Below are 55,896 nucleotides of genomic sequence, written 5' to 3'. Positions count from 1 at the left end.
CGAGCCCTGGACGGGCGTGCGCAACTACCAGGCGCGCAATTTCATGCGTGACGGCATGAAGCCCGGCGATGGCGTTCTGTTCTACCACTCGAACTGCGACGTCCCGGGCGTCTACGGCGTGGCCGAGGTCGCCAGCGCGCCGTATCCGGATCCGACCCAGTTCGAGCCCAAGTCCAAGTACTTCGACGCCAAGGCCAGCCGTGAAGAGCCGCGCTGGATGCTGGTCGACGTCGGCTTCGTGCGCAAGCTTGCCGGGCCCGTCCCGCTGGACGCCATCAGAGGCCAGGCGGAAGCGCTGGGCGAGGACTTCGCGCTCATCCGCAAGGGCACGCGCCTGTCGGTGCTGCCGGTGACCGCGGCGCAATGGAAAATCATCCTCTCCCTGGAACCGTGATGTCCGAAGGAAAGCGCCTGGCCGGCGAAAAGGCCATTGAATTCGTCGAGGACGGCATGATCGTCGGAGTCGGAACCGGATCCACGGTGGCGTTCTTCATCGACGCGCTCGCCGGCATCAGGGATCGCATCGCCGGCGCGGTCTCGAGCTCGGAGCAGAGCAGCGAGCGCCTGCGCGGCCACGGCATCGAAGTGCTTGACCTCAACGCCTGTGGGCCGATCCCGCTGTATGTCGACGGCGCCGACGAGTGCGACAGGGCCAAGCGCCTGATCAAGGGCGGTGGCGCGGCGCTGACGCGCGAGAAGATCATCGCCGAGGCCGCGAAAACCTTCGTCTGCATCATCGATCCTTCAAAAGAAGTCGAAGTGCTGGGGCGCTTCCCCCTCCCGATCGAAGTGATTCCGATGGCACGAAGCCTGGTGGCGCGGGAGATCGTCGCGCGTACGGGCGGCCACCCGGCCTGGCGCCAGGGCGTGCAGACGGACAACGGCAACTGGGTGCTCGACATCCACGGCCTGGCGATCACCGACCCGGTATCGCTGGAACGCGAGCTCAACCAGATTCCCGGCGTTGTCAGTGTGGGCCTGTTCGCCCGGCGCGCGGCCGACGTGGTGATCGTCGGCGGTGACCCGGTGGTCGTGCGCTAGCGACGGGACGCTAGCGACGCGATGCGATGCGAGCTGCCGCAGCACGAGGCTGCGGCAGCGGCGGGTCAGGACCCGATGTCCTCGTCGTAGAAGACGCTGATGTAATGCAGGGCACCACCCGGTCCGAGCGCACATTGCACCGCGGCCTGGTAGATCAGCTCGGGGCCACCCGCAATCTCGCTGGGCTGCCACGTGAGCGCTGTACCTGGGGAGCCGCCGAAAACGCTCGTCGACTTGGTGCGGTAGACCGCATCCGACTGCCCGCCGAGCTGCCGCCCTTCAACAAACGTGCAGCTCACGGCAGCGACCGCCGTGCCGACATTGCCCACGTGCGCCAGCACCTTCGTCGCGCCTCGAGCGCCAGCACGCGGGTCGCCCCGGAAGGTGCACGTCACGAACGCCGTGGCTTCACCCTCATTGACGAAAGCGAGCGGCCGCGCACGCAACGTCGCCGCATGCGAGCTCAGCGCGGGCTGGCAAATGCCGGAAGCTCCCTGGAAGTCATAGCGGAAAACCTCCGCTGCAGCCACATCGCCAGAAGGCGCGGCCGCAAACAACCCGAGCAGTGCAGCCAAGGCAGCGGGACGACGCCCGCGAAACTCAGGCGCCGACATCTTCGTTGTACTCGCGACCGGTGTACTGGATGGTGGAGGACGGAGGCAGCACGCAGCTCAAAGACGGGCGATCGATGCCCGACGGCTTGGCGTTGGCCACTTCCGAGGGAACCCAGGTGATTTCGGCGCCCGCCCCCGCTTCGATGCTGACGGTCTTGGGGACGTAGGTCGCGAAGATTGACGCGCCAGTCTGATGCCCGTTCACAAGGGTGCACGTATAGCTCTGTGCGTCCGAGCTGTTGTTGGTGATCGCCACGTACAGGCGCTTCGAGCCGCGGACCGAATCCTGGTGATCATCGCCCTGCCAGTTGCATGTCACGAAAATCTGGCTTTCCGATTCGTTTGCCAGGCCAAGCGGCCGGTAACGCGCGCCCGCCGCAAACGCTGCGGTCGCGGCCCGGCACATGCCGGACGCGCCCTGCACGTCCACACGCGGCAATTCGGCCGCACCCGCCGCCGCCGCGCTGGCTACAAGGGCGAGAAACACCGGGGACAACAAGCTGCGGGCACGAAGCATGAGCATTACGTCCAATTACCAGGGAGCCGCACACGTTAGCTGAGCGCCGCACGCCAGGCAAGGAGCAAAGATGATCGTGCAGCGGCCTTCGCGAATGCGGGCACTCGATCAGCCCGCACCGCGCGCCAACGACGCACAAAGAAAAACCCCGCAGCCTTGGGCTGCGGGGTTTTGGGGTAAAAACCCTGGCGATGACCTACTCTCGCATGCTAGATGCACACTACCATCGGCGCATGTACGTTTCACTTCCGAGTTCGGAATGGGATCGGGTGGTTCCATACAGCTATTGTCACCAGGGAGAGGGTGGAGGGTCGCGGGCCGGTGGATTGGCTTTTTACGCGCACACGCTCTCGTTGGTTGCCTCCGAGCGTACCTGCATGCAGGTGCGCCTTCGGCGAATAGATAAGGACGTAGCGAACTTTTGTGCCGAACATCGACGCGTCGTCGAGTCCAAGGCCACTTGAGGTTATATGGTCAAGCCACACGGATCATTAGTACAGGTTAGCTCAACACATTGCTGTGCTTACACACCCTGCCTATCAACCACCTAGTCTTGATGGTTCCTTTAGGGGGCTTGTGCCCCGGGAGATCTCATCTTGAGGCGCGCTTCCCGCTTAGATGCTTTCAGCGGTTATCGCTTCCGAACATAGCTACCCGGCAATGCCACTGGCGTGACAACCGGAACACCAGAGGTTCGTCCACTCCGGTCCTCTCGTACTAGGAGCAGCCCCTCTCAAATCTCCAACGCCCATGGCAGATAGGGACCGAACTGTCTCACGACGTTCTGAACCCAGCTCGCGTACCACTTTAAATGGCGAACAGCCATACCCTTGGGACCGACTACAGCCCCAGGATGTGATGAGCCGACATCGAGGTGCCAAACACCGCCGTCGATATGAACTCTTGGGCGGTATCAGCCTGTTATCCCCGGAGTACCTTTTATCCGTTGAGCGATGGCCCTTCCATACAGAACCACCGGATCACTAAGTCCTACTTTCGTACCTGCTTGATCCGTCGATCTTGCAGTCAAGCACGCTTATGCCTTTGCACACAGTGCGCGATGTCCGACCGCGCTGAGCGTACCTTCGAGCTCCTCCGTTACTCTTTGGGAGGAGACCGCCCCAGTCAAACTACCCACCATACACGGTCCCCGATCCGGATAACGGACCTAGGTTAGAACGTCAAGCACGACAGGGTGGTATTTCAAGGTTGGCTCCACCCCAGCTAGCGCCAGGGTTTCACAGCCTCCCACCTATCCTACACAGACGAACTCAACGTTCAGTGTAAAGCTATAGTAAAGGTTCACGGGGTCTTTCCGTCTTGCCACGGGAACGCTGCATCTTCACAGCGATTTCAATTTCACTGAGTCTCGGGTGGAGACAGCGCCGCTGTCGTTACGCCATTCGTGCAGGTCGGAACTTACCCGACAAGGAATTTCGCTACCTTAGGACCGTTATAGTTACGGCCGCCGTTTACTGGGGCTTCGATCAAGAGCTTCGCCTTGCGGCTGACCCCATCAATTAACCTTCCAGCACCGGGCAGGCGTCACACCCTATACGTCCACTTTCGTGTTTGCAGAGTGCTGTGTTTTTGATAAACAGTCGCAGCGGCCTGGTATCTGCGGCCCTCATTCGCTCAGCTGCGCATGCAGCCACGAACAAGGGCGTACCTTCTCCCGAAGTTACGGTACCATTTTGCCTAGTTCCTTCACCCGAGTTCTCTCAAGCGCCTGAGAATTCTCATCCTACCCACCTGTGTCGGTTTACGGTACGGTCTGCACAAGCTGAAGCTTAGGAGCTTTTCCTGGAAGCGTGGCATCAGTCACTTCGTCCTAATGGACTCGTCTCGCTGCTCGGTGTTAATGACCCCCCGGATTTGCCTAAGGGATCCACCTACCTGCTTTCCCCGGGACAACCAACGCCCGGTAGACCTAGCCTTCTCCGTCCCTCCATCGCACTTGTGCGAGGTGCAGGAATATTAACCTGCTTCCCATCGACTACGCATTTCTGCCTCGCCTTAGGGGCCGACTCACCCTGCGTCGATTAACGTTGCGCAAGGAAACCTTGGGCTTTCGGCGTGGGGGCTTTTCACCCCCATTATCGTTACTCATGTCAGCATTCGCACTTCCGATACCTCCAGCAGACTTTTCAATCCACCTTCGCAGGCTTACGGAACGCTCCTCTACCGCGCATAACAAAGTTATGCACCCCAAGCTTCGGTTCACTGCTTAGCCCCGTTAAATCTTCCCCGCAGACCGACTCGACCAGTGAGCTATTACGCTTTCTTTAAAGGATGGCTGCTTCTAAGCCAACCTCCTGGCTGTCTGTGCCTTTCCACATGGTTTTCCACTTAGCAGTGAATTTGGGACCTTAGCTGTGGGTCTGGGTTGTTTCCCTTTTCACGACGAACGTTAGCACCCGCCGTGTGTCTCCCGCATAGTCTGTCTTGGTATTCGGAGTTTGCCATGGGTTGGTAAGTCGCAATGACCCCCTAGCCATAACAGTGCTCTACCCCCAAGAAGATTCGTGCGAGGCGCTACCTAAATAGCTTTCGAGGAGAACCAGCTATCTCCGGGTTCGATTAGCTTTTCACTCCTAATCACAGCTCATCCCCGTCTTTTGCAACAGACGTGGGTTCGGGCCTCCAGTTGATGTTACTCAACCTTCACCCTGGCCATGACTAGATCACCCGGTTTCGGGTCTACTGCCCGCGACTATGCGCCCTTATCAGACTCGGTTTCCCTTCGCCTCCCCTATACGGTTAAGCTCGCCACGAACAGTAAGTCGCTGACCCATTATACAAAAGGTACGCAGTCACCCCGAAGGGCTCCTACTGCTTGTACGCACACGGTTTCAGGGTCTATTTCACTCCCTTCACCAGGGTTCTTTTCGCCTTTCCCTCACGGTACTGGTTCACTATCGGTCGGTCAGGAGTATTTAGCCTTGGAGGATGGTCCCCCCATGTTCAGACAGGGTTTCACGTGCCCCGCCCTACTCATTTTTCATCGACAAGGCCCTTTCGAATACAGGGCTATCACCTTCTATGGCCAGTCTTTCCAGACTGTTTTCCTAGAACCAAGTCGACTTTTGGGCTGCTCCCCGTTCGCTCGTCGCTACTAGGGGAATCTCGGTTGATTTCTTTTCCTCCGGGTACTTAGATATTTCAGTTCCCCGGGTTCGCCTTGCATGGCTATGTATTCACCATGCAATACTCCTTGCGGAGTGGGTTTCCCCATTCGGACATTGCCGGATCAAAGCTTGTTGCCAGCTCCCCGACACTTTTCGCAGGCTACCACGTCCTTCATCGCCTCTGACCGCCAAGGCATCCACCGTGTGCGCTTATTCACTTGACCATATAACCCCAAGTCGCCTCGGAGCCATATGCCGCCCATGCCTACAAAGCACGGACATGAATATAACCACTCAATTTATTAGGACCTCGAGGGTCCCGCCTTAGCCTCTACGACACGTTTGGATATTCGTCTCAAACGCTCGCTACGTCCTTAATTTTAAAAGAACACGGAACGGCCACGATGCCGATCCGATTCAAATCTATATAAGTATGCGCAATCAAACATCCAGGAATGGTGGGTCTGGGAGGACTCGAACCACCGGCCTCACCCTTATCAGGGGTGCGCTCTAACCACCTGAGCTACAGACCCGATTCGTTTCCTGCCAGATGGTGGAGCCAGTCGGGATCGAACCGACGACCCCCTGCTTGCAAAGCAGGTGCTCTCCCAGCTGAGCTATGGCCCCGAAACGGGGTCGGTTCCAGGCCGTTGGCCTTGGAACTCCTGGATGCAGGTCACTTGTGCGGACGCCTGACAGGCAATTACCTGTCTTTATGTCTCTAAAGGAGGTGATCCAGCCGCACCTTCCGATACGGCTACCTTGTTACGACTTCACCCCAGTCATCTGCCACACCGTGGCAAGCGCCCTCCCGAAGGTTAAGCTACCTGCTTCTGGTGCAACAAACTCCCATGGTGTGACGGGCGGTGTGTACAAGGCCCGGGAACGTATTCACCGCAGCAATGCTGATCTGCGATTACTAGCGATTCCGACTTCACGGAGTCGAGTTGCAGACTCCGATCCGGACTGAGATTAGGTTTCTGGGATTGGCTTGCCCTCGCGGGTTTGCAGCCCTCTGTCCTAACCATTGTAGTACGTGTGTAGCCCTGGCCGTAAGGGCCATGATGACTTGACGTCATCCCCACCTTCCTCCGGTTTGTCACCGGCGGTCTCCTTAGAGTTCCCACCATTACGTGCTGGCAACTAAGGACAAGGGTTGCGCTCGTTGCGGGACTTAACCCAACATCTCACGACACGAGCTGACGACAGCCATGCAGCACCTGTCTCACGGTTCCCGAAGGCACCAAACCATCTCTGGTAAGTTCCGTGGATGTCAAGGCCAGGTAAGGTTCTTCGCGTTGCATCGAATTAAACCACATACTCCACCGCTTGTGCGGGCCCCCGTCAATTCCTTTGAGTTTCAGTCTTGCGACCGTACTCCCCAGGCGGCGAACTTAACGCGTTAGCTTCGATACTGAGTTCCTAATTGAACCCAACATCCAGTTCGCATCGTTTAGGGCGTGGACTACCAGGGTATCTAATCCTGTTTGCTCCCCACGCTTTCGTGCCTCAGTGTCAGTGCTGGTCCAGATGGCCGCCTTCGCCACGGATGTTCCTCCCGATCTCTACGCATTTCACTGCTACACCGGGAATTCCGCCATCCTCTACCGCACTCTAGCCTGCCAGTATCCAATGCAATTCCCAGGTTGAGCCCGGGGCTTTCACATCAGACTTAACAAACCACCTACGCACGCTTTACGCCCAGTAATTCCGAGTAACGCTTGCACCCTTCGTATTACCGCGGCTGCTGGCACGAAGTTAGCCGGTGCTTATTCTTTGGGTACCGTCAGAACAACCGGGTATTAACCGATTGCTTTTCTTCCCCAACAAAAGAGCTTTACAACCCGAGGGCCTTCTTCACTCACGCGGCATGGCTGGATCAGGCTTGCGCCCATTGTCCAATATTCCCCACTGCTGCCTCCCGTAGGAGTCTGGACCGTGTCTCAGTTCCAGTGTGGCTGATCATCCTCTCAGACCAGCTACGGATCGTCGCCTTGGTGGGCCTTTACCCCACCAACTAGCTAATCCGACATCGGCTCATCTATCTGCGCGAAGCCCGAAGGTCCTCCGCTTTCACCCGTAGGTCGTATGCGGTATTAGCGTAAGTTTCCCTACGTTATCCCCCACAAATAGGCAGATTCCGATGTATTCCTCACCCGTCCGCCACTCGCCACCCATAAGAGCAAGCTCTTACTGTGCTGCCGTTCGACTTGCATGTGTTAGGCCTGCCGCCAGCGTTCACTCTGAGCCAGGATCAAACTCTTCACTTAAGTTTTTCGGTCCGACCCGAAGGTCTCGCCAATGCTTTGAGTGCAGAAGTCGAACCAGAGCTCAAATCACTCGCTTGCATTTCTGCATTTGAATCATTCTTTGCTCTTGTTACGAACATCTACAAATGGACAGTCATCCACTTGCCAGACGCCCGCACAAGTCACCTGCGCATACTTTCAAAGATCCTGGGAGAGGCCTCAGCGCCTTTTCCCGTGCCTCGTCGTTTCCGCCGAGGTGAGCCGCACATTGTAGCGTGCTTTTCGTTTCCGTCAACACCGTGTGAGGCGTTGATTTCAACCTCGTTTGTCTTCGTGGCCAGGAGGCCTTTCCGTCAACCGAGCCGCACATCTTACCGCGTTTTTCGTTTCCGTCAACACCCTGTGAGGCGTTGATTTCAACCTCGTTTGCCGTCGTGACCCGAAGGCCTTTCCGTCGAGCGAGCCGCACATATTAGCGCGGTTTTTGCTTCCGTCAACACCCAGTGAGGAGTTGATTTCAGCCTCCCTTGTCTTCGTGGCCCGGAGGCCGTTCCGTCAGGGGAGCCGCACATATTAGCGCGGATTCGAAGAACGTCAACACCGTGTGAAGCCGTTCTTTTTCCTCCCCCGCCTGGTGTTGCCGGTGTGTACCGGCCGCTCCGTGGCGGGGCGCGCATTGTGCAGCGCGGCGGAGCCTTTGTGAAGGGGTAATCGAAAGTTTTTCGCGCGCGTCGCACTTGACCACTGTGCGGGGCTGGCAGATGTTGGCTTCCACCCTGATTCCGGATGCAAGCGCCATGCGTCAGCTGTTTATTGCGTTCCTTGTTGCATCCATGTCCCTGCTCACCACTGCATGCGCGAGCTCCAGCGCATGGGTTGAGCTGGCCGGCGAGCGGTTTACCGTGGAAATCGCCGATGACGATGAAGAACGCGCTCGCGGACTGATGTTCCGCGATGAATTGGCCGATGGCCACGGAATGCTGTTCATTCACGAGCGCGAGGAGCGCCAGGCGTACTGGATGAAGAACACGCGGATCGCGCTGGACATCCTGTACTTCGATGCAGCGCTGCGGCTTGTCTCCCAGCAGCGCGATGTCCCGCCCTGCTCCGCGGGCGACCGCTGCCCGCCCTACCCGAGCCGCAAGCCTGCGCGCTATGTACTCGAGCTCAACGCCGGCGAGGCACGGCGCATGAACCTGGAGGATGGCGCGGTGCTGCGCCTGGGCCCCGGCGTCGGCACGGCGCCCTGAGCGCCGATCAGACGACCATCATCTCGAAGTCATCCTTGGTGACGCCGCAATCCGGGCACGTCCAGGTGTCCGGCACGTCGTCCCAGCGCGTGCCCGCGGCGATGCCTTCTTCGGGGATTCCGATCGCTTCGTCATAGATGAACCCGCACACCACACACATCCAGGTGCGGTAGGCGGTCTGCGTGGCGACTTCGTTCATCGGATAATGCGCTTGGCTGGAGGAATCCGGCATTGTCCCACCGGCGACCTGCGACAGGAAGCCGCGCCACGGCGCCAGCCGTGTACCGGAGTAGCGCATTGCGAGGCCTCTACCTCATCACACCCGACGACAACGACACGCCGCGACTGCTTGCGCGCGTCGCCGCCGTCCTGCCCGGTGCCGCCCTGCTGCAATACCGCAACAAGGGCGCCGATGCGCCGTTGCGACATGAACAGGCCGCTGCGCTTCTGCAGCTGTGCCGGCGCGTCGGCGTTCCGCTGCTGGTCAACGACGACTGGCGCCTCGCCGCCGACATCGGCGCGGATGGCGCACACCTCGGCAGTGGCGACGGTGCAATCTGCGAGGCGCGCGCCGCGCTTGGGGCAGGCGCCATCCTCGGCGCCTCCTGCTACGGGCAGCTCGCGCGCGCCGAGGCCGCAGCGGCGGCAGGTGCCAGCTACGTCGCCTTCGGCGCATTCTTCCCGTCGGCGACCAAGCCCGAGGCGCCCCGCGCCGACCCCGCAGTGCTGGCGGCCGCCGCCACGCTGGGCCTGCCGCGCGCCGCCATCGGTGGCATCACGCCGGACAATGCGCAGCTGCTGGTCGACGCCGGCGCGGACCTGCTCGCGGTGATCGGCGCGGTGTTCGATGCCGCCGATCCCGTTTCCGCCGCCCAGCGCCTGCGCGCCTGCTTCCAATCCGCGCGCAGCGCCGACAGCGGCCACGCACCCACATCGCCACGTTTCCAGACAAGGACCCCATGATGAAGACCGACCGTTCCCACGCCCTGTTCACCCGCGCCCGCGCACTGATGCCCGGCGGCGTGAACTCGCCGGTGCGCGCGTTCCGCTCGGTCGGCGGCGAGCCGTTCTTCGCCGCGCGCGCCGAGGGCGCGTACATCGAGGACGTCGACGGCAACCGCTACATCGACTATGTCGGCTCGTGGGGCCCGATGGTGGTCGGCCACAACCATCCCGCCGTGCTGGAGGCCGTGGTGCGCACCGCGCGCGACGGCCTGTCGTTCGGCGTGCCCAATGCCCTTGAAGTCACCATGGCCGAGACGCTGACCCGCCTGGTGCCGTCGATGGACATGGTGCGCATGGTCAACTCGGGCACCGAGGCGACGCTGTCGGCCATCCGCCTGGCACGCGGCGCCACCGGGCGCGGGCGGATCGTGAAGTTCGAGGGCTGCTACCACGGCCATGGCGACTCGTTCCTGGTGAAGGCCGGCAGCGGCGCGCTGACCCTCGGCGTACCGGACTCACCGGGCGTGCCCAAGGCGCTGGCCGATCTCACGCTCACCCTCCCCTACAACGACTTCGACGCCGCCACCGCGCTGTTCGACGCCTGTGGCGACGAGATCGCGGGCCTGATCGTGGAGCCGGTGGTCGGCAATGCCAACTGCCTGCCGCCGCGCCCGGGGTTCCTTCAGCACCTGCGCACGCTGTGCACGCGGCACGGCACTGTGCTGATCTTCGACGAGGTGATGACCGGCTTCCGCGTCGCCCTCGGTGGCGCGCAGGCGCGTTACGGCGTGGTGCCGGATCTCAGCACCTTCGGCAAGGTGATCGGCGGCGGCATGCCGGTCGGTGCCTACGGCGGACGCCGCGACCTGATGGAGCTGATCGCTCCGGCCGGGCCGGTCTACCAGGCCGGCACGCTGAGCGGAAACCCGGTGGCGATGGCTGCGGGCCTTGCGATGCTGGGACTCGTGCAGGCGTCCGGCTTCCACGATGAACTCGAGCGTCGCACCAACCTGCTGTGCGACGGGCTCGAATCCGCGGCGCACGATGCCGGCGTGGCGTTCACCACGCAGCGGGTCGGCGGCATGTTCGGGATGTTCTTCAGCAGCGAACAGGTCGACACCTACGCGCAGGCCATGGCCTGCGACCGCGAGGCGTTCAACCGTTTCTTCCACGCCATGCTCGAACGTGGCGTCTATCTGGCACCGTCGGCGTTCGAGGCCGGCTTCATGTCCGGTGCGCACGACGACGCGGTGGTCGCGGCGACGATTGCCGCGGCGCGCGAGGCATTCGCCGTCGCCAAGGGCTGAGTCGAGGCGGGGAACGCCGGCTGCACAGGCCGGCGCCTGCACGGATGCCAGCGCCAGGCGCCCAATATTCCGGGCGCCCGGCGCGCCCGATCTTCAGGGCACGTGGAACTCGCGCAGCGCCGCACCGAGCCGCTGCAGCCCATCCGCCACTTCTTCGTCGCTGATGTTCAATGCCGGCACGAAGCGCAGCACGTCGGGGCCGGCCTGCAGCAGCAGCAGGCCATGCGCGGCGGCGTGGTCGAGGATCTCGCCGGCGCGCCCGGCAAACGCCGGTGCCAGCACCGCGCCCAGCATCAGACCGCGGCCGCGGATGGCCGCGAACAGGCCACGTCCATCGTCAAGCGCGGCCAGCCCTGCACGCAGCGCCAGCGACTGCCGTTCGACATTGGCGGCAATTTCGGCAGACGCCAGCTTGCGCAGCGCCACCCGCGCCACGGCCGCGGCCAGTGGATTGCCGCCAAAGGTGGTGCCGTGGTCGCCGAATTGCATCGCCGCGGCCACCTTGCCGCCAGCCAGCATCGCGCCAACCGGAAACCCGCCGCCCAGCGCCTTGGCCAGGGTGACGATGTCCGGGACCACATGGTCCTGCCAATGCGCGAACAGCGCGCCGGTGCGGCCCATGCCGCACTGGATCTCGTCGAGCACCAGCAGCGCGTCGTGGCGGTCGCACAGCGCGCGCACCGCCTGCAGGAAGCCGGGGGCGGCCGGCATCACCCCGCCCTCGCCCTGGATCGGTTCCAGCAGCACCGCCGCCACGTCACCGCCGGCCATGGCCGACTCCAGCTGCGCGACGTCGTTGAAATCCACGTAGCGGAACCCGCCCGGCAACGGCTCGTAGCCCGCCTGGTACTTCGGCTGCGCGGTGGCGGTGACCGCGGCCAGCGTGCGTCCGTGGAAACTGCCGCGGAAGCTGACGATCACGCGCCGGTCGGGCGCCCGCCCCCGGGCGCTGGCCCACTTGCGCACCAGCTTGATCGCCGCCTCGTTGGCCTCGGCGCCGGAATTGCACAGGAACACGCGCTCGGCGAAGCGCGAGGCCTCCACCAGCTCCTGCGCCAGGCGCAGCGGCGGCTCGCTGTGGAAGACATTGCTGGTGTGCCAGAGCTTGCCGGCCTGCTCGACCAGCGCGGCGACCAGGTCGGGATCGTTGTGGCCGAGGCCACACACGGCGATGCCGGCGGCGAAATCCACGTAGTCGCGGCCGTCGCGGTCCCAGAGTCGCGCGCCCTGGCCACGCTCCAGCACCACCTGACGCTGGCGGTAGACCGGCAGGTAGTGGCGATCGCCTAGGGCGATCAGGTCGTGGGACGCGGTGGTAGCGGTGTCGTGCGCCATGGCGGTCAGTCCAGGAACAGGTCGGGCAGCAGCGGCTGCGAAGGGTCGGAGGCGTAGCGGTCGAAGCCGGTGGTGCCCGCCTCGCGCAGCACCTCCTCGTCGATCAGGAACCGGCCGTGGAAGCCACGCGCCTCGCGCACCAGCACCGCGTGCGCGGCGTCGGCCACGATCTCCGGGCTGCGGCCATTCGCCAGCTCCACGCCGGGGATCATGTTCAAGGCGTCGGTGGCGATGATCGTCTTCGGCCACAAGGCATTCACCGCCACGCCCTGCGGGCCGAATTCGGCGGCAAGGCCGAGGGTGACGAAACTCATGCCCATCTTGGCCAGGGTGTAGCCGGTGTGCGGCCCCCACCACTTCGGGTCCAGCGACGGCGGCGGCGCCAGCGTCAGGATGTGCGGGTTCGGGGCTTCGAGAAGGTACGGCAGGCAGGCCTGCGCGCACAGGAAGCTGCCACGGGCATTGACCTGCTGCATCAGGTCGAAGCGCTTCATCGGCGTATCCAGCGCGCCGCGCAGCCAGATCGCGCTGGCGTTGTTCACCAGGATGTCGATGCCGCCGAAGGTGTCGACCGTGGCCGCGACCGCGGCGCGCACCTGGTCCTCCTCGCGGATGTCGCACTTCAGCGCCAATGCCTGGCCACCCGCGGTGGTGACTGCAGCCGCGGCGGTATGGATGGTGCCGGGAAGGCGCGGGTTGGCGACATCGGACTTGGCGGCGATGGCGATGTTGGCGCCGTCGCGCGCGGCGCGCAGCGCGATCGCCAGGCCGATGCCGCGCGAGGCGCCAGTGATGAACAGGGTTTTTCCGGCGAGGGTGTGCATGCGGGGTCTCGTTGCTGCGGGTGGATCAGGGCTTGGGGCCCTGGCCTTCGTTGTCTTCCCACTTGAGGAGCCTGCGGGTGACGAAGCGGTACACCGGCTTGCCGCTGGCGAACCAGGCGTCGCGCAGCCAGGAGGTGCGCTTCAGTACGCGGCGCTCGACGGGCGTGATGCGGTCGGGGCAATAGGTGCGCTTGTGCTTGAGGAGGTGGCGCAGGTCCTCGCGCGCCAGCAGGCGCATCCAGCGCGAGCGCGGCGCGCCGCGCACGGCAAGCTGGAAATCGATGACCGCGGGCGTGCCGTCGGCGCGCACCAGCCAGTTGGCTTCCTTGGCCAGGTCGTTGTGGGCCACGCCGTGGCGGTGCAGCGCCTGCAGCAGTCGGCGCGCGCGACGGAAGTACGCGAGGTCACCGCGCGGCGGGCGCTGGTACATCGCCGCGCCATCCATGTAGCTGCGATCGAGCATGCGGCCGTCCCAGCCCAGCAGCTGTGGCACCGCATCCATTCCGGCCACGGCCAGGAGGCCTCGAGCTTCGCGCCGCGCAAGCCACCACGCCGGCAGGCGCAGCCACGCGGGCACGTGGCGCAGGTCGCGGCGAACGAAACAGCCAGCCGCGCCCCGCATCAATGCGATGCGGCCGAAGCTGTCAGCCTTGAGGGCCTGGATCTCGATGGCGTCACGGCGGTCCATGAACGCATTGTAGGCGGCGCGACCGTCGTCGCCGGCTGCCATAATGCCCCCGGTGACTGCCTGGTTCGACAGCATCGTGTCCTGGATCGGCACCCACCCCGTCGCCGCGGGCTGGGTGATCTTCGCCATCGCGTTCTGCGACGCGGTGATCGTGCTCGGCGCCATCGTGCCGGCGCTGCCGCTGATGTTCGCGATCGGCGTGCTGATCGGCCTCGGCGAGATCTCCGGCCCCTACGCGGTGGCCTGCGCGGCCCTCGGCGCGTTCATCGGTGATGGCACCAGCTTCTGGATCGGACGCCGATGGGGCCCGCAGCTGCGCACGGTGTGGCCGTTCCGCAAGTATCCGCAGCTGCTCGACCGCGGCGAACAGCTGTTCCGGCGCAACGCCATCAAGTCGATCTTCATCGCGCGCTACGTCGGCCCGGTGCGGCCGTTCGTGCCCGCGATCGCCGGCATGGCGCACATGGCGCTGCGGCGCTACATCCCGGCAAGCGCGGTCGCCGCCGCCAGCTGGGCGCTTCTGTTCCTGATCCCGGGCTGGCTGCTGGGCGAAGCCTATGACGCGGTGGCCGCGGTGGCCGACCGCCTGGCGATCGTGATCGGCGCCCTGCTGGTGGCCATCGCCGCCGCCTGGGCGGGCGTGCTCTACACCTATCGCTGGTTCGCCCGCCATGCCGATTCGCTGCTGGCGCGCGCGCTGCGCTGGACCAGCGCGCACCCGCGCCTGGGGCGCTATGCCGTGGCACTGATCTCGCCGCAGCGGCCCGAATCCGCATCGCTGGCGCTGCTCGCCGCCTGCCTGCTGGCGATCGGCGTCGCCTGGTTCGCGCTGCTGGCCACGATGCTGGCGCGCGGCGGGCCGCTGTTGCTCGACCTGCGCGTGCATGACGCGATGTATGCGCTGCGCAATCCACTGGCCGACCGGCTGATGGCGGGGCTGGCGTCGATCGGCGATCCGTCCGTGCTGGTGTGGCCGGTGGGGCTGGTGACGCTGTGGCTGCTGTGGCGGCGGCGCTGGATGGCCGCCACCCACTGGATGGCGGCGCTGGCCTTCGGCCTCGCGCTGACCGCAGCGCTGGAAGCGGCGATCGACATGCCGCGGCCGCCGACCGCGCTCAGCGGCTTCGGCTTTCCGTCGGTGGGCCTGACCATGGCGACCATCACCTTCGGATTCTTCGCGGTGCTGATCGCGCGCGAGCTGCCCGGGCGGCAGCGCGTGTGGCCGTACCTTGTGTCCGGCGCGGTGGTCGCGGTGCTCGGTTTCGCACGCCTGTACCTCGGTGCGCACTGGCTGACCGACCTGGTCGGCGGGATGCTGCTGGGCATCGTGTGGCTGCTGGTGCTCGGCATCGCCTACCGCCGCCACGTGGCGCGCTCGTTCTGGATGCGGCCGCTGGCGGCGCTGTTCTACGGCGCGTTCATGGTGTCCGCCCTGTGGCACGCGCCGCGCGCGGTCGATCCGCTGCTGGCCAAGTTCGCGCCCTTGCAGGCGCCGGCCACGCTCGACGCCACCGCCTGGTGGCAGGCCGACTGGGCCACGCTGCCGTCGCAGCGCAAGGAACGCGATGCCAGCCAACGCTGGCCGCTGGACGTGCAGGTGGCCGGTCCGCTGGCCCCGGTGACTGCGCGGCTGCGCGCGCGCGGATGGGAAATACAGGACCAGGCCGACTGGAAGGACACCCTGCGCCTGCTCGACGACGACACCGCGCCACACGCGCAGAAAGTGCTGCCCGCGACCTATGACGCGCTGGCGGAGTCGCTGCTCATGCGGCGCAGGGTCGGTCCCGACCGGCTGCAGGTGTTGCGCCTGTGGCGCGCACCGCGGCAATTCGTGGACGGCACGCCGCTATGGATCGGCACCACGCAGACGCTGGCCTACGTGCGGCCGTTCGACCTGTTCGGGCTGTGGCTGCCCGAGGCGTATGACGGCGTGGCCTACCAGCGCGTGCGCGCCGACCTGGCCGGTTTCGACACGCGCGAAGACGACCGCCCCGACTCGCTGCAGCCGGTGCTGCGGTTGCGCAGCTTCACGCGCCGCCCGGCGGCGGCCGCGCCAGAGCAGCCGCGCTAGCCGATCACCGCCAGCAGCGCGTCGAGCCGCGCGTGCGGATCATCGAGCTGCAGCAGTGCCAGCCGCTGCGCTTCGTCCATCGGCAGCATCTCCGCCAGCCGCCAGCCCACCCACGCCGCGTCGTCGAACCGGGCGTTGCCGGGAGCCGGATTGCCCACCTTGTCCACGATCCGTTCGATCAACGTCGCCAGCAATGCGTGTTCGGGCCGCAGCCGCGGCGACACCGCGGCATCGGCGAGCCATTCGACGTCGGCAACCACGAGGCCGTTGTCGCGCACATCGCTGCGCGCCACGCGGAAACGGCGCGCGCCACGGACTGACAGGGTCAACAGGCCATCGTCACCGGTGCCGAAATCCTCGATCAGCGCCTCGGTTCCGTAGGTGGCGGGCGTGGCCGGGGCACCCGCTTCGCCGCCTTCCATGATCAGGCAGATGCCGAAGCCTTCGCCGCTGCGTCCGCACTCGCGGACCAGGTCGAGGTAGCGCGGCTCGAAGATGCGCAGGCCGAGCGCGGCGCCGGGAACCAGCACCGCCTGCAGCGGGAACAAGGGGAGCACGTGCAAGCCATCCATGCAGCGCAGTTTAACCGCCGCCGCGTGCAGGCCGCGCTAAGCGCGACCAGCGCTGGCATTGCCGCGCGCGTCGACTATCGCGCGCGCAGGGCGTCGAGGAAGCGGCGCGGCGCGGCGTCGAAGCCGCCGTTGGACATGAAGACCACGTGGTCGCCCGCATGCGCCAGCGTCGCCAGGCGCGACAGCAGCGCATCGGCATCGGCCACCGCGTGCCCTTCGCCGCGCAGCGCCGCGACCACGCCGCCGGCATCCCAGGCCAGCTCCGGCCGGTGCAGGAACACCACGGCGTCGGCGTCGTCGAGCGATGGCGCCAGCGCCGCCGCGTGCGCGCCGAGTCGCATCGAATTGCTGCGCGGCTCCATGGCCACCACGATCCGGCCGCCGCCGACGCGCGCGCGCAGGCCTGCCAGGGTGGTGGCGATGGCCGTGGGGTGGTGTGCGAAGTCGTCGTACACGCTCACGCCGTCGGCCTCGCCCAGCAGCTCCATGCGCCGCTTCACGCTGCGGAACGCGGCAAGCGACGGCAGCACGTCCGCCACGTCCACGCCCACCGCGTCGCAGCTGGCAAGCGCCGCCAGTGCGTTCATCACGTTGTGGCGGCCGAGGAGCGGCCAGTGCACTTCGCCGACGTCGGCGCCATCGCGCATGACCACGAACGCGCTGCCGTCGCTGGCCAGCAGGCGCGCACTCCAGTCGAAGGGAATGCCATCGACCGCCGCGGCCGCGTCCAGCCCGAAGCGCACCACCGGCGTCCAGCAGCCCATCGCCAGCACCTCGGCCAGGCGCGCATCTTCGCCGTTGACCACCAGGCGCCCGTGCCCGGGCACGGTGCGCACCAGGTGGTGGAACTGGCGCTGGATCGCCGCCACATCCGGGAAAATGTCGGCGTGGTCGAACTCGAGGTTGTTGAGGATCGCCACCCGCGGGCGGTAGTGCACGAACTTCGAACGCTTGTCGAAGAACGCGGTGTCGTATTCGTCGGCCTCGACCACGAACAGCGGCCGTTCCCCCGCGCCTGCGGCGCCCACTCCGGTGCCCCCGAGCCGCGCCGACACACCGAAATCCTCCGCCACGCCGCCGATCAGGAAACCGGGCGCGCGCCCGGCCGCTTCCAGCAGGTGCGCCAGGATCGTGGTGGTGGTGGTCTTGCCGTGCGTGCCCGCGACCGCCAGCGTGTCGCGGCCCGGCAGCACGTTCTCGCGCAGCCATTCGGCGCCGGACGTGTACGACAGCCCGGCGTCGAGCACGGCTTCCACCGCCGCATTGCCGCGCGACAGCGCGTTGCCGATGACCACCTGGTCGCAGCCGGCGGAGATGTTGGACGGCGCGTAGCCCTGGCTGAGCGCGATGCCGAGCTGCTCCAGCTGGGTGGACATGGGCGGATACACCGCCTGGTCGCTGCCCTCGACCTCGTGGCCGAGTTCGCGTGCCAGGGCGGCCACGCCGCCCATGAAGGTGCCGGCGATGCCGAGGATATGCAGCTTCACGTGGCTCAGCCGACCGGATGCGACGGCGCGATCGCCTCGAGGATGCGGTTGAAGACGTCGTCCAGGCCGCCCACGCCATCGACCACCGTGAGCTGGCCGTGCTGGCGGTAGAACTCGATCACCGGCGCGGTCTGCTCGTCGTAAACCGTCAGGCGCTTGCGTACCGACTCCGGGTTGTCGTCGGAGCGGCCTTCGGCCTGGGCGCGGCCGGCGAGGCGTTCGATCAGCAGCTCGTTGTCGACCTCGAGCTGCACGGCGGCGTCCATCGGCTGGCCGATGCGCACCAGCAGCGCGTCGAGCGCCGCGGCCTGCGCCAGGTTGCGCGGGTAGCCGTCGAGGATGAAGCCGTGGTCGGTATCGGCGCGCGAGAAGCGGTCTTCCAGCATGCCCAGCAGGATCTCGTCGGACACCAGGTCGCCGCGCGCCATGACCTCCTTGGCCTGCATGCCCAACGGGCTGCCAGCGGCCACTTCGGCCCGCAGCAGGTCGCCGGTGGAGATGTGGGGGACCTGCAAGTGGTCCTTCAGGCGCGCGGCCTGTGTCCCCTTGCCGGAACCCGGCGCACCAAGAAGTACCAGTCGCATCGATTGCTCCATGAACGTACAGGGCGTGGACCGGGCGCGGCGTAGAATCCGGCAGCCGCGGCGACGACCGCGCCAGCTTACCGTATCCGGGCCCCCCGCCCGAACCCCCAGAACGGAATCCACGATGTCCAAAGGTACCCTGCTCTACGCACAGTCCGGTGGCGTGACCGCCGTCATCAATGCCACCGCCTCGGCCGTGATCACCGAGGCCCGCGCGCGCAAGGTGCGCGTTCTGGCCGCCCGCAACGGCATCCTCGGCGCCCTGCGCGAGGATCTGATCGACACCGCGAAGGAACCGGCGGCCGCGATCCGCGCCTTGGCGCATACCCCGGGCGGCGCCTTCGGCTCCTGCCGCTACAAGTTGAAGTCGCTCGACGCCGACCGCGCCAAGTACGAGCGCCTGCTCGACGTGCTGCGCGCCCACGACGTGCGCTGGTTCCTCTACAACGGCGGCAACGATTCCGCCGACACCGCCAACAAGGTCTCGCAGCTGGCCCGCGAATTCGACTATCCGCTGACCTGCATCGGCGTGCCCAAGACCGTCGACAACGACCTGGTGGTGACCGACTGCTGCCCCGGCTTCGGCTCGGCGGCCAAGTACACCGCGGTCTCGGTGCGCGAGGCGGCGCTGGACGTGGCGGCGATGGCCGACACCTCCACCAAGGTGTTCGTGTACGAGGCCATGGGTCGCCACGCGGGCTGGCTTGCGGCCGCGGCCGGCCTGGCCGGCACTGGGCCCGATGATGCCCCGCACCTGATCCTGTTCCCGGAGCGCCCGTACGATGAGGCCGATTTCCTGGCCCGCGTGCAGAAGGTGGTCGACCGCGTGGGTCATTGCGTGGTGGTGGCCAGCGAAGGCATCCGCACCGCCGACGGCACCTTCGTCGCCGATGCCGGCGGCGGCAAGGATTCCTTCGGCCACACCCAGCTCGGCGGCGTGGCCTCGTACCTGGCGGGGCGGGTCAAGGACAGCCTCGGCCTGAAGGTGCACTGGACCCTGCCCGACTACCTGCAACGCTCGGCGCGCCACATCGCCTCCAAGACCGACCTCGACCAGGCGATGGCCGTCGGCAAGGCGGCGGTGCGCTTCGCACTGGAAGGCCGCAACGCGACCATGCCGGCGATCATCCGCACGTCCGACTCGCCCTATCGCTGGAAGATCGAGCCCGCCCCCCTGGACCGGATCGCAAACCGCGAGAAGACCATGCCGAAGGGCTTCATCCGTCGCGACGGCCACGGCATCACGGCCGCCGCGCGCGCCTACCTGGAGCCGCTGATCCGCGGCGAGGCGTACCCGCCCTACGGCCGCGACGGCATTCCGAAGTACGTGACGCTGAAGAACGTGGCGGTGGCGAAGAAGCTGGCGGCCTGGGAGGGCTGAGCCCGCTTCCGGCTCAGCCGCCGCAGGCCTTCCCCTCAACCGACATCGCGGCGGCGAACATCGGCACTGCCGCGGTCTTGCCGGCCGCGGCGGCCTGCTTCGACTCTTCCAGGTAGATCCGCGACTGTCCCTGGCCGTCGAGCTTCTGCGTCTGGTCGACCGGCTTGCGCCACACGCGCACCACCGCCTGCTGCGTGGGGCAGCCCGTGCTGGCAACGCGGATCAGGTCGTTGAACTTCCAGCCCGTGGCCACTGAAGGCTTCGCCTTCGCGGCGTCGACGAAGCGCGCACGCGGCTGGCAGTTGGCACTCGTGCGCACAACGGCAAAGCGGTATGGCTCGGCGGCATCGCCGGTGAACACGCCTTCGATGCGCGCGCAGGCTTCGGGGATCTGGCGCAGCGTGTGCGCCGCGCCGATCGCCTGTGGCGCAATCGCACTGCGGGTGATTTCGGGCACCGGATCGGCGGCGCGGCCGGGAGCAGCCGCGAGTGCGGTAGAGGACGTGGCGGCGGCAGCACCGGCGAGCAGCACGGTCAGGGCGATGCGCATGGCGTCACTCCGATGGAACGGGGGGGAACGCAGGCTGGCACGCGGCGGCTGAATCGATCCTCCACGCTTGTCCTGCTGCCGGCCAGCCGGCCTGCCAGCCGCGCTGCGGCGCGGCAATACGCGGTGATAACCCTGTGCCATAGTCGGGCGGTTGCGTTTCGCGACCACACCCTGGGGAGGGTTTCATGCTCGAGCAGCAAGCTTTGTGGCTGGCGCTGGTCTGCGCCGGTCTGGCAATCATCTACGGCATTCTTTCCGCGCGCTGGATCCTGGCGCGGCCCGCGGGCAACGAACGCATGCAGCAGATCGCGGCCGCGATCCAGGAAGGCGCGGGTGCGTACCTGCGGCGCCAGTACGCCACCATCGCCATGGTGGGCGTGGTGCTGTTCCTGGTGATCGGTTTCGTGCCGGCGCTGGGTTGGGCGACCGCGATCGGCTTCGCCATCGGCGCGCTGCTTTCGGGCCTGGCCGGCTTCATCGGAATGTTCGTCTCGGTGCGCGCCAACGTGCGCACCACGCAGGCGGCCACGGTCAGCCTCAATGACGCGCTCGCGGTCAGCTTCCGCGGCGGCGCGGTGACCGGCATGCTGGTGGTGGGCCTGGGCCTGCTCGGCGTGGCCGGGTACTTCATGCATGTGATCGGCCAGAGCCGCGACGAAGTCGCGGTGATCGCCGCGCTGCAGCCGATGATCGGCTTGGCGTTCGGCGCCTCGCTGATCTCGATCTTCGCGCGTCTCGGCGGCGGCATCTTCACCAAGGGCGCCGACGTCGGCGCGGACCTGGTGGGCAAGGTCGAAGCCGGCATTCCCGAGGACGACCCTCGCAACCCGGCCGTGATCGCCGACAACGTCGGCGACAACGTCGGCGACTGCGCCGGCATGGCCGCGGACCTGTTCGAGACCTACGCGGTGACCATCATCGCCTCCATGCTGGTCGCCGGCATCGCCTTCACCACCTACGGCTGGGCCGGCGTGGTGTATCCGCTGGTGCTGGGCGCGGCGTCGATCGTCGCCTCGATCATCGGCACGTTCTTCGTCAAGGTGCGGGCGGGCGGCAAGATCATGAACGCGCTGTACCGCGGGCTCGCGGTCTCCGGCGTGCTGGCGGCGATCGCGTTCTGGTTCATCACCGCCGACATGTTCGATCCCGCGCTGGCGCTGCCATTGTTCTGGTGCGCGATCGTCGGCCTGGTGCTGACCGGGCTGCTGGTGGTGATCACCGAGTACTACACCGCCACCGAATACGCGCCGGTGCGCGATGTCGCCAGGGCTTCCGAGACCGGACACGGCACCAACGTGATCGCCGGCCTGGCGGTATCGATGAAGTCGACCGCGGCACCGGTGATCGTGGTCGCGGCGGCGATCTGGACCTGCTACCAGCTGGCGGGCCTCTACGGCCTGGCCGTGGCCGCCACCGCGATGCTGTCGATGGCGGGCATGATCGTGGCGCTGGACGCCTACGGCCCGATCACCGACAACGCCGGCGGCATCGCGGAGATGAGCGGCCTGCCGCCCGAGATCCGCGTGACCACCGACGCGCTCGACGCCGTGGGCAACACCACCAAGGCGGTGACCAAGGGCTATGCGATCGGCTCCGCAGGCCTGGCCGCGCTGGTGCTGTTCGCCGACTACGCGCACAAGCTGCAGCTGTCCGGCACGGCCACCAACTTCTCCATCGAGAACCCGAACGTGGTCATCGGCCTGTTGATCGGCGGCATGATCCCGTACCTGTTCGGCGCGATGGCGATGCAGGCCGTCGGCCGCGCGGCGGGTGCGGTGGTGGAGGAAGTCCGCCGCCAGTTCCGCGAGATCCCCGGCATCATGGAAGGCACCGGCAAGCCGCAGTACGACCGCGCGGTGGACCTGCTCACGCGCTCGGCGATCAGGGAGATGATCATTCCCTCGCTGCTGCCGCTGGCGATCCCGGTGATCGTCGGCCTCACGCTCGGCGCCGACGCGCTGGGCGGCCTGCTGATGGGCACCATCGTGACCGGCCTGTTCCTGGCGATCTCGATGTGCACCGGCGGCGGCGCCTGGGACAACGCCAAGAAGTACATCGAGGAAGGCCACCACGGCGGCAAGGGCTCCGAGGCGCACAAGGCCGCGGTCACCGGCGACACCGTCGGCGATCCCTACAAGGACACCGCCGGCCCGGCCATCAACCCGCTGATCAAGGTGACCAACATCGTCGCCCTGCTGCTGGTGCCGCTGCTGTAGGTGAAACTGCGGTGACATGAAGCGAAAAGGCGGCCCCCGGGCCGCCCTTTTTTTTTTGCCGGGCCGCTGCGCCGCGGTCAGTCGACCGCGAACCCGCCGTCGGCCAGCACGTACCACGGCGTGCACAGCATCTCCTGCGCATCCACCACCGCGAACGACGCCTGCCAGGCGTCGGCGTCGCCGCCGCTGGCGAGCTTGCTGCGATCCACGCTGCGATCGTCGGCCCGGTAATCCTTGTCGTTGAACGCTGCCACGCCGAGGCACCAGCGCACGCGTTCCACGCCCACCGTGAGCGACAGGTCGAATTCGAACGCGCCGTCCAGCGCTTCGCCCTTGCCGAGCCGCGCCGCAAGCGGCACCGGCGGCACGGTCGGCGCGGGATCCGGCAATGCCCGCGCGGCATGATCGAGCGAAAGGTCGCCGCCCTCCTGGGTAAAGCGCGGCATCGCGATCGCGCCACTTTCCAGGCGCCCGGTCAGCACCGCATGGCGGTCGCCGCGGTCGAAAACCGCCAGCGGTCCGTCGCCGGTGTTGGTCACCCGATAACGCACGGCGAAGCGCTCGCCGACCGGATCGAAGGCGACTTCAAGCCGCGCCTGCCCGCCATCCACCGCGGTGCGGGCGGGCCTGTCTTCTTCATGCATCTTGGAGGTCTCCGGTTGCGCCTGCGACGGCTGCGGAAGGATCGACAGCATGGCCGCCGCGATGGCGATGGGCAGCGCATGGCGCGCGCGGAAGGTCGGACTCATTGAGGGTGGCCTGCCTGGATTGGAACGGAGCGCCAGCATGGCGCAAACGCCGGCAGCCTGCGATGAACGCAGGCTGCCGGGTCATGTGCGCTGGCGGGAGCGACTGATCAGAGCGCGTAGCTCGGGCGGTCCGGCAGGCCGAGCTCTTCGCGGAACCCGTTCTCGGTCAGGTGATCGGGATTGCTGGTGGTGGCCGGGGTGGACGGATCACCATCGAAATCGAAGGGAGCGGCACTGGTCTCCAGGCCCACGGCCTGGCGCTCGGCATTGGGCACGCGGCCGGAGTCAGGACCCTCGCCGCGGTAGGTGCCGGGCTGGAAGGTCCCGTTCACGCCGTTATAGGCATGCGACATCTCGTGGAACAGCACCACCACGGGGGCGGGGAAGGCATCCATGTGGAACGACGGGTTGTAGCTGATGTCGACGTCGCCGCCGGCGCCGGCGCGCCCGTTGCGGATGTCGGCGTCACGGCTGAAGGTCTGCGCGTAGCCGTTCTGCTCGTTGGCCAGTTCCTTGATGGTCACGGTGTTGCCCTTGGCGTCGGCGGCCTTGTCGAACTCGGCCAGCATCTGCTGGCCGACCGGCGACGCGCGCAGGAAGTCGATCTCGGACTGGATGCGCTGCACGAACGCCTCCGAGCCCTCGATCCGGATCGTGCTGCCGGCGTTGGCATCGATGGCGACATTGAGCACGGTCGGCGTGGCGCTGGTGGCGGCGTTCACCAGGTCCCCGACTTCGGCATGCACCACGGTCTTGTCGCCGGCGTTGTCGATGACGTCGTCGCCGGCGCCGGCATAGACGCGGCTGGCGCCGTCCCCGACGGTGATTCGATCATTGCCGGTGCCGCCGGACAGGATGTCGCTCACGCCACCGCCCCTGATGCTGTCGTTGCCGGCGCCTCCTTCGATGAAGTTGGTGCCGCGGCCCGCGGTGACCTGGTCGTCGCCGTCGCCGCCGTGGACGATGTTCACCCCGTCGCCGCCGGTGATGGTGTCGTTGCCGCTGTTGCCGAATACATCGTCGCGGCCGGCGCCGCTGCTGATCAGGTCATCGCCGGCGCCGCCGTCGATGCGGTCGTCGCCGGCACCGGTGGTGATGGTGTCGTTGCCGTCGCCGCCTTCGATCACGATGTTGACCTGCACGTTCGACGCCACCTCGATCACGTCGTCACCCGCACCGGCGCGGATGGTCAGCTCCTGTCCCTGGCCGAGGCGGACCTCGTAGCTCTCCCCGTTGACCTGCACGTCGAGCGTGCCGTCGTCGCGCTGCTTCACCCCCACCTTGTCGTCGCCGGCGCCGGTGGTGAACACCAGCTGGTCGCTGCTGACGTAGCCGTCGGCATTGGTGCGTTCGCGGGCGATCGACACCTGGCCGTCCTTGTGCAGCGGATCGACCAGGATGGGCTTGCCGTCCGGCGTGCTGCGCTGGCTGCGCTCGCCGCTGTTGGTGGCGGTGCCGTCGACCTCGACCGCCTGTTGCTCCACCTTGTCCGGGCTAGCGGCGACAACGTCGTTGCCGTCCAGGTCGCTCGCGCGCGGCGCCGATGCCTCGCTGCCGAGGGCTTCGGGACCGTAATCGTGGCCTTTCGCGTCCGCCGGGTTGTTCCAGTAGCCCGCGCGGTCGAGGTGGGCGGCGGCGCTGGCGCCTGGATCGAACTGGGCGGACTGGATGGTCATGGGACGGGCTCGCTTGCTTGGGGGATACGGGAGCGTATGTTTAAGCCCGGCAACCCCTCCGACCAAGCTGGGGCGTACCCCACCTCGGGTCGGCCCGGTCCCATTCAGCGCCGGCGACAGCCTTTGGTGCATCGCAGCAGCGGCGCGTAGAATTGGCGGTTTCCCCCCCTCGGTCCGGGCGCCTGCCCGCCGACCCACCACTGGAGCCACCATGGGCCTGGACCATGTGAAGACCGGCAAGAACCCGCCGGACGAAATCAACGTCATCATCGAGATCCAGAAGGACGCCGAGCCGGTCAAGTACGAGGTCGACAAGGAGTCGGGGGCGATCTTCGTCGATCGCGTGCTGTCCACGCCGATGCGCTACCCCTGCAACTACGGCTACGTCCCGCACACGGTCTGCGGTGACGGCGATCCGGCCGACGTGATGGTGATCCTGCCGCTGCCGCTGGTGCCGGGCTCGGTGATCCGCTGCCGCCCGGTGGGCGTGCTGCGGATGGTCGACGAGGCCGGCCAGGACGAGAAGATCCTGGCAGTGCCCGACGCCAAGGTGTTCGCCGGCTATGCCCACGTGCAGGACCTCGAGCAGGTCTCCAAGCACTGGCTGGAGCGCATCGGCCACTTCTTCGAGCACTACAAGGATCTCGAGAAGGGCAAGTGGGTGAAGATCGACGGGTGGGGCGACGCGGCCGAGGCCAAGGCGATCCTGCGCGAGGCGATGGCGCGCTACCAGCAGGGCTGATCCCCGTTGCTCACCGTGAGCGCCGCTGGTGGCGGACCACGGTGAGCGCGATCACCCGCCCGACCACGGCGGCGATGTAGCCGACGCCGGCGAACTGCTCGAGCATCGACAGCGCGCGGGCCGAGGCCCCGATCGGGAGCACATCGCCGTTGCCCACGCCCGAGAGCGTGGAGAAGCTCAGGTGCAGGAGCTCGATCCAGCGACGCGGGCGTTCCGGCTCCACCGCGCCGGTGAAGCCGCCGGGAAACCAGGCTTGGCAGACGATGTAGGCGTAGGCGAAGGCCCACGCCAGCAGGGTGAACGTGGCGGCGGCGGCGAACAGCTCGTCGGCGCTGATCTCATGGTCTTCCAGCATGTAGCGGATCAGGCTGCCGGCGGCGTAGAAATACAGCAGTGATTCGAGCACCGCCGACGCGGTGGCGAAGCCCGGCTGCTGCAGCGCGATCGCCAACGCCGACAACACGATCGCCGGGATCGCGAGCGTCCACGCGATCCAGTTGGCCGAATGGCTGCGGCGCACCACCCACACCGCAAGCGGCACCACCACCAGCGCGAGCGCGCCGAATGCGAGGCGACCGTCTCGCGTGTCGTCGATCGCGGGGTACACCAGCAGGCTCAGCAGCTGCGCAGCCAGCAACAGCGCCGAGGGATGGCGACCGGCGAGGGCCGGCCAGCGGGAACGGAGCATTGACGGTATTGCCATGCGGCGTCTCGCGCGCTCCCGGCAGTGGCTTACTCGGCCTGCGCGCGCGAGCCCGCACGATGCGGATACGCGGCGAAAATGTCGGCAATGGTGGAATCGATGCCCGCGTCGCGCTTCGCGGCATCCTGGTTCCGCGGCACGCGGCCCACCGCGATGCCTTCCCAGACCAGCGCGTTGCGCCGCGCGTCCACGAGGTCGATGTTCATCGTGCCTTCGGTGTAACGGTACACGGTGGTGCGGTCGTACCAGTACGGCATGGCGACGTAGCCGCGGGCGCGATAGCTGTAGTAGTAGGCGTAGTCGACGTCGGGCATGGAGGTAACGTCGGTCCGCTGCTGCATGTAGGCGTTGATGTTGAGCCAGAGGTCGGGGTCGGCCTCGCTGTAGCGGTAGCCGCGCGATTCCATCTGCGCGCGCGCGGCGGCTTTCATGCGGCCGCTCACCAGGCTGGCATAACCCTCGCGTTCGATCGCCAGCGGCGAGTAGAACGCGAAGGTGCGATACGCGGAGAAATCCGCTCGCGGGTCGGAGTCCGTGCTGATGCGGGGGCCGGTGGCGCAGGCCGCGAGCAGGGCGAGTGCACAGCCGAGCAGCAGCCAGCGGATCAATGACGAAGTACGCGAGCCTTGCATGGCGGATCTCCGTTCAGGTCTGCCTTGAAACTAGCATGACGCCCGCTGCCCCGGCGTGAGTCGCCACACCCGCCGGGGCGCCGGTTTCACGGCGTTTCCTGTTCGTACAGGCGACCGGCCCGCAACACGCCGACCTTCCGCGCGTCCTAGTCCCGCCGGTACACCTCCGCGCCCGCGGCCAGGAATTCGGCCGACTTGCCGGCCATGCCCGCCTCCAGCGCCGCCGCTTCGTCGACGCCCTGCGCCGCGGCGTAGTCGCGTACGTCCTGGGTGATCCGCATCGAACAGAAGTGCGGGCCGCACATGCTGCAGAAATGCGCCAGCTTGTGCGCCTCCTTCGGCATGGTTTCGTCGTGGTATTCCCGCGCCCGGTCGGGATCGAGGCCGAGGTTGAACTGGTCTTCCCAGCGGAACTCGAAGCGCGCCTTGCTGAGCGCGTTGTCGCGCACCTGCGCGCCCGGATGGCCCTTGGCGAGGTCGGCCGCGTGGGCTGCGATCCGGTACGCCATCAACCCGTCGCGCACATCGGCGCGGTTGGGCAGGCCCAGGTGCTCCTTGGGCGTCACGTAACAGAGCATCGCAGTCCCGAACCAGCCGATCATCGCCGCGCCGATCGCGCTGGTGATGTGGTCGTAGCCCGGCGCGATGTCGGTGGTCAGCGGCCCGAGCGTGTAGAACGGCGCCTCGCCGCACTCGGCGAGCTGCTTGTCCATGTTCTCCTTGATCAGCTGCATCGGTACGTGGCCGGGGCCTTCGACCATGGTCTGCACGTCGTGCTTCCAGGCGATCTTCGTCAACTCGCCCAGCGTTTCCAGCTCACCGAACTGCGCCGCGTCGTTGGCATCGGCGATGCAGCCAGGACGCAGGCCGTCGCCGAGCGAGAAGGCCACGTCGTAGGCCTTCATGATTTCGCAGATGTCCTCGAAGTGGGTGTAGAGGAAGCTCTCGCGGTGGTGCGCCAGGCACCACTTGGCCATGATGCTGCCGCCGCGCGAGACGATGCCGGTGACCCGTTTCGCGGTCAGTGGGACGTAGCGCAGCAGCACGCCGGCGTGGATGGTGAAGTAGTCCACGCCCTGCTCCGCCTGCTCGATCAGCGTGTCGCGGAAGATCTCCCAGGTCAGTTCCTCGGCGCGCCCATCGACCTTCTCCAGCGCCTGGTAGATCGGCACGGTCCCGATCGGCACCGGCGAGTTGCGGATGATCCACTCGCGGGTCTCGTGGATGTGCTTGCCGGTACTGAGGTCCATGACATTGTCGGCGCCCCAGCGCGTCGCCCACACCAGCTTTTCCACTTCCTCGGCAATGCCGGACGACACGGCGCTGTTGCCGATGTTGGCGTTGACCTTGGTCAGGAAGTTGCGGCCGATGATCATCGGCTCGCTCTCGGGATGGTTGATGTTGCAGGGCAGGATGGCGCGGCCACGCGCGATCTCGTCGCGCACGAACTCCGGGGTGATGAACGCCTGGATGCTGGCGCCGAACGACTCGCCCGGGTGCTGCAGCAACAGGGTTGCGTCGCGCACGGCGTCGAGGCGCTGGTTCTCGCGGATGGCGACGTATTCCATCTCGGGCGTGACGATGCCCTGGCGCGCGTAGTGCATCTGGGTGACGTTGGCGCCGGCCCTGGCGATCCGTGGCAGGCGGCGGTTCGGGAAGCGCACCGCGTCGAGGCGGACGTCCGACTCGCGGCTGCGACCGAACGCCGAACTGATCCCCGGCAGCAGCACGGTGTCGTCGCGTTCGGCGATCCATTGCGCACGCAGCGGAGCCAGCCCGGCCGAGAGATCGATGCGCGCGTCGGGATCGGTATAGGGGCCCGACGCGTCGTAGACCGCGATCGGTGGATTGCCCTCGCCGCCGAACAGCGTCGGCGTCTGCGACTGGTGGATTTCGCGCATCGCCACGCGAAGGTCGGGGCGCGATCCCTGGACGTGGATCTTGCGCGAACCGGTGATCGGGCTGGTGACGGTGTCGGAAAGCTGGGCGGCCTGCTGCTGCAGGCTGGCGGGCTGGGCGTTCATGGCGTTCGTCCTGGTGGAGGGCTGGACGAAGCGGCGGCGCGGACGCACGGAGCTTGCCCGTGGTTCCCGCGAAGCTTCCCTACGCCGGTATCAGCCGGATCAGGTTCGAAGGGACTGTCTCAACCACGCCGTGCCGGCCGCGGTACCCCCGCTTCAACGGGCATTGCACCACGTTGCCCGCGCCCGGGCCAGCCCGTGCCGCGCGCGGCATAATTGCCGGCCATGACCGACACCCGCGCCCGCCCGCTTTCCGCCACCGCGTACGCCCCCGCCAGCGTGGGCAACATCGGCGTGGGCTTCGACCTGCTCGGGCACACCATCGACGGACCGCGCGACGTCGCCCACGTGCGCCGGATCGACGCACCCGAAGTGCGCATCGACGCCGTGCGCGGCGACGTGCGCGGCGTGGCTTCGATCCCGCTGGACGCTGCCGCCAATACCGCCGGCCTCGCGCTGCAGTCGCTGCGCTCGGCGCTGGCGCTGCCCTACGGCTTCGCAGTGGAGCTCGACAAGGGCATCGCGCTCGGCTCCGGGCTTGGCGGCTCGGCGGCATCGTGCGTCGCCGCGCTGGTCGCCGCCAACGCGCTGCTCGATGCGCCGCTGCCGCGCGAGGCGCTGTATCCGTTCGCGCTCGACGGCGAATGGGCGTCCACCCACAGCCGCCAGGGCGACAACGTCGGGCCGATGCTGATCGGCGGCGTGGCGATGGCCACGCCGACGCGCCTGCTGGCGCTCGCCGTGCCCGCGTGGCTGCACTGCGTGGTGGTGCATCCGGACCTGGTGCTGGAGACCCGCGACGCGCGCGCCGTGCTGTCCGCGCCCTACGCGCTCGCGGAGGTGGTCGCGCATTCCACCCATCTCGCACTGTTCCTCACCGGGCTGGCACGCGGTGATGCGTCGCTGATCGCCGACGGACTGCGCGACCTGCTGGTGGAACCGCGCCGCGCGCCGCTGATCCGCGGATTCGATGCGGTCCAGGCCGCGGCCATGGACCAGGGCGCGCTGGGCGCGAGCATTTCCGGTGGCGGGCCAAGCTGCTTCGCGTGGTTCGACAGCCGCGCAGGCGCGGAGCGGGCGGCGCCGGCGATGCGCGCCGCGTTCCTCGATGCGGGCTGCGACGCGCGCGCCTACGTCTCGCCGGTAGCGGGTCCGCGCGCGGAGCTGCTTGGCGACAGCTGAACCGCCAGCGGCTCGTCGCGTCGCACCTTGAACCAGGCCGCGTACAGCGCCGGCAGGAACAGCAGCGTCAGCACGGTGGCGACCGTCAGCCCGCCCATGATCGCCACCGCCATCGGCCCGAAGAACAGCGAGCGCGACAGCGGCACCATCGCCAGGATCGCCGCCAGCGCGGTCAGCACGATCGGCCGGAAGCGGCGCACCGTCGCATCGACGATCGCATCCCAGCGCGCGTGGCCGGCATCGATGTCCTGCTGGATCTGGTCCACCAGGATGATCGAGTTGCGCATGATCATGCCGGCCAGCGCGATGGTGCCGAGCATCGCCACGAAGCCGAACGCGACACGGAACACCAGCAGGAACAGCACCACGCCGATCAGCCCCAGCGGCGCGGTCAGCAGCACCAACGCGCTGCGCGAGAAGCTGCGCAACTGCAGCATCAACAGCGTGACCACCACGAACAGGAACAGCGGCAGCCCGGCCTTGATCGAGTCCTGCCCGCGCGTGGCGTCCTCGACGGTGCCGCCGGTCTCCAGCAGGTAGCCCTCCGGCAGCGCCTCGCGGATGGCCTCGAGCGTGGGCAGGATCTGTGCGACCACGGTGGGCGGCGTCGTCGCGCCGCGCACGTCGGCGCGCACGGTGACCGTGGGCAGGCGGTTGCGGTGCCAGATGATGCCGTCCTCGAACGCGTATTCCAGCCGCGCGACCTGCGCCAGCGGCACCGACTGGCCGCTGGCCGTCGGGATCGCCAGGCTGCCCAGCATGTCGAGCCGCGTGCGCTCGTCCGCCGGGCCGCGCATCAGCATGCCGACCAGCTCGTTGCCCTCGCGGTACACGCTCACCTGCAGCCCCGACAGCGATCCGGCGAGGAACTGCGCGAGCTGCTGCGAGCTGACGCCGAGCACGCGCGCGCGTTCCTGGTCGATCACCAGGCGCACGAACTTGCTCGGCTCGTCCCAGTCGAGGTTGACGTTGGCCGCGTGCGGATTGGCGCGTACCTGCGTGGCCACCTCGAGGGCGATGGCGCGCACGCGCTCGATGTGTTCGCCGGAAACCCGGAACTGCAACGGATAGCCCACCGGCGGGCCGTTCTCCAGGCGCGTCACGCGCAGCTGCAGGCCCGGGAACGCCGGGGCGGCCTCGTCGAGCAGCCAGGTGCGCAGCCGTTCGCGGGCATCGACGTCTTCGCCGCGCACCACGAACTGCGCGAAGTTCGCAGCCGGCAGCTGCTGGTCGAGCGGCAGGTAGAAGCGCGGCGAGCCGGTGCCCACGTAGGCCACGTAGCTGGCCACGCCGTCCTGCGCCTGGAGCAGCGCCTCCATGCGCGCGACTTCGTCCGCGGTGGCGCGCAGCGAACTGCCTTCGGCCAGTTCCAGGTCGACCATCAGCTCCGGCCGCTGCGAGTCGGGGAAGAACTGCTGCGGCACGAAGCGGAACATCAGCACCGACACCAGCAGCAATGCCACCGTGCTGCCGATCACCAGCCAGCGGCGCTCCAGGCACCACTCCAGCAGGCGCCGGAAACGGCGGTAGAACGGACGCTGGTAGGGATCGCGCTCATGGCCATCGCCGACCGGTGGCGGTGCCAGCAGCATGGCGTACTGCGGCCAGCGGTCGGCCCAGCGCATGCGGCGTGCGCGCCAGCGCCCGGCGATGGAGCGCGGCGAAGGCGCGACCGGATGCGCAAGGTCGGGCAGCATGCGTTCGCCGAGCAGCGGGATGAACAGCACGGCCACCACCCAGGACACGATCAGCGCGATGCCCACCACCTGGAACAGCGAGCGTGTGTACTCGCCGGTCGACGACGCCGCGGTCGCGATCGGCAGGAACCCCGCCGCGGTGACAAGGGTGCCGGTGAGCATCGGGAAGGCGGTGTGCGACCACGCGTAGCCGGCTGCCGTGAAGCGGTCGAAGCCCTGCTCCATCTTGATGGCCATCATCTCCACCGCGATGATCGCGTCGTCCACCATCAGCCCGAGCGCCAGCACCAGCGCGCCGAGCGAGATCTTGTGCAGGCCGATGCCGAAGTACTGCATCACCGCGAACGTCAGCGCCAGTACCAGCGGGATCGACACCGCCACCACCAGCCCGGTGCGGAAGCCGAGCGAGAAGAAGCTCACCAGCAGCACGATCGCCACCGCCTCCACCAGCACGCGCATGAACTCGCCGACCGATTCGCGCACCGCCTGTGGCTGGTCGGACACCTGCGCCAGCTGCATGCCCGCCGGCAATGTGTCCTGCAGGCGCGCGAACTCCGAACTCAGCGCGCCGCCCAGGCGCAGGATGTCGCCGCCGTCGCGCATCGCCACCGCGATGCCGATCGCGTCCTCGCCCATGAAGCGCATCCGCGGCGCGGCGGGATCGGCGAATCCGCGGCTCACCGTGGCCACGTCGCCGAGGCGCAGCGTGCGGTCGCCGGCGCGCACCGGGAAGTCGCGGATCTCGTCGAGCGACCGGAACGCGCCATCGACGCGCAGCTGCACGCGTTCGCTGCCGGTCTCGAAGAATCCGGCGCCGGTAACCGCGTTCTGCGCCGCCAGCGCCTGCTGCAGCGACGCCAGCGGAATGCCGAGCGTGGCCAGCTTGGCGTTGGCGACCTCGATCCAGACCTTCTCGTCCTGCAGGCCGACCAGTTCCACCTTGCCCACGTCGGGCAGGCGCTGCAGCTCGAGCTCGATGCGCTCGGCGTAATCCTTGAGCACCGCGTAGTCGAAGCCTTCGCCGGTCAGCGCATAGATGTTGCCGAAGGTGTCGCCGAATTCGTCGTTGAAGAACGGCCCGACCACGCCTTCCGGCAGTGTGGCGCGCATGTCGCCGACCTTCTTGCGCACCTCGTACCAGAGCGCCGGCACGTCCTTCGAACGCATCGAGTCGCGCGCCATGAAGATGATCTGCGACTCGCCCGGCCGCGAGTACGAGCGGATCAGCTCGTAGCGGCCGGTGGCCATCAGCGTGCGCTCGATGCGCTCGGTGACCTGGCTGGCGACGTCCGCCGCGGTGGCACCGGGCCACACCGTGCGCACCACCATCGCCTTGAAGGTGAACGGTGGATCCTCGGACTGGCCGAGCTGGCGGTACGACCACGCGCCGACCACCGCCGCCACCAGCATCGCGTAGAGCACCAGCGTGCGGTTGCGCAGCGCCCACTCGGACAGGTTGAACCGCGAGCCACTCACGGCGACGGATCGACGGGGCGGTTGTCACGGTCGACCGGCGCCACGGCCTGGCCTTCGCGCAGCAGGTGGCCGCCGGCCACCACCACCCAATCGTCGGCGGACAGCCCGGCCAGCACCGGGACCCGCTCCGCCGCGAACGGCCCCAGCTTCACCGGCACGGCTTTCAGGCGCGCGTCGGCGCCCACCACCCACACGCTGGCCGCGCCGTCGGCGCCGCGCTGCACCGCCGGGAGCGGCACCGACAGCGGCACGGCGCCGGCCGCGCGCACGTACACGCGGGCACTCTGGCCGAGGTCGACGCGGGCTGCCCCGTCGGCGTCCAGCGCCACGCGCGCGGCGTAGGTGCGCGCCTGCGCATCGGCGGCCGGGGCGATCTCGCGGATCGTGCCGTCCAGGTGCGACCCGGGCGCACTCCACAGCTCGACCTTGACCGGCTGGCCGATCCTGAAATCGCGGATCCTCGATTCCGGCAGCGCGATCGCCACCTCGCGGCCGGCGTCGCCGGCGAGCGTGAACACGGTTTGCCCGGCCGCGACCACCTGGCCGGCTTCGGCCTGGCGGCTGGCGATGACGCCGGCGGCCGGCGCGCGCAGCGTCGCGTAGCCGGACTGGTTGCGGGCGACGTCGAGCTGGGCACGCGCGGCGCGGACCTGGCCTGCGGCAGCCTGGTAGGCGGCCTCCTGCGCATCGCGCGTCGAACGGCTGACCAGCTGGTCCTCGGCGAGCGCCGCGTACCGCGCGCGGTCGGCGCGGGCGCGGACCAGTTCGGCCTCGGCGGCGGCGAGCCGCGCCTGCGCGGCGCCGGCCTCGAGCGCGAGGTCGCCGGGATCGAGTTCGGCCAGCAGGGCACCGCGTTCGACGCGCGCGCCGACGTCGACCGCACGGCGCACCAGCATGCCGCCGACCCGGAACGACAGCGGGCTCTCTTCGCGGGCCCGCACCTCGCCGGCGAACGCGGCCTGGCCCGCGTCGGACGCGGCGGGATGTGCCACCAGCACGGGCCGCGGGGGCGCCTCGGCCGGGGTGCGCTCGCCGCAGGCGGCCAGGCTGGAAACGATCGCACCCGCCAGCAACCAGGACCGCACCGCCATGGCCTCTCCGCATTGGCCTCGCGGCCGCTGGAAAACGGTGGCCATCCTATAATTATCAAACTCCATGGTCTAGTATTGGGGAATGTCCGTCTGCGCCGATCAAGACCATCCCCGACCCGCGCCTGGCAGGCCCAAGGACCTCACCAAGCGCGCGGCGATCCTTGATGCCGCCATGCAGATGTTCACGCGCCAGGGCTTCGACGGCGCCAGCATGGACCAGATCGCTGCGCTGGCCGGCGTGTCCAAGCTCACCATCTACAGCCACTTCGGCGACAAGGACGCGCTGTTCGTCGCGGTGGTGAACGCGGCCTGCGAACAGCAGTTGCCCACCGCGCTGTTCGAACCGTCACCGGAGACGCCGCTGCGCGAGCGGCTGATGGACATTGCCCGCGCCTACCACGCGCTGGTGATGGCGCCGGAAACGGTCGCCAGCCATCGCATGCTGTGTGCGCCCAGGCTCGACTCCACGCTGGCGTGCAATTTCTGGAATGCCGGCCCGGCGCGGCTGCACGACGCATTCGCCGCATTGGTGGCGCGACGACAGGCCGCGGGCGATCTGGATGTCGCCGATCCCGCGCGCGCCGCCGGGCACTTCTTTTCGCTGGTGAAGGGCGAGGCCTTTGCGCGCCTCGTCATCGGATACCCAGACACGGCGGCGGAATCCGGCGTGGACGCGCACCTCGAATCCTGCGTCGACATGTTCCTGCGCGCCTTCGCGCGCGCCGGCCGGGCCCCTTGAACATCCCGCCGGCGGTCCCGGTGACTTCCGGCACTCAAGCCCACGCCGCCTGCCCGACCATGCTGTCGGCGTCCCCTCCCGCTATTTGACCTAAAATGGCCGGTCACCCAGACCCGCCAGGCCCCGCCATGACCCTTGATTACGCCAAAGCCCGCGAAGCCATGGTCGAACAACAGGTTCGCCCATGGGAGGTGCTCGACACCCGCGTCCTCGACGTGATCGTGCGGCTGCCCCGCGAGAGCTTCGTGCCGGCCGCGCACCGCGCGCTGGCCTATGCCGACCTCGCGATCCCGCTCGCCCACGGCGAGTCGATGATGAAGCCGGTGCTCGAAGGCCGTGCGCTGCAGGCGCTGGCGCTCGACGGCAGCGAGGACGTGCTCGAGATCGGCACCGGGAGCGGCTACATGGCCGCATGCCTGGGCCGCCTGGCGCGCTCGGTGCTCAGCATCGAACGCCACGGCGACATCGCCGCCGCCGCCCTGGCCACGCTGCACGCCGAGGGCCTGGCCAACGTCGACGTCGAACATGCCGATGCCTTTGCCTGGAACACCGACCGCAAGTTCGACGCGATCTGCGTCACGGGCGCGGTCGACACGGTGCCGTTGCACTTCCTAGGCTGGCTCCGTCCCGGCGGCCGCATGTTCATCGTCCGCGGCCGCGCGCCGGTGATGGAGGCCGTGCTCATGCACGCCGACGTCAACGGCACGCGCACGGAATCGTTGTTCGAGACCGACCTCGCCTATCTGGCGGGCGCGGCCCCCGTGCCGGCATTCGCGTTCTGAACGCCAGCCCACACCAAGGATCTTCCATGACCCGTCGTCCCCTCGTCCTCGCGCTCCTCCTGGCACTGCTGCCCGCCGCGGCATCGGCCGAAGACCTGCTGCAGGCCTACGAGCAGGCCCGCAACAGCGATCCGACATTTTCCGCCGCCGAATCCAGCCGGCTCGCGACCCGCGAAGGCGCGGTGCAGGCGCGCGCATCGCTGCTGCCCCAGATCGGCGGCAGCGCCTCGCTGTCGCGTTCGCGTACCGACACCTCGGGGCGCGATATCGATGAAGTGACCGGGCAGCCCTTCGTCGGCCGCAGCGAGTCCGAGTCGACCACGCGCTCGCTGGGGGTGAACCTCAACCAGGCGGTGCTCGACCTGGGCCGCATCAGCAACCTGCGCTCGCAGCGCGAGCTGGCCACCGCGGCCGACTTCACGCTGGACTCGGCCGGCGACTCGCTGATCACCCGCACCTCGGCGGCGTATTTCAACGTGCTGGTCGCGATCGAGACGCTGGCCGCGGCGCAGGCGCAGGAAGCGGCGCTGAAGAAGCAGTTCGACTTCGCCGACAAGCGCCTCGAGGTCGGCCTGGCGCCGATCACCGACGTGCACGAGGCCCGCGCCCAGTACGACAGCGCGCGCGCCAACACCATCGTCACCGGCAACGCACTCGAAGACGCCTACCAGGCGCTGCGCCAGATCACCGGCACCGACGTGCGCAACCTCAAGGGCCTGCCGGAAGACTTCAGCCCGGCGCTGCCCACCGAGCAGGCGGTTGACGGCTGGGTCACCAGCGCGGTCGACAACAATCCCGGCCTCAAGGCGCTGGAACACCAGCTGCAGGCCGCCGGGCACGACGTCGGCACCGCCAAGGCCGGCCACCTGCCCACGATCTACCTGTCCGGCAACTACGGGGAAACCGACCGCTGGGGTGATCCCACGACGTTGCCGGGTGGTGCCGTCGCCCGGCTCGACGCCGAGTCGAAGTCGCGCAGCGTGGGGCTGACCCTGGACGTGCCGATCTTCTCCGGCGGCGCGACCCAGTCGCGCGTGCGCCAGGCGATCGCCACCCGCGACGTGCGCCAGGACCAGTACGAGGCCGAACGCCGCGCGCTGGTGCGCGAAACCCGCAACGCCTACCAGACGCTGGTGGCCGGCATCAGCGAGGTCGAGGCGCGCAAGGCGGCGGTGTTCTCCGCGCGCAGCGCCTACGAGGCCTCGCAGGTCGGGCTGGAAGTCGGCACGCGCACCGTGCTCGACGTGCTCAACAACCAGCAGACGCTGTTCAACGCCGAGCGCGAATACGCGCTGGCGCGCTACAACTTCCTGCAGAACCGGCTGTTGCTGGAGCAGGCGGCCGGCACCATCGATGTCGCCAGCGTGCAGGACGTGAATCGCCTGCTGACCGTCGATGCCGAAGCACGGCTTGAAGCGCCCGGAGCCAACGGCCGCTGAGCGCTGCGCAGGCGGCACGGAAACACAACAGGGCGCTTCGGCGCCCTGTTCCGTTCAGGCCGCCGGCGGCAGGTGGGGCGCGATCAGCTCCATGGTGCGCGCAAGGGCGCCGCGCCCGGCTTTCACCAGCTGCAGCCCGGCCTGCACCATCACGCCGCGTGCCTGGTCATCGGCGAGCAACTCGGCCACCGCCGCGCCGACCGCGTCGGCATCGGCAGCGATGCGCAGGGCGCCGGCCTCGTCGAGCTGGCGGGCGATGTCGCTGAAGTTGTGCAGGTGCGGCCCCGTCACCACGGCCACGCCAAGCGCCGCAGGTTCGAGCAGGTTGTGTCCGCCCACCGGCTGCAGGCTGCCTCCCACGAAGGCCACGCGCGCGCAGGCGTAGAACTGCGTGAGTTCGCCGAGCGTGTCGACAACGAACACGTCGTCGTTGTGGTCCGGCCAGTGCGTGAACTGGCGCGTGGCAACCCGCCAGCCGGCTTCCACGCAGGCCTGCGTGACCGGGCGGAAGCGCTCGGGATGGCGCGGCGCCCACAGCAGCAGCAGCGCCGGCCAGCGCTCGCGCAGGCGCCGGTGGATGGCGATCACCGCGGCCTCCTCGTCGGGATGCGTGCTGGCCGCGATCCACGCCAGGCGGCCGCCGCTGTGCCCTGCGAATGCGGCGGCGGTGCGCCGTGCCGCGTCGTCCACCGCGATGTCGAACTTGAGGTTGCCGAGCACGGTGATCGCGGCAGGTTCGGCGCCCAGGCGCACGAAGCGCTCGCAGTCGGCTGCCGACTGCGCGGCGACGCGGTGCAGCGTGCGCAGCGCGCGCGCCACCAGCGGCCGCAGCACGCGGTAGCCGCGCAGGGACCGCTCCGACAGCCGCGCGTTCACCAGGTAGGCGGGAATGCCGTGGTCGCGGCAGCAGAACAGCAGGTTCGGCCACAGCTCGGTTTCCAGCACCAGCGCCAGCCGTGGCCGGTGGTGCGCAAGGAAGCGCCGCACCGCGCCCGACAGGTCATAGGGCAGGTAGACGTGCGCGACGCGCTCGCCCCACAACGCCTGCACGCGCGACGAGCCGGTCGGGGTGATGGTGGTCACCAGCAGGCGCAGGTCGGGGCGCGCGGCCAGCAGCGCATCCACCAGCGGCGCCGCGGCGTTCACTTCGCCCACCGATACCGCGTGCACCCACACGCAGCCGTCGCCCTCCACGGGCGGCGTGCGGTAGATCGCGTAGCGCTCGTCCCAGCGCTGCAGGTAGCCGGCCTGGCGGAATCCGCGCCAGATCAGGTGGTACACCGTGACTGGCACCAGCAGGTACAGCACGGCCGAGTACAGACCGCGCAGCAGGCGTTCAACGGCGCGTTCGCTTGGGGCGGCCTTCATGCGGCAAGGATAGCGAAGCCGCCGGGCCTGCGGCGGGCCGGCGGGCCACGACCGGTAGAATCCCCGCATGTCCGATTCCGACAACACGCCGCCGCTGGCGCCGCGCCACTGGCCGACCTGGCTCGGCATCGGCGCGATGGCGCTGCTGGCGCGCCTGCCGTGGCCATTGCAGCGCGCGGTCGGTCGCACGTTCGGCGCACTGTTGCGCGCCGCGCTGCCGCGGCGCCGCCACATCGCCGCGCGCAATATCGCGCTGTGTTTCCCGGAGCTCGACGCCGCCGCGCGCGACGCGCTGCTGCGCCACCACTTCGCCGCGATCGGCATCGGCGTGTTCGAGTTCGCGCGCGCCTGGTGGGGCTCGGTGGCGCCGCTGCGCCGCGGGCTGGTGGTCGAAGGCCTCGAACACGTGCACGCGCCGCGCGCCGCGGGCCGCGGGGTGATCGTGGTCTCTGGGCACTTCACCACGCTCGAGGTCTGCGGCCGGCTGATGTGCGACCACATCCCGCTGGCCGGCATGTACCGGCCGCATGCGCAGGCGGCGATGGAATGGGCGGTGCGCCGCGGCCGCGCGCGCTATGCCGCTGCGATGTTCCCCAAGCAGGACCTGCGCGGCGCGGTGCGCCACCTCAAGCGTGGCGGCCTGCTCTGGTACGCGCCCGACCAGGATCCGAGCCGCGGCGACAGCGTGTTCGTGCCGTTCTTCGGCCAGCCGGCGCACAGCCTGAAATCGACCCACCAGCTGGCGCGCATGTCGGGCGCGGCCGTGGTGTTCTTCCAGCACGCGCGCCGCGCGGATGGCGGCTACACGCTGCGCCTGTTTCCCGCGACCGCCGGCTATCCGACCGCGGACGCCGTGGCCGACACCGCCGAAGTGATGGCCGCCATCGAGGCCATGGTGCGCGCCGCGCCCGAGCAGTACCTGTGGATCCACCGCCGCTTCAAGCGGCGTCCGGACGGGGGCTCGGTGTACTGACTCGCGCCAGCAGGCTGCCGGCGTAGAGCGCGGCGAGCATCAGCGTCAGGCCACCCCAGAACGTGGAATAGAACGCCAGGTGGGTGTTGAACGGGAACACCGTCACCAGCAGGGCGAGCATCGCCGGCCGCGCGCGCTCACGCGCGGCGACGTCGGCGAAGCGCCAGGCGCGCAGCGCCAGTGCCATGCCGGCCAGCCACAGCAACAGCCCGATCACGCCGGTTTCGCTCAGCACTTCCAGCACGATCTGGTGCGCATGCAGCGCCGGCCCTTCGCCCCAGGCCGGCACGTCACCGGCCTGCGGATCGCAGGCCGGGAACGCCTCGCGGAAGCCGCGCGCGCCGACGCCGTTGAAGGGATGCGCGCGCGCCATGCACAGCGCCGCGCCCCAGATCCGCGTGCGCCCGGACAGTGCGCTGTCGACGCCGGTCTCGTCCGCCGACAGCGCATGGGTGGTGCGTTCGATGCGGTCGCGGACATCCGGCGACGCCAGCCCCAGCGCCAGCACTGTCACCAGGCCGAACGCGAACACCAGCAGCAGGCGCTTCCAGCCGAGCAGGCGCCAACCCGACAGCACCAGCACCAGCGCATAGGTCAGCCACGAGGCGCGCGAACCGGCGAACACGATCACGATGCCGATTGCCGCGGCGGCGACCACCCAGCCCGCGGTGTGCCAGCGCCGCCCCGCGGCATACAGCGCGAACGGCGACAGGCTGGCCAGCACCACGCCGAGCTTGAGGTTGCACGGGCCGAGCACGCCGCCCAGGCGGTCGGCGCTGGCCAGTTCTTCGAGGTTGCACATCGGCCGACCGCTGATCGCCTGCTTGGCGGCATCGATCCCCCAGAACAGCGGGCTGGTGCCGAAGGCGACCTCGGCCAGCGCGTCCAGGGTCCACATGCCCACGATCACCGCCAGCCCGATGAAGGTCAGCCGACGGCCGCGCTCGCTGGCCACGGCGATCGCCACCAGCCAGAGGAACGGCAGGTAGCGCAGGTCGACCGCGGCTTCGCGCAGCGCGCGCGCCGGATCCACGGCATCGGGCGCGGACAGCAGTTCGGGCAGCCAGTAGGCGAAGAACAGCACGCTGGTCAGCGCCCACGCCGGGCCGCTGAGCAGCGCGCCACCGCCACGGAAGCGCGCGGTGAGCAGCTTGATGATCGCCAGCAGCGCGCCGAGCACCATCACGCCCTCGGCATAGCCGGGCGCGGGCCAGAGCGCGACGAACGCCAGCACCCAGTGCGGCGCCCAGCGCCATCCGCTGGGCGCGGGCGCACCTGCCGACGGCAGCGTGTCAGCGGAGTTCGTCATAGACCGAAAGCGTGGCGTCCTGCATCGTTCGGAGCAAGTAGGTCACGGGGATGGCGGTCATCGTAGCCGGTGCCCGTGACGGCTGTCCGAGCAGCGCGCGCGCGCGCGCCAGCAGCGCCGCGGCATCGAACGCGGGCACCGCGCCGTCCGGCTGCAGCTCGTGCAGCAGCTCACCCACCCCGCCGTGGTCCCAGCCGAGCACCTGGCGGCCGACCGCCAGCGCTTCGACCACGGTGCGCCCGAAGGCCTCCGGTTTGCGCGACAGCTGCAGCACCAGGTCGCAGGCCGCGTAGGCATCGGCGATGGCCGTGGTCGGGGGCGCGATCACCACCGCGTCGGCGATGCCGATGGCGGCGGCGGACGCCTCCAGCTCGGCCACGTACGCCGCACGCGCCGGGTCGCGCGCACCCGGCATCCACAGGCGCGCATCCAGGCCGTCCGAGCGCAGCGCGGCCAGCAGCGCCAGCGCATCGCCATGCCCCTTGAGCCGGGTGCCGCGACCCGGCAGCAGCAGCAACGGGCCCTCGCCGGCCAGACGGCTGTCCGACGCGGCGGCGCGCGCGCGCGCAGCGGGGTCCGGCCAGGGCGCGCGCGGGAACGCCGCGGGGTCGATGCCACGCGGGATCACCCGCAGGCGCGCGGGATCGGTGCCCGGGTACGTACGCAGCACGTAGGCGCGCACCGTGTCGGACACGCATATGACGCGTTCGCCGCGGGTCATGATCGCGCTGTAGTGCGAGGGCGAGTTCAAGCCGTGGACCGTGGTGACCAGGCGCGGGCGGCCTGTTTCGGGGATGCCGCGCAGCGCGCGCCAGGCGACCCACGCCGGCAGCCGCGAGCGTGCGTGCACGATGTCCACGCCGTGCTCGGCGCACAGCCGGCGCAGCGGCCGGACCAGCGCCAGCGTCGCCAGCGACTTGCGGCCCAGCGGCAGCTCCACGTGCATGGCACCTGTGGCACGCAGCGCCGGCAGCAGGCGGCCGCCGGCGGATGCGACCAGGGCGCGGTGGCCGGCGCGCACCAGCGCGTCGGCGATTTCGATGGTGGAGCGTTCGACGCCGCCGGATTCCAGCGCCGGCAACACCTGCAGGACCGTCAGCGGCCGGTGCATGCGCCCGCGGCCGCCCGTACCGGTCTCAGTCGACCAGCACGAAATGGGCGCTGCAGTACGGGCAGTCGGCCTGGCCGCCGTCGGCTTCGATCGGCAGGTAGACGCGCGGATGCGAGTTCCACAGCGCCATCGACGGCAGCGGGCAGCTCAGCGGCAGGTCGGCGCGCCGGACCTCGTACTGCGTCTGGGCGTTGGCCACGGTGGGCTGCGTCGGAGCGGTGGACATGGGTGCGGTGCCAGATGGAAAACGGAAACCGGAGTTTACCGCGCCGCCAGCGGCACGGCCCGCGCTCAGGCCGGCAGCTCGAACAGCAGCGCGTGCGCCGCGGCGCCGGACGTGGCCACAAGCGTTGCAGGCGCGGGCGCATGTGCGTCCCAGGCCAGTCCGTCGCCCGCGGACAACGCCTGGCCGTCGACCGCCGCAGCGCCTTCGAGCAGCTGCAGCCAGCCACGGCGTCCCGCCACGACGTCGAGCGCGAGCGATGCGCCGGCTTCGAGCCCCGCGCTGCGCAACCGCGCGTCCTGGCGCAGCAGGAGCGGACGGTCATCGCCCGCTGCGCCATCCACGCCATCGCATCCCGCGCGGTCCGCGGACTCATGGAACTCCCCGCCGGCGGCGAGCGTGAGCCAGGCGCCGCTTGCCGTGGCGCAAGCCGGGCGCACCGCGATGCCGGGCGCCGCGTTCACGCGATCCGGCTGGATCCAGGCCTCCAGCAGGCGCAGTGGCGCCGTGGCCGAGGCATTGGCCAGCCGGCAGTCGGTGCCGTGCCCGGCGCCGATCCACGCCGCGCCCCTTGCGGTGACTTCGCGCGGATCGAAGCCTGCGCAATCGATGCGCAGTCGACCTTCCAGCACCAGCAGGACGAGCTCCATGTTGGCGATGCGCATGCCCTCGCCCACCGCGCCCGGCTCCCACGCCTGCGTCGACAGCACGCGCAGCGCGCCCCAGCCCATCCACGCGCGATCGATCGCGTCGCCGCGCGAGAACGCGTGCCGGGCATCCACGCCGCCGGCGACAATGCGTCCGCGCGCAGCGGCGCGGCGGAGAAGCACGCTCGCAGGCGCCATCACTCGATCCTGGCGGCCTCGTCGAACGACAGCCGCGGCGAACGCGGGAACAGCTGCGCGGGATCGCCGTGGCCCAGGTTGACGAGGATGTTGGAACGCACCGCCGTGCCCTGGAAAAACGCCGCGTCGACCATCGCGTTGTCGAAACCGCTCATCGGCCCGCAGTCCAGGCCCAGCGCGCGCGCGGCCATGATCAGGTAGGCCGCCTGCATGCTGGAGCCGCGCAGGCCCACGCGCTCCAGGCGCGCCTCGTCGGAGCCGGCGAACCACGAACGCGCATCGGTATGCGGGAACAGCACCGGCAGCTTGTCGTAGAACGCCATGTCGTGGCCGATGATCACGGTGACCGGCGCGGCCAGGGTCTTGTCGCGGTTGCCGTCGCTGAGCGCCGGCGCCAGGCGCGCCTTGGCTTCGGCCGACTTCACGAACACGAAGCGCGCCGGGCAGGCATTGGCCTCGGTGGGCCCGAACTTCACCAGGTCGTAGAGCGCGCGCAGGGTGTCGTCGCCGACCTCGCCACCAATCGCGTTGTGGGTGCGGGCCTCGCGGAACAGGCGGGCAAGCGCGGTGGCGGGCAATGCATCGGTCATCAGGTGTCCTCTCGATCGCGGGTTCGCTGGACCGGGAAGTGTAGAGTCCGCCCGGAGAAACCACAGGCCCGGCCCCGGAACGGATGGTCACGACAGCAGAACGCGCGCACCCGGCCGTCGCCTGGGCGCTGAGCGATGGACGCGCCGGCAACGTGCGCCAGGCGGGCGCGCTTGCCGAGGCGCTTGGCGTCGGTGCCATGGCCGAAGTGACGCTGGCCGCGCGCGCGCCGTGGTCGTGGCTTGCGCCGCGCCGTCTGCCAGGCGCTGCGCAGGCCTTCGGCGCGCCGTTCGCGGCGAGCCTGGCAGCGCCACCGCTGGTCGCCGTCGGCTGTGGCCGGCAGGCGGCGCTGGCCACGCGGCTGCTGCGCGCACGCGGCGCGCACGCGGTGCAGGTGCTCGATCCGCGCATCGACCCGCGCCACTGGGATCTGGTCGTCACCCCTGCGCATGACGGCCTCCGCGGCGACAACGTGATCACCACGCTCGGCAGCCTGCATCCGATCGACGACGCCTGGCTGGCGCGCGCGCGGATGGAATTCGCGGACTTCGCGGAGCTGCCGTCGCCGCGCACCGCCCTGCTGCTCGGCGGGCCGAGCGCGCATGCCGGCTTCGACCTTGTGGCATTTCAAGGCTTGCTGGCGCTGGCCGACGCCGTGGCCGCGCGCGAAGGCGGCAGCCTGCTGGTGACGGCCTCGCGGCGCACGCCGCCCGCACTGCGCGATGCCCTGCGCGCGCACCGCGGCCGCGTGCCGCTGATGGCGTGGGTGGACGACACCGATGGCCGCAACCCCTATCCCGGCATGCTGGCCTGGGCAGACCGCATCGTGTGCACCGCCGACTCCGTGAACATGCTGTCCGAAGCCTGCGCCACCGCGGCGCCGGTGTTCGTGGCCGGCGCGGACCGCGTGCGCGGACGGCCGCGGCGCTTCGTCGACGAACTGCTGTCGCGCGGGCGCGTCCGCGCGGTGGACGAGCGCCTCGACGGCTACATAGCCATTCCGCTGCGCGAGACCGGGCGCATCGCCGGCGAGGTGCGTGCGCGGCTCGGACTCGCCTGACCTGGCGCGTGGCGGCGCGGCTTGGCTTATCCTCGCCGCATCCGCGCACCGGTGACGCCATGGACATCGCAAGCCAGACCGACCGCCCCATCGACCGCTGGTTCGCGAGCTATTCCGGCGACCACCGCAATGCCCGCAACCAGGCCATCCACGTGTTCGCGGTGCCGGCCATCCTGTGGAGCGTGATCGCCCTGCTGTGGTGCATCCCGTCGCCGGGCACCGCGCTCCGCCAAGGGGTGTGGGCGGCGCTGGCGATGTTCGCGGCCTGGCTGTTCTACCAGCGCGCGTCGCGCCCGCTCGGCGTCGGCATGGCGGTGCAGCTGCTGGCCATGGCCTCGCTGTGCTGGTGGCTGCACGACGCGCTGGGCACGCGCGGGCTGCTGGCGCTCGCCGTAGGCGTGTTCGTGGTGGCGTGGATCGCGCAGTTCATCGGCCACCGCATCGAAGGCCGCAAGCCGAGCTTTTTCACCGACCTGGTGTATCTGCTGATCGGCCCGGCCTGGGTGCTGGCCAAGCTCTACCGCCGCCTGGGGTGGCGCTGGTAGGAGCGTCGCGGCACCGCGCAACACTGCATGCCATGACCCGGGACGGCCGGCACGCGCGGCGGCCACCCACAGCGGCGACAATGGCGCATGTCCCCACGCGACCTCTTCCTGATCCTGGCCATCTGCATGGCGTGGGCGGGGAATTTCCTGTTCTCGGCCTACGCGCTGCTCGAGATGCCGGCGTTCCTGTACACCGCACTGCGCATGGGCATCGTGGCGCTGGTCCTGCTGCCGTTCCTGAAGCCCGTGCCGCGCGCACAGTGGCCGCGCTTCCTGGCCGTGGCGCTGTGCATGAACGTGCTGCACTTCGGCCTGAGCTTCTGGGCGCTGCGCCTGGCGGGTGAACTGTCGGCGGTGGCGATCGTGATGCAGAGCTACGTGCCGATGTCGGCGCTGCTGGCCTGGGTGGTGCTGGGCGAGCGTTTCGCCTGGCGCACCGGCACCGCGATCGCGGTGAGCTTCATCGGCGTGCTGGTGATCGGCTTCGATCCCTCGATCGTCGAAAAGCCGGCCGCGATCCTGGCGATGCTGGTGTCGGCGGGCTTCCTGGCGCTGGGCACGGTGCTGATGCGGCGCCTCGGCGGCATCGGCATGCTGACCCAGCAGGGCTGGAGCGCGCTGATCGCGGTGCTGCCGCTGCTGGCGATCAGCCTGGTGTTCGAACCCGGCGGCGTGTCGGCGCTGGCCACGTTCTCGCCGCGTGCCTGGATCGGGGTGACGTATTCGGCGCTGGTCGCCTCGCTGCTCGGCCATGGTGTGTATTTCCTGCTGCTGCAGCGCCATCCGGTGGCGCAGCTCACGCCGTGGCTCATGCTGACGCCGCTGCTGGCGGTCCTGCTGGGCATCGTGTTCTGGGGCGACCGCCCCGGTCCGCAGCTGTGGATCGGCGGTGCGCTGGTGCTGGGCGGCGTGGTCGCGATCGCGCTGCGCGCCATGGCCACCGCGCGGCCGCTGCCGCCGGCGCGCGAGATCTGATTCAGCGCGGGTCGAACATCGCGGCGTCCGGCCGGAACGGGCGCGGCGCGTGGCCGAGGTCGTCCATCGCCGGCCGCGCGTCGAACACCAGGTCCTGGCGCAGGCGCAGCTGTGCCGCGGCACCGAAGCCCTGCAGCAGACCCGCTGCACGGGCCGCCGCCGCAAGGCCGGCGAAAACCGGCGCGGGCAGCTCGACCAGCCGTGCCGGCGGCTGCAGCGCGACCAGTACCCGCGCCACCATGTCGCGATACGGCAGGGTTTCACCTCCGGGAAGGTCGTAGGAACGCCCCTGGCTGGCGGCCCCGGCCGCGATCGCGGACATCGCGGTGGCCGCGAGGTCATCCACGTGCACTGGCTGGCGCAGCCCGTCGGCACCGCGCGGCAGCGCGAACCAGCCGCGCCGCCGCGCCAGCGCCGCGATCCGCGACAGCGTGAGGTCGCGCCCGGCGCCGTAGACCAGGGTCGGGCGCAGCAGCGTGGCCGCCGTGCCGCGCCGTGCCGCGGTCGCCAACAGCCGCGCTTCGGCAACGGCCAGGCGCGCTGCGAGTTCGCGCTCGCCGGCATCGGCCGAGCCCTGCTTCACGGCGAGGCTGGTGGACCCGAATGCGACCAGGCGCGGCGTGTCGACGCGGGCATCTTCGAACCAGCGCGCGAAACGGTCGAGGGGGCCGCAGCCCAGCACCACGTCGTAGCGCGCTTCGAGCCCGGGCATCGCGTCGAAACCGCCGCGCAGCCAGCGCACGCCCTCGCCCGCCGTTTGCTCCGTGCGCGACAGCGCATCCACGCGCCAGCCCGCAGCCAACAGGCGCGCGAGCAGCGCGGCGCCGATCTGGCCGCTGCCACCGAACAGCAGCGCGCGGGGGTGCGCATGGTCATGCAATTCCATCCGCGAAAGCATAGGCGAAGCCGCGCGATGCGGAGGAACGTACATCCCCCGCTGCTAGAATCGACCGCTGCCGCGCGCGCCGCGGCACTCCCCCGACGACAAGGACCCCGATGCTGGAGTTGATGCTGGCCCTGCCGTTCCTGTTTGCGCTGGTGCTCGCGATCCTCCGCGATGCGCCGGCCCGCGCATGTGCGTGGCTGGCCGGGCTGGCGCCCCTCCTGGGCCTGGCGATCCTGGCATGGTTCACCCCGGACGTGATCGCGGGTGGCATCCCGCGGGCGATGCACGACTGGCTGCCGGAGGCCGGACTGGCGCTGAGCCTGCGCCTCGACGGACTGGCGTGGATGTTCGCGCTGATGGTGCTGGGCATCGGCGGCCTGGTGGTGATGTATGCCCACTACTACCTCGGGCCGCAGGAAAAGACCCGGCGCTTCTTCTGCTTCCTGCTGCTGTTCATGGGCGCGATGCTGGGCATGGTGCTGTCCGGCAACCTGCTGCTCACGGTGGTGTTCTGGGAGCTGACATCGATCAGCTCGTTCCTGCTGATCGGCTTCTGGTTCCACCGCGACGACGCCCGCGAGGGCGCGCGCATGGCACTCACCATCACCGCGGCCGGCGGCCTGGCGCTGCTGGGCGGCGTGGTGCTGATCGGCCGCGTGGTGGGCAGCTACGAGCTGGACGCCGTGCTCGCGTCGGGCGCCGCGATCCGCGCCCACGAGCTCTATCCCTGGATCCTGGGCCTGGTGCTGGCCGCGGTGTTCACCAAGAGCGCGCAGTTCCCGTTCCACTTCTGGCTGCCGCACGCCATGGCGGCACCGACGCCGGTGTCGGCCTACCTGCACTCGGCGACCATGGTGAAGGCCGGCGTGTTCCTGCTGGCGCGGCTGCATCCCTCACTCGCCGGCACCGACCTGTTCTTCTACGTGGTGTCCGGCATCGGCGCGCTGACCCTGCTGGTCGGCGCGTGGAACGCCATATTCCAGCACGACATGAAGGGCGTGCTGGCGTATTCCACCATCTCGCACCTCGGCCTGATCACGCTCCTGCTTGGCCTGTCGACGCCGATGGCGACGGTGGCGGCGCTGTTCCACATCCTCAACCACGCGACGTTCAAGGCCTCGCTGTTCATGGCCGCCGGCATCATCGACCACGAGGCCGGCACCCGCGACATGCGACGGCTGGGCGGGCTGTGGCGGCTGATGCCCTACACCAGTGCACTGGCCATCATCGCCTCGCTGGCGATGGCCGGCATTCCGCTGCTCAACGGCTTCCTGTCCAAGGAGATGTTCTTCGCGCAGGCGCTGGAGATCGAGGGCGACGATGCGATGCGCACCTTCATCACCGTGGCGGCATTCCTGTTCGCGACCTTCGGCGTGGCCTACAGCCTGCGTTTCGTCCATGACACCTTCCTCGGCAGTGGCCCGCGCGAGGTGACGCAGAAGGTCCACGAGGCGCCGACCTTCATGCGCTTGCCGGTGGCCGTGCTGGTGGTCGCCTGCGTGGCGGTCGGCGTGGCGCCGCAGTGGACCATCGGCCCGCTGCTGGCCACCGCCGCGCGCGGCGTGCTCGGCGACGCGGTGCCCGCGTACAGCCTGTCGGTCTGGCACGGCTTCAACATGCCGCTGCTGATGAGCCTCGGCGGCGTGGCCTGCGGCGTCGCTCTGTACCTCGGGCTGCGCAGGGTGCTGGACCTGCACGCCATCGTGCAGCGCTCGCAGGGGCGCCGGCTGTTCCACCTCAACATCGAGGCGCTGTTCCGCCTTGCGCGGCGCTTCACCCACACCATCGCCAACGGCAGCATGCAGCGCAGCCTGCTGTGGCTGGTGCTGGTGGCGATTTCCGCGGGCGCCGCGCCCTTCATCGCCGGCTGGGGCGAGCCGCGCGAAGCGCTCGTCTTCGAATCCAGGCCGATGGTGCACCTGGCCTGGGTGCTGTGGCTGATGCTGGTCGGCTGCGCGCTCGCCACGCTGGCCCTGTACCGCCAGCGCCTGCTCGCGGTGCTGGTGATGGGCGGCTGCGGGCTGGCGGTCAGCATGACGTTCGTGGCGCTTTCGGCACCCGACCTGGCCCTGACCCAGCTGCTGGTGGAACTGGTGACCGTCGCCCTGATGCTGCTTGGCCTGCACTACCTGCCCAAGGATTCGCCACCGCCGCGTTCACTGCCGCGCCGGGTGCGCGACGGCGTGGTGGCGCTGGCGGCCGGTGCCGGCACTGCCGGCCTGGCGTGGGCGATGATGGTGCGGCCGCCGGTCAACGCCGCGGCCGCCGAGATCACCGCGCGCGCGCTGCCCGAGGCGTGGGGCAGCAACATCGTCAACGTGATCCTGGTCGACTTCCGCGGTTTCGACACACTGGGCGAGATCACCGTGTTCGGCATCGCCGGGCTGGTGGTGCACGCCATGCTGCGCCGCGCGCGCATGGCGCCGGAGAAGATCATGCCCGGCCCGCCGGTCAAGCTGCCGGTGCCGGCCGACCTCGCGCAGATGATGTTCCCGCTGACCCTGGTGGTGTCGATCTTCCTGTTCCTGCGCGGCCACAACGCGCCCGGCGGCGGCTTCATCGCCGGCCTGACGCTGGCCGTGCCGCTGCTGATCCAGTACGTGATCCAGGGCGCCGAGTCGGTGGAATCGCGGTTCGGCTTCGACTACATCCGCGCCATCGGCGCCGGGCTGATGGTCGCGCTGGTCGCCGGCGTGAGCCCCATGCTGTTCGGCCTGCCGTTCCTCAGCAGCGGCCACTACGACCTGGAGCTGCCGCTGCTCGGCGTCATCCCGCTGGCCAGCTCGGCGGCGTTCGACGTCGGCGTGTACCTGGTGGTGTTCGGCAGCACCATGCTGATCCTGTCGATGATGGGCACGCTGAAGCCTTCCAAGACCATGGTCGCCCACCGCGGCACCATCAACCCGGCCACGCGCTCGGCCGTCACCGGGGAGGCCAACTGATGGAGTTCGCGATCGCCAGCGGTATCGGCGTGCTGGTCTCGACCGGCGTGTACCTGATGCTGCGCGCCCGCTCGTTCGACGTGATCCTGGGCCTGACCCTGCTGTCGTACGCCACCAACCTGCTGATCTTCTCAAGCGGCCGCCTGGTGGTGGGCAAGCCGCCGATCCTTCGCGACGGCGTCGACGCCACGCTGGCCAACTACACCGACCCGCTGCCGCAGGCGCTGGTCCTGACCGCGATCGTGATCGCGTTCGCCATGACCGCGGTGATGATCGTGCTGGCCATGCGCAGCCGCGCCGACAACGACAGCGACCATGTCGACGCCGGCGACATGATCGACCGCCCGGGGAAGGAGTCGTGAGCCAGCTGCCGATCCTGCCAATCCTGCTGCCGCTGCTCGGCGGCGCGCTGTCGCTGTTCGTGGAGCACCGCCGCTTCGGCACCGTGGTGCAGCGCTCGGTGGGCTGGATCTCGATGCTGGCGACGTTCGCCGCCGCGGTGCTGCTGGTGGCACGTGCCGGCGACGACCAGGTGCTGGTCTACCTGCTCGGCGACTGGCCGGCGCGGATCGGCATCGCGCTGGTGGTGGACCGCCTGTCGGCGCTGATGGTGCTCGCCACCGCGATGCTCGCGGGCGCCTGCCTGCTGCACGCCTGCTCCGGCTGGGACCGGCGCGCGCCGCATTTCCACGCGCTGTTCCAGTTCCAGCTGATGGGCCTCAACGGCGCGTTCCTGACCGGCGACATCTTCAACCTGTTCGTGTTCTTCGAAGTCATGCTGATCGCGTCCTACGGCCTGCTGCTGTCGGGCGGCCGCGGCGTGCGCATGAGCGCGGGCCTGCACTACGTGGTGTTCAACGTCGCGTCGGCGACGCTGTTCCTGATCGCGCTGGGCCTGGTGTATGGCGTGTTCGGCACGCTCAACATGGCCGAACTCGCGGTGCGCGTGGCCGAGCTGCCGGCGCGCGATCTTCCGCTCGCCAAGGCCACCCTCGGCCTGCTGCTGGTGGTGTTCTGCGCCAAGGCCGCGCTGCTGCCGCTGTACCTGTGGCTGCCGGAAACCTACACGCGCGCGCCAGCGGCGGTCGCGGCGCTGTTCGTCATCATGACCAAGGTCGGCATCTACGCGGTGCTGCGCGTCGGCTCGCTGCTGCTCGGCGAACCGGCGGGCGCCATGGCCGGATACGGCTGGGAATGGATGCTGCCCGCGGCGGTCACCGGGCTGGTGCTCGGCGCGCTGGGCGTGATGGCGGCGACGCGGCTGCGGGTGCTGGTGGTGTACCTGGTGCTGGTGTCGGCGACCACGCTGTTCATCGCCTTCGGGCTGCGCCAGCCGGGCACCATCGCCGCCGGCCTGTACTACCTGGTGCACAGCAGCTTCACCGCCGCCGCGCTGTTCCTGATCGCCGACCTGGTGCGCCGCGGCCGCGGCGACGCCGGCGATGCCCTGCGCGCCTTCGCGCCGGCGCCGGGCGTACGCACGATGGCCGGGGTGATGTTCCTGGTGGCGGCGGTGTCGATCGCCGGCCTGCCGCCGCTGTCCGGCTTCATCGGCAAGACGCTGCTGCTGCAGTCGGTGCCGGACGCCGCCGTGCAATGGGCATGGCCGGCCATCCTCGGCAGCAGCATGCTGGTGGTGGTGGGCCTGACCCGGGCCGGCACGCGCATCTTCTGGAAGCCGGCCCCGGCCGCCGCAGCCGTCGCCGAACATGCCGCCGGCGCGCGCGGGCGCGGCCGCCTGCGCCTGCCCGAGACCCTCGCCACCATGCTGCTGTTGTCCTACGGCGTGGCGATGGCGCTGGCACCGGCGCCGATCCTGCGCTACACGCAGGCCGCCGCCGCGCAGCTGCTGGCGCCGGCCGCCTACGTGCAGCACCTGCGTGCGGCGCAACCCGCGGGGCGACAGCCATGAACCGCCGCAGCTGGCTGCCGTCCATGCCCCTGTCGCTCGGGATCATCGTGTTCTGGATGCTGATGGTCGCCGAGCTCAATCTCGCCCAGTTCGCCATGGCGCTGCTGCTGGGGCTGGCGATCCCGCCGTTCGCCTCACGCCTGGACCGCGAGTTCGCACGCATCGGCAGCCTGCGCCCGCTGCCGCGCCTGCTGGTGGTGCTGCTGTGGGACATCCTGCTGTGCAACCTGCGCGTCGCGCGCCAGGTGCTGGGCCGCGAGTCGAGCATCCACCCGGGCTTCATCTGGTATCCGCTGGACATCGGCAACATCCACGGCATCACCGCGCTGGCCTGCTGCATCACGCTGACGCCGGGCACGGTGACCGCCGCACTGTCCGATGACCGCCGCTACCTGCTGGTGCACGTGCTCGACCTGGCCGACGAGGCGCAGCTGGTGGCCGACATCAAGCGCCGCTACGAATGCCCGCTGATGGAGATCTTCCCTTGAACACACCCGAACTCGCCGGCATCCAGCTGTTCGGTCATGGCCTGATCGACATGACGATCGGCGTGTCGATGTACGCGGTCGGCGCATCCATGCTGCTGGCGCTGTGGCGCCTGCTGCGCGGCCCCACCGTGCCGGACCGCATCCTCGCCCTCGACACCCTCAACGTCACCGCCATCGCCGAGCTGATGCTGCTGGGCATGTACCTGAAATCCGCGGTGTACTTCGAGGCCGCGCTGATCATCGCGATGCTCGGCTTCGTGAGCACGGTGGTGCTGTCCAAGTACGTCATCCGCCGGGACATCGTGGAATGAGCGTCTTCTGGGAACTGCTGCTGGTCGTGCTGCTGCTGGTCGGCAGCTTCTTCATCCTGATGGGCGGCATCAGCCTGGTGCGGCTGTCGGAATTCTTCAAGCGCCTGCACGGACCGACCAAGGCCAGCACCCTGGGTGTCGGCTGCGTGCTCGCCGCCTCGGTGGGCTACCACCTGTTCGTAGGCAGCGATCCGCAGCCGCGCGAGCTGCTGATCACCGCGTTCCTGCTGATCACCGCGCCGATCAGCGCGCACCTGATGTCCAAGGCGGCGCTGTCGCTGCGCATGGACGAGCGCCCGCAGCTGCCAGGCAAGTCGGACGAGGACACGCACGTGCCGCCGCGTCCCGACGGCGGCGACGACGACGCGATCTGAGGCGTCCGGACACGCTGGACGCCGGCGCGCCCGCCGGCTGCGGCTTCAGCCGAGCATCGCCAGTTCGATGCCGACCCACGCGAGCAGCGCGGCCAGCAGCAAGGCGCCTTCCAGCCGGCTGACGGTGGTGCCGCCGCGCAGCAGCGGCACCAGCAGCAGCGCGAACAGGAACGCCACCGGCAGTTCGAAGCGCACGAACGATGCCGGTGCCGGTACCCCACCGACCACCGCCATGCCGCCGATCACCACCAGCAGGTTGAACAGGCAGGAGCCGATGACGTGCCCGGCGACGATGTCGCCCTGGCCACGACGCGCCGCGGCAACCGCCGCCGCCATTTCCGGCAGCGCGGTGCCGATCGCCACCACCAGCAGGCCGGTGACCAGCGACTCCATGCCCAGCGCCATGCCGATGCGCGGCGCGGCGCCCACCACGAGGCCCGCGCCGTAATACAGCAGGCCGGCCGCCACCACCAGGCGGACCACGTGCAGGCCCAACCCGCCGCGCGTGGCGGCGAACGCCTGCAGCGCGTCAATCACGCCGGGCCGCTCGTCACGCGCCCGCACCAGCGCGAACACCAGCACGCCGACAAACCCGGCCAGCAGCAGCCCGCCTTCGCCGCGCGACAGCTGGCCGTCCCAGCCGAAGCCGATCACCGCCAGCGTCGCCAGCAGCAGGACCAGCAGCAGCGGCGCGAGCGCACGCCATCGCACCACCAGCGGCGCCGCGAGCGCCGCGGCACCGAGCGTCAATCCGACGTTGGCGATGTTGCTGCCGACGGCGTTGCCGAGCGCCAGCGCCGGCTCGCCGGCGAACACCGCGCGCGCATTGACCGCGAGTTCGGGCAACGACGTGGCGAACGCCACCAGCACCAGGCCGGCAACGAATGGCGACGCGCCCAGGCGCTGCGCCAGCCCCGAAGCGCCCTTGACCAGCGAATCACCGCCCAGTGCCAGCAGCGCGAGGCCGAGGACGAACAAACCGATGGCTGTCAGCATGGCGCGACTCCCTTCGTTGCACTGGACGGGACGGGTTCACGCGCGTCGCGGGCCCGCCCGTGGCGCGCGGCGAAGGCTCAGCTGCAGCCTTCGACGTAGTCGATCTGCGGCACCATGCCCACGCGCCACGAAATCACCTTGCCGGCGGCGTCGAGTTCGAACACCAGCTTCGACGGCAGGCCGCCGCCATCCTCGGCGGACCTCAGTACCTTGCCGCCCTGCACGTATTTGTGGGGGAGCGTTTCGAGCGTGCCGCCGTAGAGCGCCTGGATTGCGGCCTCGTCCATGCCGACCTTGCCGCCGCCGGGCGCGACGATGTCGGGAGACTCGACGCTGTAGCGCACCAGCACGTCGTTCTCGAACATGAAGGCGAGCTGCGCCGGCGTCGATTGCCCCGCCGGACTCAGGTGGAAGCAGGCCGCCGGGTCGCGCGGATCGGGCTTGCCCTGGAGCGCGCCACCGGTCCATTCGACCCTGGCCTCTTCCGCGGTCAGGCCGAGGTCGAGCGCACCATAGCCGTTCATGCGCGCGTCGCCGGCGTCGGCGATCGCGCGCGGGCCATCGACGGCGTCCGCGGTATCGGCTTCGGCAACCGGTGCGGCTGCCACATCGGCTTCGGAGGGCGAGCGCTCCGCGCTGCAGGCGGAAAGGGCAAGGCTGAGGATGGCGATGAAGGGGGCGGCACGACGCATTCGGCAGGCTCCTGTGGCGGGAAAAACGCAGTGCCCAAGGCTACGACAAAACCCGTCAACCCATCGCGAAGTGCTTCTCCAGCCCGGCCCAGCAGGCCTGGTAGCCGCGCTGGCGATGGGCGGCATCGAGCGCCTGTTGCGTCGGGCGGATGACCGCCCGCGTCTCGAACATGAAGGCCATGGTGTCGGTGATCACGTCCGGCTTCGACAGGTCGGCCGCGGATGCCTTGGCGAACGTCGCCGCATCCGGGCCGTGGCCGGTCATGCAGTTGTGCAGCGAGCAGCCACCGGGCGCGAAGCCTTCCGCCTTGGCGTCGTAGGCGCCGTGCACCAGGCCCATGAACTCGCTGGCCACGTTGCGGTGGAACCACGGCGGGCGGAACGTGTCCTGCGCCACCAGCCAGCGCGGCGGGAAGATCGCGAAGTCCATGTTGCTGGTGCCCGGCGTGTCGCTGGGCGAATGCAGCACCAGGAAGATCGACGGATCGGGATGGTCATGGCTGATCGAGCCGATCGCGTTGAAGCGGCGCAGGTCGTACTTGTACGGGGCGTAGTTGCCGTGCCAGGCGACCACATCGAGCGGCGAATGGCCGATCGGCGCGCGCCACAG

The 55,896-nt window shown here is 69.0% G+C and carries 49 protein-coding genes, 2 tRNA genes, 3 rRNA genes, 1 pseudogene and 1 riboswitch (2 of these 56 only partly in view); of the genes and pseudogenes, 23 read left to right on the top strand and 32 right to left on the bottom strand.

Annotation, left to right across the window (positions count from 1 at the left end; all coding sequences use genetic code 11):
• Both JHB91_RS12200 and rpiA read left to right on the top strand, forming a co-directional pair.
• Positions 1-394: the 3' portion of an EVE domain-containing protein gene (locus JHB91_RS12200; RefSeq protein WP_199473048.1), read on the top strand. Its footprint begins 80 nt before the window's first position; 394 of the gene's 474 nt are visible here — the last part of the coding sequence; its start codon lies beyond the left edge, outside the window; its stop codon occupies positions 392-394.
• A complete protein-coding gene (rpiA, locus tag JHB91_RS12195) occupies positions 394-1,041 on the top strand; it encodes a ribose-5-phosphate isomerase RpiA (protein WP_199473047.1) in 648 nt (215 codons plus the stop codon). Before JHB91_RS12200 ends, rpiA begins: the two co-directional genes overlap by 1 nt.
• A 65-nt stretch (positions 1,042-1,106) precedes the next feature.
• On the opposite strand, the gene JHB91_RS12190 is transcribed toward rpiA, so the two are convergent.
• The 7 genes from JHB91_RS12190 to JHB91_RS12160 all read right to left on the bottom strand — a co-directional run bounded on the left by JHB91_RS12190 (position 1,107) and on the right by JHB91_RS12160 (position 7,570).
• Positions 1,107-1,616: a hypothetical protein gene (locus JHB91_RS12190; RefSeq protein WP_199473046.1), complete on the bottom strand. Its 510-nt coding sequence runs from the start codon at positions 1,614-1,616 to the stop codon at positions 1,107-1,109.
• Between the two features lie 25 nt (positions 1,617-1,641).
• On the bottom strand, positions 1,642-2,172 hold the full coding sequence (locus tag JHB91_RS12185) for a hypothetical protein (RefSeq protein ID WP_199373518.1): 531 nt from the start codon (positions 2,170-2,172) through the stop codon (positions 1,642-1,644).
• A 183-nt stretch (positions 2,173-2,355) separates the two neighbouring features.
• A 5S ribosomal RNA gene (rrf, locus tag JHB91_RS12180) occupies positions 2,356-2,469 on the bottom strand.
• 173 nt (positions 2,470-2,642) lie between these two features.
• A 23S ribosomal RNA gene (locus JHB91_RS12175) occupies positions 2,643-5,524 on the bottom strand.
• Positions 5,525-5,756: 232 nt separating this feature from the next.
• A tRNA-Ile gene (locus tag JHB91_RS12170) sits at positions 5,757-5,833 on the bottom strand.
• A gap of 18 nt (positions 5,834-5,851) precedes the next feature.
• A tRNA-Ala gene (locus JHB91_RS12165) sits at positions 5,852-5,927 on the bottom strand.
• A gap of 96 nt (positions 5,928-6,023) precedes the next feature.
• Positions 6,024-7,570, bottom strand: a 16S ribosomal RNA gene (locus tag JHB91_RS12160).
• The 16S, 23S and 5S rRNA genes sit together here with 2 tRNA genes alongside, the layout of an rRNA operon.
• A 776-nt stretch (positions 7,571-8,346) precedes the next feature.
• On the opposite strand from JHB91_RS12160, the gene JHB91_RS12155 reads away from it, so the two are divergent.
• Positions 8,347-8,799, top strand: coding sequence for a DUF192 domain-containing protein (locus JHB91_RS12155; RefSeq protein ID WP_199373519.1), 453 nt, complete (start codon positions 8,347-8,349; stop codon positions 8,797-8,799).
• A 7-nt stretch (positions 8,800-8,806) separates the two neighbouring features.
• On the opposite strand, the gene JHB91_RS12150 is transcribed toward JHB91_RS12155, so the two are convergent.
• Complete coding sequence (locus tag JHB91_RS12150) at positions 8,807-8,998, bottom strand: rubredoxin (RefSeq protein ID WP_199373520.1); 192 nt, start codon at positions 8,996-8,998, stop codon at positions 8,807-8,809.
• A gap of 80 nt (positions 8,999-9,078) precedes the next feature.
• Here JHB91_RS12150 and thiE point away from each other — a divergent pair, with 80 nt between their 5' ends.
• Together thiE and hemL are read left to right on the top strand one after the other, a co-directional pair.
• A complete protein-coding gene (thiE, locus tag JHB91_RS12145; protein ID WP_199473045.1) occupies positions 9,079-9,762 on the top strand; it encodes a thiamine phosphate synthase in 684 nt (227 codons plus the stop codon).
• Positions 9,762-11,051, top strand: coding sequence for a glutamate-1-semialdehyde 2,1-aminomutase (hemL, locus tag JHB91_RS12140; RefSeq protein ID WP_199473044.1), 1,290 nt, complete (start codon positions 9,762-9,764; stop codon positions 11,049-11,051). Before thiE ends, hemL begins: the two co-directional genes overlap by 1 nt.
• Before the next feature lie 93 nt (positions 11,052-11,144).
• Here the strand turns inward: hemL and JHB91_RS12135 are convergent, their stop codons facing one another.
• From JHB91_RS12135 to JHB91_RS12125, 3 genes are read right to left on the bottom strand one after another with little or no spacing between them, the layout of a single operon-like run.
• On the bottom strand, positions 11,145-12,386 hold the full coding sequence (locus tag JHB91_RS12135; protein ID WP_199373523.1) for an acetylornithine transaminase: 1,242 nt from the start codon (positions 12,384-12,386) through the stop codon (positions 11,145-11,147).
• A gap of 5 nt (positions 12,387-12,391) precedes the next feature.
• A complete protein-coding gene (locus JHB91_RS12130) occupies positions 12,392-13,210 on the bottom strand; it encodes an NAD(P)-dependent oxidoreductase (RefSeq protein ID WP_199473043.1) in 819 nt (272 codons plus the stop codon).
• A gap of 25 nt (positions 13,211-13,235) precedes the next feature.
• The gene (locus JHB91_RS12125) at positions 13,236-13,898 is read right to left on the bottom strand and encodes a serine/threonine protein kinase (protein ID WP_199473042.1); all 663 of its coding nucleotides are present in this window, start codon (positions 13,896-13,898) and stop codon (positions 13,236-13,238) included.
• A gap of 43 nt (positions 13,899-13,941) precedes the next feature.
• Between JHB91_RS12125 and JHB91_RS12120 the strand changes: the two genes are divergently transcribed.
• Complete coding sequence (locus tag JHB91_RS12120; RefSeq protein ID WP_199473041.1) at positions 13,942-15,969, top strand: bifunctional DedA family/phosphatase PAP2 family protein; 2,028 nt, start codon at positions 13,942-13,944, stop codon at positions 15,967-15,969.
• On the opposite strand, the gene JHB91_RS12115 is transcribed toward JHB91_RS12120, so the two are convergent.
• From JHB91_RS12115 to JHB91_RS12105, 3 genes are all read right to left on the bottom strand, one after another.
• Complete coding sequence (locus JHB91_RS12115) at positions 15,966-16,526, bottom strand: LON peptidase substrate-binding domain-containing protein (protein WP_234446954.1); 561 nt, start codon at positions 16,524-16,526, stop codon at positions 15,966-15,968. The genes JHB91_RS12120 and JHB91_RS12115 overlap by 4 nt on opposite strands.
• Positions 16,527-16,615: 89 nt before the next feature.
• Positions 16,616-18,037, bottom strand: coding sequence for a UDP-N-acetylmuramate:L-alanyl-gamma-D-glutamyl-meso-diaminopimelate ligase (gene mpl / locus JHB91_RS12110; protein ID WP_255527555.1), 1,422 nt, complete (start codon positions 18,035-18,037; stop codon positions 16,616-16,618).
• Positions 18,034-18,612 carry an adenylate kinase gene (locus tag JHB91_RS12105; protein WP_199473040.1) on the bottom strand — a complete coding sequence of 193 codons (579 nt, stop codon included), beginning with the start codon at positions 18,610-18,612 and terminating at the stop codon, positions 18,034-18,036. Before JHB91_RS12105 ends, mpl begins: the two co-directional genes overlap by 4 nt.
• Positions 18,613-18,736: 124 nt before the next feature.
• Here JHB91_RS12105 and JHB91_RS12100 point away from each other — a divergent pair, with 124 nt between their 5' ends.
• Positions 18,737-19,993: a 6-phosphofructokinase gene (locus JHB91_RS12100; protein ID WP_199373529.1), complete on the top strand. Its 1,257-nt coding sequence runs from the start codon at positions 18,737-18,739 to the stop codon at positions 19,991-19,993.
• Positions 19,994-20,006: 13 nt separating this feature from the next.
• Here the strand turns inward: JHB91_RS12100 and JHB91_RS12095 are convergent, their stop codons facing one another.
• The gene (locus JHB91_RS12095; RefSeq protein WP_343225107.1) at positions 20,007-20,450 is read right to left on the bottom strand and encodes a hypothetical protein; all 444 of its coding nucleotides are present in this window, start codon (positions 20,448-20,450) and stop codon (positions 20,007-20,009) included.
• A gap of 278 nt (positions 20,451-20,728) precedes the next feature.
• Here JHB91_RS12095 and JHB91_RS12090 point away from each other — a divergent pair, with 278 nt between their 5' ends.
• Positions 20,729-22,759 carry a sodium-translocating pyrophosphatase gene (locus tag JHB91_RS12090; RefSeq protein ID WP_199373530.1) on the top strand — a complete coding sequence of 677 codons (2,031 nt, stop codon included), beginning with the start codon at positions 20,729-20,731 and terminating at the stop codon, positions 22,757-22,759.
• A gap of 77 nt (positions 22,760-22,836) precedes the next feature.
• On the opposite strand, the gene JHB91_RS12085 is transcribed toward JHB91_RS12090, so the two are convergent.
• Both JHB91_RS12085 and JHB91_RS12080 read right to left on the bottom strand, forming a co-directional pair.
• Positions 22,837-23,508, bottom strand: coding sequence for a hypothetical protein (locus JHB91_RS12085; protein WP_199473039.1), 672 nt, complete (start codon positions 23,506-23,508; stop codon positions 22,837-22,839).
• Positions 23,509-23,615: 107 nt separating this feature from the next.
• Positions 23,616-25,184, bottom strand: a complete 1,569-nt coding sequence (locus JHB91_RS12080) for a M91 family zinc metallopeptidase (protein WP_199473038.1) — start codon at positions 25,182-25,184, stop codon at positions 23,616-23,618.
• Between the two features lie 211 nt (positions 25,185-25,395).
• Here JHB91_RS12080 and ppa point away from each other — a divergent pair, with 211 nt between their 5' ends.
• Positions 25,396-25,926: an inorganic diphosphatase gene (ppa, locus tag JHB91_RS12075; protein ID WP_199373533.1), complete on the top strand. Its 531-nt coding sequence runs from the start codon at positions 25,396-25,398 to the stop codon at positions 25,924-25,926.
• 10 nt (positions 25,927-25,936) lie between these two features.
• On the opposite strand, the gene JHB91_RS12070 is transcribed toward ppa, so the two are convergent.
• The 3 genes from JHB91_RS12070 to thiC form a co-directional block, all read right to left on the bottom strand.
• Entirely contained in the window at positions 25,937-26,614 is a 678-nt protein-coding gene (locus JHB91_RS12070) for an ion channel (RefSeq protein WP_233398693.1), read from the bottom strand.
• Positions 26,615-26,658: 44 nt separating this feature from the next.
• Entirely contained in the window at positions 26,659-27,261 is a 603-nt protein-coding gene (locus JHB91_RS12065; protein WP_199473036.1) for a DUF4136 domain-containing protein, read from the bottom strand.
• A 146-nt stretch (positions 27,262-27,407) separates the two neighbouring features.
• Positions 27,408-29,285: a phosphomethylpyrimidine synthase ThiC gene (thiC, locus tag JHB91_RS12060; RefSeq protein WP_199473035.1), complete on the bottom strand. Its 1,878-nt coding sequence runs from the start codon at positions 29,283-29,285 to the stop codon at positions 27,408-27,410.
• Positions 29,286-29,343: 58 nt separating this feature from the next.
• Positions 29,344-29,445: riboswitch (TPP riboswitch) on the bottom strand.
• 62 nt (positions 29,446-29,507) lie between these two features.
• Between thiC and JHB91_RS12055 the strand changes: the two genes are divergently transcribed.
• Positions 29,508-30,464 (top strand): homoserine kinase, encoded by a 957-nt coding sequence (locus tag JHB91_RS12055; RefSeq protein WP_199473034.1) that lies wholly within the window; start codon positions 29,508-29,510, stop codon positions 30,462-30,464.
• On the opposite strand, the gene JHB91_RS12050 is transcribed toward JHB91_RS12055, so the two are convergent.
• Positions 30,413-33,637, bottom strand: a complete 3,225-nt coding sequence (locus tag JHB91_RS12050) for an efflux RND transporter permease subunit (protein WP_343225096.1) — start codon at positions 33,635-33,637, stop codon at positions 30,413-30,415. The genes JHB91_RS12055 and JHB91_RS12050 overlap by 52 nt on opposite strands.
• Positions 33,634-34,728, bottom strand: a complete 1,095-nt coding sequence (locus tag JHB91_RS12045) for an efflux RND transporter periplasmic adaptor subunit (RefSeq protein WP_199473033.1) — start codon at positions 34,726-34,728, stop codon at positions 33,634-33,636. Before JHB91_RS12045 ends, JHB91_RS12050 begins: the two co-directional genes overlap by 4 nt.
• An 82-nt stretch (positions 34,729-34,810) precedes the next feature.
• Here JHB91_RS12045 and JHB91_RS12040 point away from each other — a divergent pair, with 82 nt between their 5' ends.
• From JHB91_RS12040 to JHB91_RS12030, 3 genes are all read left to right on the top strand, one after another.
• The gene (locus tag JHB91_RS12040) at positions 34,811-35,467 is read left to right on the top strand and encodes a TetR/AcrR family transcriptional regulator (protein WP_199473032.1); all 657 of its coding nucleotides are present in this window, start codon (positions 34,811-34,813) and stop codon (positions 35,465-35,467) included.
• Between the two features lie 128 nt (positions 35,468-35,595).
• Positions 35,596-36,249 carry a protein-L-isoaspartate O-methyltransferase gene (locus JHB91_RS12035; protein WP_199373540.1) on the top strand — a complete coding sequence of 218 codons (654 nt, stop codon included), beginning with the start codon at positions 35,596-35,598 and terminating at the stop codon, positions 36,247-36,249.
• 26 nt (positions 36,250-36,275) lie between these two features.
• Positions 36,276-37,688: a TolC family outer membrane protein gene (locus JHB91_RS12030; protein WP_199473031.1), complete on the top strand. Its 1,413-nt coding sequence runs from the start codon at positions 36,276-36,278 to the stop codon at positions 37,686-37,688.
• A 54-nt stretch (positions 37,689-37,742) separates the two neighbouring features.
• On the opposite strand, the gene waaA is transcribed toward JHB91_RS12030, so the two are convergent.
• Positions 37,743-39,056 (bottom strand): lipid IV(A) 3-deoxy-D-manno-octulosonic acid transferase, encoded by a 1,314-nt coding sequence (gene waaA / locus JHB91_RS12025; RefSeq protein ID WP_199473030.1) that lies wholly within the window; start codon positions 39,054-39,056, stop codon positions 37,743-37,745.
• Between the two features lie 67 nt (positions 39,057-39,123).
• On the opposite strand from waaA, the gene lpxL reads away from it, so the two are divergent.
• Positions 39,124-40,029: an LpxL/LpxP family Kdo(2)-lipid IV(A) lauroyl/palmitoleoyl acyltransferase gene (gene lpxL / locus JHB91_RS12020; RefSeq protein WP_199473029.1), complete on the top strand. Its 906-nt coding sequence runs from the start codon at positions 39,124-39,126 to the stop codon at positions 40,027-40,029.
• Here lpxL and JHB91_RS12015 read toward each other — a convergent pair.
• The 5 genes from JHB91_RS12015 to JHB91_RS11995 form a co-directional block, all read right to left on the bottom strand.
• Positions 39,995-41,338, bottom strand: coding sequence for an O-antigen ligase (locus JHB91_RS12015; RefSeq protein ID WP_199473028.1), 1,344 nt, complete (start codon positions 41,336-41,338; stop codon positions 39,995-39,997). The two genes, lpxL and JHB91_RS12015, sit on opposite strands and share 35 nt — an antisense overlap.
• The gene (locus JHB91_RS12010; RefSeq protein ID WP_199473027.1) at positions 41,322-42,449 is read right to left on the bottom strand and encodes a glycosyltransferase; all 1,128 of its coding nucleotides are present in this window, start codon (positions 42,447-42,449) and stop codon (positions 41,322-41,324) included. The genes JHB91_RS12015 and JHB91_RS12010 overlap by 17 nt, the downstream gene beginning before the upstream one ends.
• 25 nt (positions 42,450-42,474) lie before the next feature.
• Positions 42,475-42,675, bottom strand: a complete 201-nt coding sequence (locus JHB91_RS12005; protein ID WP_199373546.1) for a zinc-finger domain-containing protein — start codon at positions 42,673-42,675, stop codon at positions 42,475-42,477.
• A gap of 65 nt (positions 42,676-42,740) precedes the next feature.
• Positions 42,741-43,517, bottom strand: a complete 777-nt coding sequence (locus JHB91_RS12000; protein WP_199473026.1) for a hypothetical protein — start codon at positions 43,515-43,517, stop codon at positions 42,741-42,743.
• Complete coding sequence (locus JHB91_RS11995) at positions 43,517-44,107, bottom strand: malonic semialdehyde reductase (RefSeq protein WP_199473025.1); 591 nt, start codon at positions 44,105-44,107, stop codon at positions 43,517-43,519. The genes JHB91_RS12000 and JHB91_RS11995 overlap by 1 nt, the downstream gene beginning before the upstream one ends.
• A gap of 83 nt (positions 44,108-44,190) precedes the next feature.
• Here JHB91_RS11995 and JHB91_RS11990 point away from each other — a divergent pair, with 83 nt between their 5' ends.
• The 3 genes from JHB91_RS11990 (at position 44,191) to JHB91_RS11980 (ending at position 46,685) form a co-directional block, all read left to right on the top strand.
• A complete protein-coding gene (locus JHB91_RS11990) occupies positions 44,191-45,165 on the top strand; it encodes a mitochondrial fission ELM1 family protein (RefSeq protein WP_199473024.1) in 975 nt (324 codons plus the stop codon).
• 59 nt (positions 45,166-45,224) lie between these two features.
• Positions 45,225-45,710 carry an Mpo1-like protein gene (locus JHB91_RS11985; protein WP_199373550.1) on the top strand — a complete coding sequence of 162 codons (486 nt, stop codon included), beginning with the start codon at positions 45,225-45,227 and terminating at the stop codon, positions 45,708-45,710.
• Positions 45,711-45,797: 87 nt separating this feature from the next.
• On the top strand, positions 45,798-46,685 hold the full coding sequence (locus tag JHB91_RS11980; RefSeq protein WP_199373551.1) for a DMT family transporter: 888 nt from the start codon (positions 45,798-45,800) through the stop codon (positions 46,683-46,685).
• Position 46,686: 1 nt separating this feature from the next.
• Here JHB91_RS11980 and JHB91_RS11975 read toward each other — a convergent pair whose 3' ends face one another.
• Positions 46,687-47,571 carry a nucleoside-diphosphate sugar epimerase gene (locus JHB91_RS11975; RefSeq protein ID WP_233398691.1) on the bottom strand — a complete coding sequence of 295 codons (885 nt, stop codon included), beginning with the start codon at positions 47,569-47,571 and terminating at the stop codon, positions 46,687-46,689.
• Between the two features lie 110 nt (positions 47,572-47,681).
• Here JHB91_RS11975 and JHB91_RS11970 point away from each other — a divergent pair, with 110 nt between their 5' ends.
• From JHB91_RS11970 to JHB91_RS11945, 6 genes and pseudogenes are all read left to right on the top strand, one after another.
• Positions 47,682-50,513: a monovalent cation/H+ antiporter subunit A gene (locus tag JHB91_RS11970; RefSeq protein ID WP_199473022.1), complete on the top strand. Its 2,832-nt coding sequence runs from the start codon at positions 47,682-47,684 to the stop codon at positions 50,511-50,513.
• Positions 50,513-50,875, top strand: a complete 363-nt coding sequence (locus JHB91_RS11965; protein ID WP_199373554.1) for a Na+/H+ antiporter subunit C — start codon at positions 50,513-50,515, stop codon at positions 50,873-50,875. The genes JHB91_RS11970 and JHB91_RS11965 overlap by 1 nt, the downstream gene beginning before the upstream one ends.
• Positions 50,872-52,425, top strand: a complete 1,554-nt coding sequence (locus JHB91_RS11960) for a monovalent cation/H+ antiporter subunit D (protein WP_199473021.1) — start codon at positions 50,872-50,874, stop codon at positions 52,423-52,425. Before JHB91_RS11965 ends, JHB91_RS11960 begins: the two co-directional genes overlap by 4 nt.
• The gene (locus JHB91_RS11955) at positions 52,422-52,913 is read left to right on the top strand and encodes a Na+/H+ antiporter subunit E (protein WP_199373556.1); all 492 of its coding nucleotides are present in this window, start codon (positions 52,422-52,424) and stop codon (positions 52,911-52,913) included. Before JHB91_RS11960 ends, JHB91_RS11955 begins: the two co-directional genes overlap by 4 nt.
• A gap of 26 nt (positions 52,914-52,939) precedes the next feature.
• The gene (locus JHB91_RS11950; RefSeq protein WP_199374339.1) at positions 52,940-53,224 is read left to right on the top strand and encodes a K+/H+ antiporter subunit F; all 285 of its coding nucleotides are present in this window, start codon (positions 52,940-52,942) and stop codon (positions 53,222-53,224) included.
• A pseudogene (locus JHB91_RS11945) lies at positions 53,221-53,532 on the top strand (Na+/H+ antiporter subunit G); the annotation flags it as partial. The gene JHB91_RS11950 and the pseudogene JHB91_RS11945, both read left to right, overlap by 4 nt.
• Before the next feature lie 111 nt (positions 53,533-53,643).
• Here JHB91_RS11945 and JHB91_RS11940 read toward each other — a convergent pair.
• From JHB91_RS11940 to hmgA, 3 genes are all read right to left on the bottom strand, one after another.
• Entirely contained in the window at positions 53,644-54,594 is a 951-nt protein-coding gene (locus tag JHB91_RS11940; RefSeq protein WP_199473020.1) for a sodium:calcium antiporter, read from the bottom strand.
• Between the two features lie 77 nt (positions 54,595-54,671).
• Positions 54,672-55,286, bottom strand: coding sequence for a lectin (locus tag JHB91_RS11935; protein WP_199473019.1), 615 nt, complete (start codon positions 55,284-55,286; stop codon positions 54,672-54,674).
• Between the two features lie 55 nt (positions 55,287-55,341).
• Positions 55,342-55,896 carry the 3' end of a homogentisate 1,2-dioxygenase gene (hmgA, locus tag JHB91_RS11930; protein ID WP_199373560.1) on the bottom strand. It continues 750 nt past the right edge of the window, so only the last 555 of its 1,305 coding nucleotides appear in the window; the start codon falls outside the window, past its right edge; it ends in the stop codon at positions 55,342-55,344.

Source organism: Luteimonas sp. MC1828, from assembly GCF_016461615.1.
Classification (GTDB): domain Bacteria; phylum Pseudomonadota; class Gammaproteobacteria; order Xanthomonadales; family Xanthomonadaceae; genus Luteimonas.
This window is presented reverse-complemented; position numbering and strand designations above follow the sequence as displayed.

Bases quoted from the DNA above. Each gene is read 5' to 3' on its own strand.
- JHB91_RS12130 (WP_199473043.1), bottom strand. From the start codon at position 13,210: ATGCACACCCTCGCCGGAAAAACCCTGTTCATCACTGGCGCCTCGCGC.
- JHB91_RS11985 (WP_199373550.1), top strand. From the start codon at position 45,225: ATGGACATCGCAAGCCAGACCGACCGCCCCATCGACCGCTGGTTCGCG.
- JHB91_RS12035 (WP_199373540.1), top strand. From the start codon at position 35,596: ATGACCCTTGATTACGCCAAAGCCCGCGAAGCCATGGTCGAACAACAG.
- JHB91_RS11955 (WP_199373556.1), top strand. From the start codon at position 52,422: ATGAACCGCCGCAGCTGGCTGCCGTCCATGCCCCTGTCGCTCGGGATC.
- ppa (WP_199373533.1), top strand. From the start codon at position 25,396: ATGGGCCTGGACCATGTGAAGACCGGCAAGAACCCGCCGGACGAAATC.
- JHB91_RS11935 (WP_199473019.1), bottom strand. From the start codon at position 55,286: ATGCGTCGTGCCGCCCCCTTCATCGCCATCCTCAGCCTTGCCCTTTCC.
- JHB91_RS12045 (WP_199473033.1), bottom strand. From the start codon at position 34,728: ATGGCGGTGCGGTCCTGGTTGCTGGCGGGTGCGATCGTTTCCAGCCTG.
- JHB91_RS11995 (WP_199473025.1), bottom strand. From the start codon at position 44,107: ATGACCGATGCATTGCCCGCCACCGCGCTTGCCCGCCTGTTCCGCGAG.
- JHB91_RS12135 (WP_199373523.1), bottom strand. From the start codon at position 12,386: ATGGCGCACGACACCGCTACCACCGCGTCCCACGACCTGATCGCCCTA.
- lpxL (WP_199473029.1), top strand. From the start codon at position 39,124: ATGTCCGATTCCGACAACACGCCGCCGCTGGCGCCGCGCCACTGGCCG.
- JHB91_RS11975 (WP_233398691.1), bottom strand. From the start codon at position 47,571: ATGGAATTGCATGACCATGCGCACCCCCGCGCGCTGCTGTTCGGTGGC.
- JHB91_RS12005 (WP_199373546.1), bottom strand. From the start codon at position 42,675: ATGTCCACCGCTCCGACGCAGCCCACCGTGGCCAACGCCCAGACGCAG.
- JHB91_RS12015 (WP_199473028.1), bottom strand. From the start codon at position 41,338: ATGACGAACTCCGCTGACACGCTGCCGTCGGCAGGTGCGCCCGCGCCC.
- JHB91_RS12065 (WP_199473036.1), bottom strand. From the start codon at position 27,261: ATGCAAGGCTCGCGTACTTCGTCATTGATCCGCTGGCTGCTGCTCGGC.
- JHB91_RS12055 (WP_199473034.1), top strand. From the start codon at position 29,508: ATGACCGACACCCGCGCCCGCCCGCTTTCCGCCACCGCGTACGCCCCC.
- JHB91_RS12000 (WP_199473026.1), bottom strand. From the start codon at position 43,517: ATGGCGCCTGCGAGCGTGCTTCTCCGCCGCGCCGCTGCGCGCGGACGC.
- waaA (WP_199473030.1), bottom strand. From the start codon at position 39,056: ATGAAGGCCGCCCCAAGCGAACGCGCCGTTGAACGCCTGCTGCGCGGT.
- JHB91_RS11980 (WP_199373551.1), top strand. From the start codon at position 45,798: ATGTCCCCACGCGACCTCTTCCTGATCCTGGCCATCTGCATGGCGTGG.
- thiC (WP_199473035.1), bottom strand. From the start codon at position 29,285: ATGAACGCCCAGCCCGCCAGCCTGCAGCAGCAGGCCGCCCAGCTTTCC.
- JHB91_RS12010 (WP_199473027.1), bottom strand. From the start codon at position 42,449: ATGCACCGGCCGCTGACGGTCCTGCAGGTGTTGCCGGCGCTGGAATCC.
- JHB91_RS12080 (WP_199473038.1), bottom strand. From the start codon at position 25,184: ATGACCATCCAGTCCGCCCAGTTCGATCCAGGCGCCAGCGCCGCCGCC.
- JHB91_RS12185 (WP_199373518.1), bottom strand. From the start codon at position 2,172: ATGCTTCGTGCCCGCAGCTTGTTGTCCCCGGTGTTTCTCGCCCTTGTA.
- JHB91_RS12040 (WP_199473032.1), top strand. From the start codon at position 34,811: ATGTCCGTCTGCGCCGATCAAGACCATCCCCGACCCGCGCCTGGCAGG.
- JHB91_RS11965 (WP_199373554.1), top strand. From the start codon at position 50,513: ATGGAGTTCGCGATCGCCAGCGGTATCGGCGTGCTGGTCTCGACCGGC.
- JHB91_RS12070 (WP_233398693.1), bottom strand. From the start codon at position 26,614: ATGCTCCGTTCCCGCTGGCCGGCCCTCGCCGGTCGCCATCCCTCGGCG.
- hemL (WP_199473044.1), top strand. From the start codon at position 9,762: ATGAAGACCGACCGTTCCCACGCCCTGTTCACCCGCGCCCGCGCACTG.
- JHB91_RS11990 (WP_199473024.1), top strand. From the start codon at position 44,191: ATGGTCACGACAGCAGAACGCGCGCACCCGGCCGTCGCCTGGGCGCTG.
- JHB91_RS12150 (WP_199373520.1), bottom strand. From the start codon at position 8,998: ATGAACGAAGTCGCCACGCAGACCGCCTACCGCACCTGGATGTGTGTG.
- JHB91_RS12100 (WP_199373529.1), top strand. From the start codon at position 18,737: ATGTCCAAAGGTACCCTGCTCTACGCACAGTCCGGTGGCGTGACCGCC.
- JHB91_RS12120 (WP_199473041.1), top strand. From the start codon at position 13,942: ATGCCCCCGGTGACTGCCTGGTTCGACAGCATCGTGTCCTGGATCGGC.
- JHB91_RS12125 (WP_199473042.1), bottom strand. From the start codon at position 13,898: ATGGACCGCCGTGACGCCATCGAGATCCAGGCCCTCAAGGCTGACAGC.
- JHB91_RS12155 (WP_199373519.1), top strand. From the start codon at position 8,347: ATGCGTCAGCTGTTTATTGCGTTCCTTGTTGCATCCATGTCCCTGCTC.
- JHB91_RS11970 (WP_199473022.1), top strand. From the start codon at position 47,682: ATGCTGGAGTTGATGCTGGCCCTGCCGTTCCTGTTTGCGCTGGTGCTC.
- JHB91_RS12085 (WP_199473039.1), bottom strand. From the start codon at position 23,508: ATGAGTCCGACCTTCCGCGCGCGCCATGCGCTGCCCATCGCCATCGCG.
- JHB91_RS12090 (WP_199373530.1), top strand. From the start codon at position 20,729: ATGCTCGAGCAGCAAGCTTTGTGGCTGGCGCTGGTCTGCGCCGGTCTG.
- JHB91_RS12030 (WP_199473031.1), top strand. From the start codon at position 36,276: ATGACCCGTCGTCCCCTCGTCCTCGCGCTCCTCCTGGCACTGCTGCCC.
- rpiA (WP_199473047.1), top strand. From the start codon at position 394: ATGTCCGAAGGAAAGCGCCTGGCCGGCGAAAAGGCCATTGAATTCGTC.
- JHB91_RS12105 (WP_199473040.1), bottom strand. From the start codon at position 18,612: ATGCGACTGGTACTTCTTGGTGCGCCGGGTTCCGGCAAGGGGACACAG.
- JHB91_RS11940 (WP_199473020.1), bottom strand. From the start codon at position 54,594: ATGCTGACAGCCATCGGTTTGTTCGTCCTCGGCCTCGCGCTGCTGGCA.